The 54,733-nt window shown below is 51.5% G+C and carries 67 protein-coding genes and 2 pseudogenes (1 of these 69 cut by a window edge); 12 read left to right on the forward strand and 57 right to left on the reverse strand.

From position 1 onward, the window contains the following. Positions 1 to 159 precede the first annotated feature (159 nt). Positions 160 to 1,659 carry an aldehyde dehydrogenase family protein gene (locus GF617_RS14115; protein ID WP_203451879.1) on the reverse strand — a complete coding sequence of 500 codons (1,500 nt, stop codon included), beginning with the start codon at positions 1,657 to 1,659 and terminating at the stop codon, positions 160 to 162. Positions 1,660 to 1,900: 241 nt separating this feature from the next. On the opposite strand from GF617_RS14115, the gene feaR reads away from it, so the two are divergent. Further along, on the forward strand, positions 1,901 to 2,809 hold the full coding sequence (feaR, locus tag GF617_RS14120) for a transcriptional regulator FeaR (protein WP_181623420.1): 909 nt from the start codon (positions 1,901 to 1,903) through the stop codon (positions 2,807 to 2,809). On the opposite strand, the gene GF617_RS14125 is transcribed toward feaR, so the two are convergent. The 4 genes from GF617_RS14125 to GF617_RS14140 all read right to left on the reverse strand — a co-directional run bounded on the left by GF617_RS14125 (position 2,810) and on the right by GF617_RS14140 (position 6,987). Continuing rightward, a complete protein-coding gene (locus GF617_RS14125) occupies positions 2,810 to 3,130 on the reverse strand; it encodes a YdbL family protein (protein ID WP_181623419.1) in 321 nt (106 codons plus the stop codon). 7 nt (positions 3,131 to 3,137) lie between these two features. Next, positions 3,138 to 3,329, reverse strand: a complete 192-nt coding sequence (locus GF617_RS14130) for a YnbE family lipoprotein (protein WP_181623418.1) — start codon at positions 3,327 to 3,329, stop codon at positions 3,138 to 3,140. Continuing rightward, positions 3,326 to 5,965: a YdbH family protein gene (locus tag GF617_RS14135; protein WP_203451881.1), complete on the reverse strand. Its 2,640-nt coding sequence runs from the start codon at positions 5,963 to 5,965 to the stop codon at positions 3,326 to 3,328. Before GF617_RS14135 ends, GF617_RS14130 begins: the two co-directional genes overlap by 4 nt. A gap of 200 nt (positions 5,966 to 6,165) precedes the next feature. Next, positions 6,166 to 6,987 carry a DUF6694 family lipoprotein gene (locus GF617_RS14140; protein ID WP_203451883.1) on the reverse strand — a complete coding sequence of 274 codons (822 nt, stop codon included), beginning with the start codon at positions 6,985 to 6,987 and terminating at the stop codon, positions 6,166 to 6,168. 322 nt (positions 6,988 to 7,309) lie between these two features. Here GF617_RS14140 and GF617_RS14145 point away from each other — a divergent pair, with 322 nt between their 5' ends. Then, positions 7,310 to 8,299 carry a 2-hydroxyacid dehydrogenase gene (locus GF617_RS14145; protein WP_181623415.1) on the forward strand — a complete coding sequence of 330 codons (990 nt, stop codon included), beginning with the start codon at positions 7,310 to 7,312 and terminating at the stop codon, positions 8,297 to 8,299. Positions 8,300 to 8,408: 109 nt separating this feature from the next. Then, positions 8,409 to 8,546, forward strand: a pseudogene (locus GF617_RS14150) (IS4 family transposase); the annotation flags it as partial. Between the two features lie 169 nt (positions 8,547 to 8,715). Here the strand turns inward: GF617_RS14150 and GF617_RS14155 are convergent. The 43 genes from GF617_RS14155 to GF617_RS14365 form a co-directional block, all read right to left on the reverse strand. Next, positions 8,716 to 9,309: a tail fiber assembly protein gene (locus GF617_RS14155; protein WP_203451885.1), complete on the reverse strand. Its 594-nt coding sequence runs from the start codon at positions 9,307 to 9,309 to the stop codon at positions 8,716 to 8,718. Then, positions 9,309 to 10,127 (reverse strand): integrase, encoded by an 819-nt coding sequence (locus tag GF617_RS14160; RefSeq protein ID WP_203451886.1) that lies wholly within the window; start codon positions 10,125 to 10,127, stop codon positions 9,309 to 9,311. Before GF617_RS14160 ends, GF617_RS14155 begins: the two co-directional genes overlap by 1 nt. An 11-nt stretch (positions 10,128 to 10,138) precedes the next feature. Next, positions 10,139 to 10,717 carry a YmfQ family protein gene (locus GF617_RS14165; protein WP_203451887.1) on the reverse strand — a complete coding sequence of 193 codons (579 nt, stop codon included), beginning with the start codon at positions 10,715 to 10,717 and terminating at the stop codon, positions 10,139 to 10,141. After that, on the reverse strand, positions 10,702 to 11,778 hold the full coding sequence (locus tag GF617_RS14170) for a baseplate J/gp47 family protein (protein WP_203451888.1): 1,077 nt from the start codon (positions 11,776 to 11,778) through the stop codon (positions 10,702 to 10,704). The genes GF617_RS14165 and GF617_RS14170 overlap by 16 nt, the downstream gene beginning before the upstream one ends. Further along, positions 11,768 to 12,220, reverse strand: a complete 453-nt coding sequence (locus tag GF617_RS14175) for a phage GP46 family protein (RefSeq protein ID WP_203451890.1) — start codon at positions 12,218 to 12,220, stop codon at positions 11,768 to 11,770. Before GF617_RS14175 ends, GF617_RS14170 begins: the two co-directional genes overlap by 11 nt. Further along, positions 12,217 to 12,759, reverse strand: a complete 543-nt coding sequence (locus GF617_RS14180; protein WP_203451892.1) for a phage baseplate assembly protein V — start codon at positions 12,757 to 12,759, stop codon at positions 12,217 to 12,219. The genes GF617_RS14175 and GF617_RS14180 overlap by 4 nt, the downstream gene beginning before the upstream one ends. Further along, a complete protein-coding gene (locus tag GF617_RS14185; protein ID WP_203451971.1) occupies positions 12,750 to 13,835 on the reverse strand; it encodes a phage baseplate assembly protein in 1,086 nt (361 codons plus the stop codon). The genes GF617_RS14180 and GF617_RS14185 overlap by 10 nt, the downstream gene beginning before the upstream one ends. A gap of 17 nt (positions 13,836 to 13,852) precedes the next feature. Next, a complete protein-coding gene (locus GF617_RS14190; RefSeq protein ID WP_203451894.1) occupies positions 13,853 to 15,121 on the reverse strand; it encodes a DNA circularization protein in 1,269 nt (422 codons plus the stop codon). Then, complete coding sequence (locus GF617_RS14195; RefSeq protein WP_203451896.1) at positions 15,121 to 16,914, reverse strand: phage tail tape measure protein; 1,794 nt, start codon at positions 16,912 to 16,914, stop codon at positions 15,121 to 15,123. The genes GF617_RS14190 and GF617_RS14195 overlap by 1 nt, the downstream gene beginning before the upstream one ends. Further along, positions 16,892 to 17,038, reverse strand: a complete 147-nt coding sequence (locus GF617_RS14200; protein WP_203451898.1) for a hypothetical protein — start codon at positions 17,036 to 17,038, stop codon at positions 16,892 to 16,894. The genes GF617_RS14195 and GF617_RS14200 overlap by 23 nt, the downstream gene beginning before the upstream one ends. Beyond that, positions 17,013 to 17,396, reverse strand: coding sequence for a phage tail assembly protein (locus GF617_RS14205; RefSeq protein WP_203451900.1), 384 nt, complete (start codon positions 17,394 to 17,396; stop codon positions 17,013 to 17,015). The genes GF617_RS14200 and GF617_RS14205 overlap by 26 nt, the downstream gene beginning before the upstream one ends. Before the next feature lie 3 nt (positions 17,397 to 17,399). Beyond that, a complete protein-coding gene (locus tag GF617_RS14210; RefSeq protein ID WP_203451902.1) occupies positions 17,400 to 17,756 on the reverse strand; it encodes a phage tail tube protein in 357 nt (118 codons plus the stop codon). A gap of 9 nt (positions 17,757 to 17,765) precedes the next feature. Then, positions 17,766 to 19,244: a phage tail sheath subtilisin-like domain-containing protein gene (locus tag GF617_RS14215; RefSeq protein ID WP_203451909.1), complete on the reverse strand. Its 1,479-nt coding sequence runs from the start codon at positions 19,242 to 19,244 to the stop codon at positions 17,766 to 17,768. Further along, a complete protein-coding gene (locus GF617_RS14220; protein WP_203451910.1) occupies positions 19,244 to 19,447 on the reverse strand; it encodes a DUF2635 domain-containing protein in 204 nt (67 codons plus the stop codon). Before GF617_RS14220 ends, GF617_RS14215 begins: the two co-directional genes overlap by 1 nt. Beyond that, positions 19,431 to 20,072, reverse strand: a complete 642-nt coding sequence (locus tag GF617_RS14225; RefSeq protein ID WP_203451912.1) for a hypothetical protein — start codon at positions 20,070 to 20,072, stop codon at positions 19,431 to 19,433. Before GF617_RS14225 ends, GF617_RS14220 begins: the two co-directional genes overlap by 17 nt. After that, a complete protein-coding gene (locus tag GF617_RS14230) occupies positions 20,069 to 20,611 on the reverse strand; it encodes a phage virion morphogenesis protein (protein WP_203451914.1) in 543 nt (180 codons plus the stop codon). The genes GF617_RS14225 and GF617_RS14230 overlap by 4 nt, the downstream gene beginning before the upstream one ends. Then, on the reverse strand, positions 20,611 to 21,051 hold the full coding sequence (locus tag GF617_RS14235) for a gp436 family protein (protein WP_203451915.1): 441 nt from the start codon (positions 21,049 to 21,051) through the stop codon (positions 20,611 to 20,613). Before GF617_RS14235 ends, GF617_RS14230 begins: the two co-directional genes overlap by 1 nt. Then, positions 21,052 to 21,642, reverse strand: coding sequence for a hypothetical protein (locus GF617_RS14240; protein WP_203451916.1), 591 nt, complete (start codon positions 21,640 to 21,642; stop codon positions 21,052 to 21,054). Between the two features lie 73 nt (positions 21,643 to 21,715). Then, positions 21,716 to 22,630, reverse strand: coding sequence for a Mu-like prophage major head subunit gpT family protein (locus GF617_RS14245; protein WP_203451918.1), 915 nt, complete (start codon positions 22,628 to 22,630; stop codon positions 21,716 to 21,718). 2 nt (positions 22,631 to 22,632) lie between these two features. Next, the gene (locus tag GF617_RS14250; protein ID WP_203451920.1) at positions 22,633 to 23,598 is read right to left on the reverse strand and encodes a phage protease; all 966 of its coding nucleotides are present in this window, start codon (positions 23,596 to 23,598) and stop codon (positions 22,633 to 22,635) included. Between the two features lie 210 nt (positions 23,599 to 23,808). Next, positions 23,809 to 24,648, reverse strand: a complete 840-nt coding sequence (locus GF617_RS14255; RefSeq protein ID WP_203451922.1) for a phage minor head protein — start codon at positions 24,646 to 24,648, stop codon at positions 23,809 to 23,811. Then, positions 24,641 to 26,212 (reverse strand): DUF935 domain-containing protein, encoded by a 1,572-nt coding sequence (locus tag GF617_RS14260; protein WP_203451923.1) that lies wholly within the window; start codon positions 26,210 to 26,212, stop codon positions 24,641 to 24,643. Before GF617_RS14260 ends, GF617_RS14255 begins: the two co-directional genes overlap by 8 nt. Continuing rightward, the gene (locus GF617_RS14265) at positions 26,212 to 27,786 is read right to left on the reverse strand and encodes a terminase large subunit domain-containing protein (protein WP_375290346.1); all 1,575 of its coding nucleotides are present in this window, start codon (positions 27,784 to 27,786) and stop codon (positions 26,212 to 26,214) included. The genes GF617_RS14260 and GF617_RS14265 overlap by 1 nt, the downstream gene beginning before the upstream one ends. A gap of 8 nt (positions 27,787 to 27,794) precedes the next feature. Further along, positions 27,795 to 28,373 (reverse strand): DUF3486 family protein, encoded by a 579-nt coding sequence (locus tag GF617_RS14270; protein ID WP_203451926.1) that lies wholly within the window; start codon positions 28,371 to 28,373, stop codon positions 27,795 to 27,797. After that, entirely contained in the window at positions 28,363 to 28,641 is a 279-nt protein-coding gene (locus GF617_RS14275) for a hypothetical protein (protein WP_203451928.1), read from the reverse strand. The genes GF617_RS14270 and GF617_RS14275 overlap by 11 nt, the downstream gene beginning before the upstream one ends. Beyond that, on the reverse strand, positions 28,638 to 29,168 hold the full coding sequence (locus GF617_RS14280; protein WP_239006477.1) for a hypothetical protein: 531 nt from the start codon (positions 29,166 to 29,168) through the stop codon (positions 28,638 to 28,640). The genes GF617_RS14275 and GF617_RS14280 overlap by 4 nt, the downstream gene beginning before the upstream one ends. Before the next feature lie 2 nt (positions 29,169 to 29,170). Next, positions 29,171 to 29,458: an ArsR family transcriptional regulator gene (locus GF617_RS14285; RefSeq protein WP_203451972.1), complete on the reverse strand. Its 288-nt coding sequence runs from the start codon at positions 29,456 to 29,458 to the stop codon at positions 29,171 to 29,173. 11 nt (positions 29,459 to 29,469) lie between these two features. Continuing rightward, entirely contained in the window at positions 29,470 to 29,772 is a 303-nt protein-coding gene (locus GF617_RS14290) for a DUF2730 family protein (protein ID WP_203451929.1), read from the reverse strand. Then, a complete protein-coding gene (locus tag GF617_RS14295) occupies positions 29,753 to 29,983 on the reverse strand; it encodes a TraR/DksA family transcriptional regulator (protein ID WP_203451931.1) in 231 nt (76 codons plus the stop codon). Before GF617_RS14295 ends, GF617_RS14290 begins: the two co-directional genes overlap by 20 nt. Continuing rightward, positions 29,980 to 30,585: a hypothetical protein gene (locus GF617_RS14300; RefSeq protein ID WP_203451933.1), complete on the reverse strand. Its 606-nt coding sequence runs from the start codon at positions 30,583 to 30,585 to the stop codon at positions 29,980 to 29,982. Before GF617_RS14300 ends, GF617_RS14295 begins: the two co-directional genes overlap by 4 nt. Then, a complete protein-coding gene (locus GF617_RS14305; RefSeq protein WP_203451934.1) occupies positions 30,573 to 30,983 on the reverse strand; it encodes a hypothetical protein in 411 nt (136 codons plus the stop codon). Before GF617_RS14305 ends, GF617_RS14300 begins: the two co-directional genes overlap by 13 nt. Beyond that, complete coding sequence (locus GF617_RS14310) at positions 30,976 to 31,194, reverse strand: hypothetical protein (RefSeq protein WP_203451936.1); 219 nt, start codon at positions 31,192 to 31,194, stop codon at positions 30,976 to 30,978. Before GF617_RS14310 ends, GF617_RS14305 begins: the two co-directional genes overlap by 8 nt. Positions 31,195 to 31,196: 2 nt before the next feature. Continuing rightward, the gene (locus tag GF617_RS14315; RefSeq protein ID WP_203451937.1) at positions 31,197 to 31,778 is read right to left on the reverse strand and encodes a glycoside hydrolase family 108 protein; all 582 of its coding nucleotides are present in this window, start codon (positions 31,776 to 31,778) and stop codon (positions 31,197 to 31,199) included. A gap of 95 nt (positions 31,779 to 31,873) precedes the next feature. Then, positions 31,874 to 32,197 carry a hypothetical protein gene (locus GF617_RS14320; RefSeq protein ID WP_203451939.1) on the reverse strand — a complete coding sequence of 108 codons (324 nt, stop codon included), beginning with the start codon at positions 32,195 to 32,197 and terminating at the stop codon, positions 31,874 to 31,876. 4 nt (positions 32,198 to 32,201) lie between these two features. Beyond that, a complete protein-coding gene (locus GF617_RS14325) occupies positions 32,202 to 32,594 on the reverse strand; it encodes a Mor transcription activator family protein (RefSeq protein WP_203451941.1) in 393 nt (130 codons plus the stop codon). Continuing rightward, positions 32,591 to 33,136 (reverse strand): gp16 family protein, encoded by a 546-nt coding sequence (locus tag GF617_RS14330; protein WP_203451943.1) that lies wholly within the window; start codon positions 33,134 to 33,136, stop codon positions 32,591 to 32,593. Before GF617_RS14330 ends, GF617_RS14325 begins: the two co-directional genes overlap by 4 nt. Further along, positions 33,133 to 33,642: a hypothetical protein gene (locus GF617_RS14335; RefSeq protein WP_239006478.1), complete on the reverse strand. Its 510-nt coding sequence runs from the start codon at positions 33,640 to 33,642 to the stop codon at positions 33,133 to 33,135. Before GF617_RS14335 ends, GF617_RS14330 begins: the two co-directional genes overlap by 4 nt. Positions 33,643 to 33,724: 82 nt before the next feature. After that, on the reverse strand, positions 33,725 to 34,342 hold the full coding sequence (locus GF617_RS14340; protein ID WP_203451945.1) for a DUF3164 family protein: 618 nt from the start codon (positions 34,340 to 34,342) through the stop codon (positions 33,725 to 33,727). 12 nt (positions 34,343 to 34,354) lie between these two features. Beyond that, a complete protein-coding gene (locus tag GF617_RS14345) occupies positions 34,355 to 34,612 on the reverse strand; it encodes a host nuclease inhibitor protein (protein ID WP_203451947.1) in 258 nt (85 codons plus the stop codon). A 2-nt stretch (positions 34,613 to 34,614) separates the two neighbouring features. Further along, positions 34,615 to 34,854 carry a hypothetical protein gene (locus GF617_RS14350; protein ID WP_203451949.1) on the reverse strand — a complete coding sequence of 80 codons (240 nt, stop codon included), beginning with the start codon at positions 34,852 to 34,854 and terminating at the stop codon, positions 34,615 to 34,617. Continuing rightward, positions 34,851 to 35,792 (reverse strand): AAA family ATPase, encoded by a 942-nt coding sequence (locus tag GF617_RS14355; RefSeq protein WP_203451951.1) that lies wholly within the window; start codon positions 35,790 to 35,792, stop codon positions 34,851 to 34,853. The genes GF617_RS14350 and GF617_RS14355 overlap by 4 nt, the downstream gene beginning before the upstream one ends. 76 nt (positions 35,793 to 35,868) lie before the next feature. Continuing rightward, on the reverse strand, positions 35,869 to 37,854 hold the full coding sequence (locus GF617_RS14360; RefSeq protein WP_203451952.1) for a transposase domain-containing protein: 1,986 nt from the start codon (positions 37,852 to 37,854) through the stop codon (positions 35,869 to 35,871). Beyond that, a complete protein-coding gene (locus tag GF617_RS14365; RefSeq protein ID WP_203451954.1) occupies positions 37,854 to 38,108 on the reverse strand; it encodes a helix-turn-helix transcriptional regulator in 255 nt (84 codons plus the stop codon). Before GF617_RS14365 ends, GF617_RS14360 begins: the two co-directional genes overlap by 1 nt. 205 nt (positions 38,109 to 38,313) lie before the next feature. Here GF617_RS14365 and GF617_RS14370 point away from each other — a divergent pair, with 205 nt between their 5' ends. Both GF617_RS14370 and GF617_RS27135 read left to right on the forward strand, forming a co-directional pair. Continuing rightward, positions 38,314 to 39,039: a S24 family peptidase gene (locus GF617_RS14370; protein WP_203451955.1), complete on the forward strand. Its 726-nt coding sequence runs from the start codon at positions 38,314 to 38,316 to the stop codon at positions 39,037 to 39,039. A 237-nt stretch (positions 39,040 to 39,276) separates the two neighbouring features. Continuing rightward, positions 39,277 to 39,596 (forward strand): annotated as a pseudogene (locus GF617_RS27135) (IS4 family transposase); the annotation flags it as partial. A gap of 81 nt (positions 39,597 to 39,677) precedes the next feature. Here the strand turns inward: GF617_RS27135 and dcp are convergent. Further along, positions 39,678 to 41,717 carry a peptidyl-dipeptidase Dcp gene (dcp, locus tag GF617_RS14375; protein WP_203451957.1) on the reverse strand — a complete coding sequence of 680 codons (2,040 nt, stop codon included), beginning with the start codon at positions 41,715 to 41,717 and terminating at the stop codon, positions 39,678 to 39,680. Between the two features lie 142 nt (positions 41,718 to 41,859). Between dcp and ydfG the strand changes: the two genes are divergently transcribed. Then, complete coding sequence (ydfG, locus tag GF617_RS14380) at positions 41,860 to 42,606, forward strand: bifunctional NADP-dependent 3-hydroxy acid dehydrogenase/3-hydroxypropionate dehydrogenase YdfG (RefSeq protein WP_181623411.1); 747 nt, start codon at positions 41,860 to 41,862, stop codon at positions 42,604 to 42,606. Between the two features lie 92 nt (positions 42,607 to 42,698). Beyond that, on the forward strand, positions 42,699 to 43,385 hold the full coding sequence (locus tag GF617_RS14385) for a GntR family transcriptional regulator (protein ID WP_181623410.1): 687 nt from the start codon (positions 42,699 to 42,701) through the stop codon (positions 43,383 to 43,385). Positions 43,386 to 43,428: 43 nt separating this feature from the next. Here GF617_RS14385 and GF617_RS14390 read toward each other — a convergent pair whose 3' ends face one another. Then, on the reverse strand, positions 43,429 to 43,860 hold the full coding sequence (locus GF617_RS14390) for a universal stress protein (protein WP_181623409.1): 432 nt from the start codon (positions 43,858 to 43,860) through the stop codon (positions 43,429 to 43,431). A gap of 289 nt (positions 43,861 to 44,149) precedes the next feature. On the opposite strand from GF617_RS14390, the gene ydfZ reads away from it, so the two are divergent. Further along, positions 44,150 to 44,353 (forward strand): putative selenium delivery protein YdfZ, encoded by a 204-nt coding sequence (gene ydfZ, locus GF617_RS14395; RefSeq protein WP_203451959.1) that lies wholly within the window; start codon positions 44,150 to 44,152, stop codon positions 44,351 to 44,353. A gap of 43 nt (positions 44,354 to 44,396) precedes the next feature. Here the strand turns inward: ydfZ and GF617_RS14400 are convergent, their stop codons facing one another. The 5 genes from GF617_RS14400 to GF617_RS14420 form a co-directional block, all read right to left on the reverse strand. Then, the gene (locus GF617_RS14400; protein WP_203451960.1) at positions 44,397 to 45,860 is read right to left on the reverse strand and encodes a mannitol dehydrogenase family protein; all 1,464 of its coding nucleotides are present in this window, start codon (positions 45,858 to 45,860) and stop codon (positions 44,397 to 44,399) included. 230 nt (positions 45,861 to 46,090) lie between these two features. Beyond that, positions 46,091 to 47,470, reverse strand: a complete 1,380-nt coding sequence (locus tag GF617_RS14405; RefSeq protein ID WP_203451961.1) for an MFS transporter — start codon at positions 47,468 to 47,470, stop codon at positions 46,091 to 46,093. Positions 47,471 to 47,543: 73 nt separating this feature from the next. Continuing rightward, entirely contained in the window at positions 47,544 to 48,563 is a 1,020-nt protein-coding gene (locus GF617_RS14410; protein ID WP_181623405.1) for a Zn-dependent oxidoreductase, read from the reverse strand. A 13-nt stretch (positions 48,564 to 48,576) separates the two neighbouring features. After that, a complete protein-coding gene (gene rspA, locus GF617_RS14415) occupies positions 48,577 to 49,791 on the reverse strand; it encodes a starvation-sensing protein RspA (protein WP_181623404.1) in 1,215 nt (404 codons plus the stop codon). Positions 49,792 to 49,902: 111 nt separating this feature from the next. Further along, on the reverse strand, positions 49,903 to 50,229 hold the full coding sequence (locus tag GF617_RS14420) for a YnfA family protein (RefSeq protein ID WP_181623403.1): 327 nt from the start codon (positions 50,227 to 50,229) through the stop codon (positions 49,903 to 49,905). A 152-nt stretch (positions 50,230 to 50,381) separates the two neighbouring features. Here GF617_RS14420 and GF617_RS14425 point away from each other — a divergent pair, with 152 nt between their 5' ends. After that, the gene (locus GF617_RS14425; RefSeq protein WP_203451962.1) at positions 50,382 to 50,720 is read left to right on the forward strand and encodes a DUF1283 family protein; all 339 of its coding nucleotides are present in this window, start codon (positions 50,382 to 50,384) and stop codon (positions 50,718 to 50,720) included. A 15-nt stretch (positions 50,721 to 50,735) separates the two neighbouring features. Further along, positions 50,736 to 51,296 (forward strand): spermidine N1-acetyltransferase, encoded by a 561-nt coding sequence (speG, locus tag GF617_RS14430; RefSeq protein ID WP_203451963.1) that lies wholly within the window; start codon positions 50,736 to 50,738, stop codon positions 51,294 to 51,296. A gap of 42 nt (positions 51,297 to 51,338) precedes the next feature. Here speG and GF617_RS14435 read toward each other — a convergent pair whose 3' ends face one another. Both GF617_RS14435 and GF617_RS14440 read right to left on the reverse strand, forming a co-directional pair. Beyond that, complete coding sequence (locus tag GF617_RS14435; RefSeq protein WP_239006479.1) at positions 51,339 to 52,085, reverse strand: YnfC family lipoprotein; 747 nt, start codon at positions 52,083 to 52,085, stop codon at positions 51,339 to 51,341. An 80-nt stretch (positions 52,086 to 52,165) separates the two neighbouring features. Continuing rightward, the gene (locus tag GF617_RS14440; RefSeq protein ID WP_203451964.1) at positions 52,166 to 53,542 is read right to left on the reverse strand and encodes a hypothetical protein; all 1,377 of its coding nucleotides are present in this window, start codon (positions 53,540 to 53,542) and stop codon (positions 52,166 to 52,168) included. A gap of 321 nt (positions 53,543 to 53,863) precedes the next feature. Here GF617_RS14440 and GF617_RS14445 point away from each other — a divergent pair, with 321 nt between their 5' ends. Next, positions 53,864 to 54,154 (forward strand): DUF1161 domain-containing protein, encoded by a 291-nt coding sequence (locus GF617_RS14445; protein ID WP_181623398.1) that lies wholly within the window; start codon positions 53,864 to 53,866, stop codon positions 54,152 to 54,154. A gap of 148 nt (positions 54,155 to 54,302) precedes the next feature. After that, a protein-coding gene (gene ynfE / locus GF617_RS14450) for a selenate/tellurate reductase subunit YnfE (RefSeq protein ID WP_203451965.1) crosses the window boundary here: on the forward strand, positions 54,303 to 54,733 show its 5' portion. It continues 2,008 nt past the right edge of the window; the window shows 431 of its 2,439 coding nt (coding positions 1-431); its start codon is at positions 54,303 to 54,305; its stop codon lies beyond the right edge, outside the window.

Consider the following 54,733-nt stretch of genomic DNA (forward strand, 5'->3'; position numbering starts at 1 on the left):
AAGGGGTTTTAATAACTGGCTTAAAGCTGAAAGCTTTCCGGAACCCCCAGCCTAGCTGGGGGTTTTCTGTGCACAAAGAAGCAGGACGCAATCGCGCGTCCCGCTAAAGGTTTGATGGCGCGGAAACGAACGGCAACCGAGGGCTGCCGTTTGCTTTCTCTAATACCGCACACAAACCGATTTGGTTTCGCACCAGCCATCCAGCCAGTCGGGGCCAAAATCGCGGCCCGTACCGGACTGCTTCATGCCGCCAAACGGCAGATTCGCATCGATCAGGGTATGGCTGTTGACCCAAACGGTTCCGGCCTGAAGTCTGTCGGTATAGTCCAGCGCCTTACTGATATTTTGCGTCCAGACGCTGGCCGTCAGGCCGTATTCGGTGTCATTTGCCCGTTGTAACGCCTCTTCGCCATCGGTTACCCGTACCAGGTTAACAACCGGGCCGAATACCTCTTCGCGCGTCAGTCGCAGATTCGCATCCGGGTTAACCACCAGCGTTGGCGACACATAGTATCCTTTTCCGTCAGGTACATGGTTACCGGTAATCAGTTCAGCATTGTGCGATCTCGCCTCATCGAGGAAGGTCTGAACTTTATCGCAGTGAGCGCGGGAAACCAGAGGGTTAATGAAGGCCTGCGGCGACATACCTGGGCCGATACTCAGGGATTTCACCGCCTGTTCGAACCCGCTCACCAGGGTATCAAACAGCGGTGCTTCAATATAAACACGCGAGCTGGCAGCACATACCTGCCCCTGGTTCAGGAAACTGCCCATCATTAACCCTTCGATCACCCAGGCCGGGTCAGCATCCTTCAGCACAATCGCCGGGTTTTTGCCGCCTAACTCCAGCGTCACGCCCGTCAGCGTGTCTGCCGCGACGCGTGCAATCTGCTTACCCGTGGCCGTAGATCCGGTAAAGCTCACTTTGGCAATATGCGAATGTGACGTCAGCGCAGCGCCGCACACCACGCCACTGCCCGTCACAACGTTGAACACGCCGTCAGGAATACCGGCTTCGCTTGCCAGTTCAGCCACGCGGAGCATCGTCAGCGGAGTGGTTTCAGACGGTTTGATAACGATAGAACAACCTGCGGCAAGGGCTGGCATCACTTTCCACATGCCAATCATCAACGGAAAGTTCCACGGAACAATCCCGGCAACAACGCCCACCGGCTCTTTACGCGTCCACGCCTGATAGCGCGCCCCTTGTGGTAACGGAATAGAAAGATCGAGTGTTTTACCCGCAATTTTAGTGGTAAGGCCGGCAGTGTAACGCATCCAGTTCAGGGTACAGCCTACTTCAAACGCGCGGGAAATGTTGATGGATTTCCCCTGTTCCAGCGTTTCAAGCTGCGCCAGCTCTTCACTGTGCTGTTCAACCAGATCGGCAAAATGCAGCAAAATCCGTTCGCGCTCAGCCGGTAATTTTCCGGCCCAGCGTCGGGCAACAAAGGCGCGCCAGCCTGACATCACCGCACGATCAACGTCTTCAGCACTGGCATCAGCCGTCGATGCAATGACCTCACCGGTTGCCGGGTTGAACACCTCGAGTCGCTTTTCACTGTCAGATACCATCTGACGACCCTCGATCCACAGGCCATGATGGCGGTCTAAAAACTGCTGCACGCGGGTAAGAACTGCGATTTGTGATTCGGACATAGGGTACTCCTTCGTTATTATTCGCAGGGTGTTAGTGCAGTCTAAGAGGCCTTTCCCGAACTCGCTTTTCTCTGTGTGACATTCGCTTTGCCACCTGTGACAGGCTCCGCAAATCGTGATAATTCCGGCTTATTGCTCTGTTCCCGGTGAGTGTTCTTTCCTATAGTCAGCCTCACAAGTCTGACAAAATGCAACACAAATGCAACAATGCGAAAACATTGACGGTGCAGCGAGATAAACAATGGCGTGTGCAAGCGAGCAGGAAAAGTATCAGCAATGGCTGGCGCAAATTAACCAGGTCTGTGGCCGGTTTGCGGCACGTCCCTTGTCGGGCGAATTCATCGGTGAACTGGAAACCAGCTACGCCAGAAGCCTGAAATTAAGCACCGTTACCACTGGCAGTGTTACCCTGTATCGTACCCGTGAGGAGATCAAAACCAGTAACGATGCCTGGTTCTACACCGTATTTCAGCTTGAAGGGAGCGCTGAAATTGAGCAGGATGATCGGCGTTCTGTCCTTAAAACCGGTGATATTACGCTGATCGATGCCTCGCGCCCCTGCTCTATTTCCTGGCAGGACAAGTCGCGGCAGATCTCACTCCTTGTACCTCGTCAGATCATCGAACAGCAGTGCCGTTTTCAGGAAGTGAGCTGTGCATTGGCCCTGTCCCGCAATTTGCCGACTGTGCAGCTGAGTTATCGTCTGTTGCAAGAAAGTATGGGAAATACCGCGTTGAGCGAGCGGGAAAGTGAAGCCGCGCTGGAGGCGATGATTTGTCTGCTACGCCCAGCCTTTCAGCAACGCGAATCTGCACAACCCCGCAAAGAACGTCAGTTCCAGAATGTGCTGTCGCTGATTGACGACCACATCCAGTCTGAAGCATTGCGCCCGGAATGGATTGCCTCGGAAAGCGGGATGTCGGTACGTAGCCTGTATCGCATGTTTGCTGAGAAAGGACTGGTTGTGGCTCAGTACATTAAAAATCGGCGTCTTGACCGGTGCGCGCAGGAGTTACGCACCACCCGCGACGACGAAAAACTGGCGGGAATTGGCTACAGCTGGGGGTTTGCCGACCATAGCCATTTTTCAACCGCGTTTAAGCACCGCTTTGGTATGTCACCGGGAGAGTATCGCAAGCGTTCCCGGTAGCTATTTCCGCAACCATTTGCCGTTGATCCCTTTCACATATTCTCCTGGCTGCGCGCGGGAAACCAATTTCTGCCCCGCCATTTTCGCCACTTCATCTACCGGCAGGTTATTGCTGTCGGCCAGTTTTTGGTAATTTTCTGTTCTCGCAGAGTTGATTTGATTCACCAGTGCCAACGTTTCCGCATCCTGGCGTAACGGCGCAATATAGCCGCTCAGGGTTTCCCCAACGCGCCCCTGTGCGCGGGCATCATTTAAGGTCAATGCCGCAGCCTGAACGTTCATCCCCAGAGCCAGTAAAATGAGAGCGAGTGTGCGTTTCATGACATCCTCAGAACAGATCGCTGCGTGATTTAAGCAAGGTTTCAACATCCTTATCGACTTTAATATGAATTTCGTGCTCGATTTTCACATTCATATTGATCGTAATCGGCTCTTTTGGGGCCGCGACTTCAATGCGCGGCGTACAGCCCGTCAGCAATACCACGACGCCTGCGGTGAGCGCACCAGCCAGCTTTTTCATTGTTGTTCCTCACTTTCCTTGCCTGTCGAACTGCGGGAATCAGGTATCGCCGCGTGTTGCTCAAACCATGTTTGCAAATTGTCCCCAAAACGCAGGCTGCGCCAGAGGGTAAATACGTTTTCTTCATGGGTGTAATTAAGATGCACAGTACTGCTTTTCCCCTCTACACGGCTGGTTCCTTTTATCGTGGCTTGCATGGTTAATACACCCAGATTATCTAAATTGATTTTCGTCCACGAGCGAGAAATTTCCATGTAACGAAGCCAGTTAATTGCGGCTCCGGCCACCATATTGTCTTTTACCACCGCATCCGCCGTATCTTTGTCGATACGCAGCGTCATGGGGCCAGGGTTGGTTAACCAGCCATCTTTGATGATCCATTTTTCGTTATCCAGCCAGAATGGCAGTGCGCCGCTGACCGGGCCTGACATCGCAAACTGTTTCGGATTTACTGCGCTGATAAGTTCGCTGGTCGAGATATTCTGAACCCGCAAGAGCGCGGGATCGTGCTGTGGCATCCGCAATTGCTGCATGGTGATTTTGCCGCCAAGCGCATCAACGCTGACATTGGTCAACAGCAGCGGATTTTCATCGCTCCAGGGGTAATTGCCCTGCAAATCAGCCGAAATGTTGCGCGCGGTGACCAGGTTTACCACCTCTCCAATACGCAACATTACCGGGCCACGCGTGCCGAGTGACCAGGTTCCCTCGCTGAAACGGAATGGCAGGACAAAATCGACGCCGTTAATCTGGTTATCCGGCATCCAGGCGCTACCCGCCTTCAGCACGCCGTGACCACCGGCTTCAAAGCCTTGTCCCGCTGCCGCAGAGAAAGCCACCTGTGCGTAAAGGTCGCCCTCACGCAGCGTCATTTTCCAGTCAGGTGGGATCAGCGGTTGAAACACGGTGAGTGACTGTTTAGGCCACCAGGCCTGACCACGAAGCCGTTCGCCGTCCCAGCGCCCATTCACCTGGACTGGACCTATTTTTCCGGCATGGAGATCGCCTTTAAACTGGAAGAACGTTGGATCGCTGCCGTCAACATTGAATGTCAACACGGACGGCGGAAGCACACTGCCGCCGGTAAACGTGGTTTGTTCCGCATTCAGCGACAACGCGCCGCTAAAGGTCGGTTTTTCAGGATCGCGCATCCAGCGAACCGGTTTATCCAGGATCAGGCGCGGTTTATTGACCAGCATCGTGCCGTACTGAAGTTTGTCGAATCCGGTTGAGAGATCGGTGAGTTCAATGATGTTGTCACGCCATTCACCTTTGCCCGCGACATCCCAGCGCGCATTCATCGGGGTGAAACGCCCTTTTCCCCAGTAGCGCCATTGCCACAGACCGTTATCGGGCAGGAAGTCGTTAGCCTGGCCATCCAGATGCAGGACAAAGTCCCCCATGTCATTCTCGTGCGCCCGCAGAATAGCCTGTAGCCGGCCATCGACCCCTTTCTGCGTCAGTTTGACACCCGCAAGCGGCCAACGAATTTCATCAATATTGAGGGAATTAATGATTCGGCCACGCGAACGTAATAACGCGCCAGGTTCAAATGCCAGTTGTGGATCGCTCAGGCTCCCGGTTAATCTTGCCGGGAGTTTGGCATAGAGGATCAGATCGTTTTGTTTGGCCTCACCGCTCAGGGATAACGGCATATCACTGTTCTGCATACTGAGCGTTCCTGGCCCAATATTCAGCACCGCGTTGCCTTTCCCTGCATCCCCGTGGGTAAGAACATTCAGTCGACCGGTCAATGTGGTTTTCTCAAGCCCTTCTTGCCAGTTCTCGGCCCGAAGGCCTACGCGGCCACTCAGCGGCATACCAGAGACATTCCAGTTCCATCGCCCGTCGCTGATAGTCAATTTTTGCGCCGTGATTTGCCACGGTAAATCGAGTAACGGATCGGGATTGTCACGAGCCATCACCACCAGTTGCCCCTGATTTTGCTCCCAGTCAAGATCGGCATCCACCAGCGAGGAGAGTTGCGGCACGTTAAATGTCGCCAGTGCGTGCCCTTTCACCGGCACGCCATCCGGAACAAGCGGTAACGTAAATTCGCCCACCAGCTTAACGGGTTGCGGGTAATCCGGCAGGTGAGCTTCGAATTCGCTTATCGTCAGGGTTTGACCGCGGAGTTTGCCCTGGATGTTCACTTGATCACCTTTATAGGTGATCTCCTGGACGGCAGGCGTCAACGACGCATGCAATTCGCCCTGCCACTGCTGCCAGGGTAATAACGTCAGACGATGAATGGTGAGCCAGGTGTTAGGCAGAAGAGATTGCCACTCGGTCAAGGTTTTAGGCGCTGCCGTTGAGGGCGCTGTTTGGGGCAATTTACTCAAACAGGCCGTATTGAGTTCAAGCGCACCGATATCCAGCTTCCAGCGACTGGGGTGAGCCAGGGTCGCATTTTCGACTCTGGCAATCTCACAATCGTCGACCAGATAGCGAAGGTCAGGGATCACGAGGGCGTGGCGGGACAGCCGGGGACTCTTCTCGAACGCGATGCGGGTTCCCACGGGCAACCAAATCCCGGCAAGCGTCGGGACCCACTGAGCGAGCGTCATCAGCAGCGTCAGCGGCAAAAGTACCAACAGCAAGAGTAGCGCTATCGCGGCTTTGTATTTACCCTTCATGGGCAGTTAATATCCTGATTTAGCGAAAAAAATAAGCCGACAGTGCCGATCATTGTCGCATGTTTAGCCCGTCAGTTGAAGTGAATGCCTTTTTAAGGATAGATGCTCTCGACCCAGGAGGGAAACTCTTTGCGGCTCCGTTTATTGGTAAAACAACAAGCCCCTGTCAAGGGGCTTCGTGATGAGCATACAACTGAGGTTTATTGCGATGTGTATTTGCTTTTCAGCATATCCAGTCTTTTTTGATCGTCTTCACTGAAGGAGCCTGAGTCAAAAAGTGCATTACCATCAGCCCCATCCAGTCTCATCACTTCTACGGTAAAGACCGCATCTTCTGGCGCCTGAACTTTTCCCCAGTCGGAAAACATATTCGGCAAAAGAGGCCAGTTGGCTTTTTCGCCAGGCTCCAGGCCGCCAGGGATTGAGTAGTTGAAGGTATCGACCAGCCAGGGAATGGTGCGTCCTGGTGAAGCAATAGTGCCTTTGAAATAGGCTCGCGAAACAGGACTCGTGGTTTTGTTTTCAACACTGAGTTCAATGACAGGACGAGGACCACCAAACTCTTGTTTTTCAAAGAAGAAGCGAGATTTGTTCACAACGAAATTACGCAGGGACGCTTTAGCCGTTTGCGACGCCGTTTTCTTCTGTTGCAGTTCTGCAATTTCCTGAAGCGCCTGCTGCTGTTCTTTTTTGGCTCTCTCAGCCTGAATAGCTTTCGCTTCGCTGATGATCTCTTCCCCTGTTTTGCCGTTTAACGCCGCTTTTACCTTCTCAGCTTGTGCGGTTGCGATCGCATCCCCGTTGCCTGAAAACGCCCCCGCCATGACCGCTTTCATGTCGACGTTACTCATCATTATCGTTGTTGCCGCGTCGCTAAACGCTTGTCTTTTATCTTCAGGAAGCGACTCTTTAACCTTCTGAAGCGAGGTTTTCATCGATTCGTCTGTTGACGTATCCACCTTTGGTTTATCACACCCAGAAAGCAACAAGACCAACCCGCAAGCAAACACCATTTTTTTCATTTTCATCTCCTTGATAATTATACTTTACGCCTCATAACTGAGGGGATGACAAACATCAGCCTCCCTCTTTTTGACGCTGTCGATCATGCTTTCTGGCCTCAAACCGGCCGTTCAGGCTTTATCAGCCAGCGCGCCTCCATTTCGCCATCTGTTCTGAGAAAACACAGGCTAATGAAAGTCGTGTAGTTTGAATATCATAGAGTTATTGGGTATAGATGCTCTAGAATTATTCATAGAACCCATTGAATTCAATAATATTTTATAAATTGTAAGATTATTTTAATCATGCTAACGTGAATGCAAAATCACTGGAGAAAGTCTTATGAAACTCGCGGTATATAGCACAAAGCAGTACGACAAAAAGTATCTGCAACATGTTAACGAGGCTTACGGATTCGAACTTGAATTTTTCGACTTTCTGCTTACCGAAAAAACAGCCAAAACAGCCAACGGATGTGACGGTGTCTGCATCTTTGTCAACGACGATGGCAGCCGTCCGGTTCTGGAAGAGCTGAAAAAACACGGTGTGAAATACATTGCCCTGCGTTGCGCGGGCTTTAACAACGTTGATCTCGATGCCGCCAAAGAGCTGGGTCTGAAGGTCGTGCGTGTTCCGGCCTACTCTCCGGAAGCCGTCGCGGAACATGCCATCGGCATGATGATGTCGTTGAACCGCCGCATTCACCGCGCGTATCAGCGTACCCGCGATGCGAACTTCTCTCTGGAAGGATTGACCGGTTTCACCATGTACGGCAAAACCGCTGGCGTGATCGGAACCGGTAAAATCGGTGTTGCCGCACTGCGTATTCTGAAAGGCTTTGGTATGCGTCTGTTGGCGTTTGATCCGTATCCAAGCGCTGCCGCACTGGAGCTGGGTGTGGAGTATGTTGATCTCCCGACGCTGTTTTCCCAGTCAGACGTTATCTCCCTGCATTGCCCGCTGACGCCGGAAAACTACCATCTGCTTAACCAGGCAGCGTTTGATCAGATGAAAGACGGGGTGATGATCATCAACACCAGCCGTGGGGCATTGATTGATTCCCAGGCCGCGATCGAAGCACTGAAAACCCAGAAGATTGGCGCGCTCGGAATGGACGTTTACGAGAACGAACGCGATCTGTTCTTTGAAGACAAGTCTAACGACGTGATTCAGGATGATGTCTTCCGTCGCCTGTCGGCCTGTCATAATGTCCTGTTCACCGGACATCAGGCCTTCCTGACTGCCGAAGCGTTAATCAGCATTTCCGAAACCACGCTGGGTAACCTACTGCAACTGGAAAAAGGCGAAACCTGTCCTAATGCGCTGGCGTAAGTAAAACAAACGGCAACCCACGGGTTAATGCCGATCAGTTAAGGATCGATTGACCGATCCGGTGGCTGGTGTAAAAAGGGTTCCATGTTCATGATGGAGCCCTTTTTAAATGGAACTTTATCAGGCACCTGGCATTATCAACGCCACCACTCCAGAGCGTGCCCGTAGTCTCGCCGACCTCATTCCCCCGGCGCTTATTCAGCAGGCACTCACGCTGACCGATACCGTCACTTTGCGTAAACGCAAGGCAGGTGCTGACATCACTGACAGACCCGAATCGTTATCCAGGCAATGACATCAGTGAGTTATATCGCCACCGCCGGGAAACAGAGCTGGGTGTAGCGCGGCGCGTAAATCGCGAATCTTTGACAAATAAGTTTGGATCGCCTTCGACGATCCAATTTTAAATGTCAATTTTAGAGCACTGGCGGGGTGTCAGGCCAACTTACATCAGGCGCAGTGGAGATATCGACGGCCTTTAGCGCTTTGATGTACTTCATCCAGACCGTTAACTTAGCTTTATCCTCATCATCAATAATGCCCAGAGACAATTCAATGCGCCAGTCAGCAGTAATCGCGTTAGCCTGCGCAAGAAGAGCCTGCCGTTCTTGCTCAGCAGCAAATATTTGCGAAGACTTCAGGGCATCGGCATCAGTTACCCATTCAGAGCCATTCCATGTATCGTATTGTGTGCCCGGCGCAGCCAGAGTAAAACCGTCACGAACAGCCCCTATATAGTCAACAATGACCGGTTCAGCCGTCGCCGTCGAATACACCGTTTCCTCCCTGAAGTCCTGCTTAACCGTCCATTGCTTATCAGCATAAACCGCAATCTCACGCGACTGTACTGCTGGCGCGGGTTTCAGCGTGGACTGTCCTGGAATACCCGTTCCCGCAAGAATGCGCACATCATAAGAGCCGGTAAACTCGCCTGTTTCGACGCTGAATCCATAAACGGTTACAGTTGTTGTCTCTACTGCATTGCCGTTTTCATCAAAAATGTCTGACATTATTTAGCCCTCACAATCTGGTTCCATGCGACGTTTTTCACACGGACTTCAGGCGCTGTTCTTACCTGTGCTGCAGCATTAATATTCAAATTCCTGAACGGTATGGTTGCTCCGGTTCCGCCCTGCAGGGGCTGGGAGCCGGTCCCAGAGTAAGACAGAACACCGGAGGCTGTGTTGGGGTCCTGAGTCCATACATTTGCAACAGCGCCGACAATATTCTGGATTGCATCGTCCTGGTTGCTCAGCAGTGAACGCCCGGAGTCAATACCTCGCCCGTTATCCCATCCCCTGGCAAACTTTCCGCGCATATCAGTCGGTAACTGAAGAGTGGGATGCAGTTGGGCAAGCAAGGGATATTTCACCGCGTCGAACGTCTGTCCCATGTAAGGGATGAACTCCATTTTCATATCAGGCCAGATTTCATGCGGCATCAGAGCGAGCGGCCAGTCAACAAGTTCACCAATCAGAGGGCAGCCGTATTTGGTCATTGAAATCACATCGCCCAAACCAAGGTTTGAGAGAGCTTCCTGTACGGCATCCGCACCATCAGCTTTGATATCAGAAAACGGATGTGTGCGGATCAGAAACAGTTTTTTCATCGCTGCATAGAGCTGTGTATGGTCTGTCTTTTCCGGGTCGATACCTGCTTTGATGAGGAAATTCAGCAGTTCGGACTGAATGATATTGAACCAGTCAGGACCAGGATAAGTTGGCGGGACGCCACCACCCCCCTCAGTGAAGAAAGTCGGCGTAGTGCTGACTACTGGACCCGGCGCGGGCATGACAGGAACAGCAGAATTATTATCAACAAAATACATTGCTGAACTCCTTACAAATAAAGGTAATCGTAGTTAGTACCTGCAAGCCGATATTTCGACAGCACGCATTCAAGGTTACTGGCCCGGTCATTCAACAGTGGTGTCATGCAGCCATCCATACAGGTAAAACGTCCGCCAGTAATGTTCTGAACATCCACCTGGAGCAACCAGCGATAACGTGCAGGGAACAGCGGATACATACAACTACGCAGACAGTGATGAGGCAAAATCACGCGCACTGTAATAGTGAACCCCAGCGTTTTGGCTACAGCTTCAATCTGCCAGGGGGCAAGGCCACCCTTGCGGTGATATTTCTCAACCACAGCAGCACGGCGGTCCTCAAAGGTTCCTGAAGGAAGATCACACTCAGGAAGTTCGAGATATTTTTCCCAGTCTTCAAGCAAAAGAAACGTCGTCTCAGGGCGCATCTCATTCAGCAGCACATCACCGGATGATTCAACCCGGCTTAAACGACGTGCTAACGCGCGTAAAAAGCGCGTTAAATCGGCATTATTTTCACGCGACCAGGCTTTACCACGCGGCATTACCTGCTGAAGGGCATGGAGCCAGTCATCTACTGAGTGAGCCATGTGATACCCCCGATAGTAATCAGCTCGCTTGTGCTGGCTGTCGTATCGGTGGTGACGGAGAGATCGTAGTCTGTCACCCCAGTAGCTTTACCAATGGATGTACGTAATGCGGAGACACCCAATGTCTGTCCCGGAGAAAGGGTCTTCTGCAGTGCGACAAGGTTGGTCTGAACGGCTGTACGCGTTGAGGTGTTATCCGGGATAAGTTTAATGGACATCGGGACAGGCTTAAGGGTCAGCGCAACGGGCCATACCTCAATTCCTCCCGGCTTGCCAACATAGTTGCCCGTAGCAGGGTCTGCATGACGAAACAGCCAGTTTTGCATGTTTTCACGGTCTGTATCTGTAGGTGTTATATCAGCCCGGCCATCATAGACCCACGCAAGGCCCACCGTACTCGGTCCGTGCCACGCATCAAAACACCAGGCACGGCTTACCCCTACAACCTCGCGTGCCCAGATAACATAATCATGGACAGCACCGCCTACTGGCGGATTACGTTTACGGAAAAGCAAACGGTCAAGAAGCTCGACAATGGACTCCACATCGGCTCCACCAGTAATTCCGGCATCATCGACTGTGCCAGAACTGTCAGTGCCAGCTAATGGGGAGAGCAGCGTTAGTGTCTCGCCTGCTGCAAGGTTCCCCCCGACTCCCGCCTCATCAGCCTGGACCTGCACAGAAACAGTCCCTGTGACAGGCTGAGATGAGCTGATAACGCGATAAACAACACTGGCAGTGGTCTGCATCTCAGTATCAACGGGAAGGGCAGCCGAACTGGTAAAGACTACCGGACCAATGGCAAAGGAGGACGGTTTGCGAATAACCCCCTCAGAGGCAGCCGCATCAATGATGGTCTGGTCATCAGATTTAGGCGACGGAATTATCTGGTCAGCAATCCAGCTCTGGTGGTCATATAAATCTCGGGCCTGGCTGCTTACAGAAATATTAATCGCATTCTCTACGCCGACAGGGGGCAGTGAAGGTACGCCCAGTTCAATTTCAATATCCTTTTTACCGTCGGCAATGATTTTACTTAGCGCGGGGACGTTAAATGGCATTTGTTGTAGCCTCCCAGCGACGGCTAAGTTGAATAGTGAGCACCGATTTATCTGGACGTGTCAGAGTCACAATGAAATTTATTCGATCCATTGAAGCAATAGTTGCTTCTACAGATGCAGTTCTTGCATACCCGGCACGCAGCAGAGGCTGCATTGCGAGACGGGCATAATTCTCAACTCGCTGGCGAACGGACTCGGTCAGCTTCTGACGCTCAAGCAACCAGAGTTTAGAACCCCACGGAAACTCGCTGTAGGTATCACCCGGCCAGCCGCGTGCATCATCAGAACCATCGGGGATTTCGTCATCAATGTCAGCGCGTGCATCGGTGAAAAGACAGATAAGGACTAAAGTGACAAGCCCGTCGTCAAGCGACAGGCCGTCATGTTGGATGGTTATGTCACCACGTGATAAGAAATTTTCCCAGCTCAGTCCGATGGTCATAAAGGTTCTGTGGTATCTTCATTGTCGCCATCCTTATGAATATGTTTAAGGAAGGATTTACCTTTAACGGTAATATCCTCCGCAAAATCAGTAGGACCGACGAATTTAAGTTGAGCGCTATTAATCTCAAATAAATCGGCGGCGCTATAATTTACCCGTTTCCCTCTTACATCTATTATTCCGCCTTTCTTCAGAATAATCATCGACTGGCCATCCTGATGATAAAGACAGACGTCTCCTGCCGCCAACCCTTTAGGTCGACAGCGTTTATCTTCAACTGCAATTGCTACAAGACTTTCACGCCTGCCGCCAACGGCAAGAATGATCGCCTCGCTACCAGACGGAGGGACGGAGGTAAATCCATATTGCTGAAAACGCTCCACGTCGTCATTCGTCGCGTCAGCCAGGGACTGCACCTGCAGGTTCTGGCGACCCAGACTGTCAGTAACGATACGTACAACCGCACGATCTACAAGAAGGCGAAGACGACGCCCAATCTGGTTTAGGGTGCGGGCAAAGTTTGCCGGATTCAGTCCCATGTTGCGGTTACCTTAGCTTTACTGGATTTTTTACCTGCGGTTTTAGCCTGTGTCTGCGGCAGGTCAAGCGATTCTGGCGGAACAAGGGCAAGCACTGCCGTGCGGCCACCATCGCCTTCAGTGAGCGTTACACTCTTGATAAGCCAGGTGGTATCCAGGTTTTGAATCGGGTCACGAATGGGAACAAGTATGTTTTTCTGCCACAGTGGGCCGGTATTACCGTTCTCCCGCCAGCCTGCTACGGTGATTTCCGTGGTGTTGGCCTCACCCATCATACGAGCTTTGTACCAGTCACCGCGCGTGCTGGCTCCACCGACGGTCAGGCTGTCTTCGTTAACGAGGATTTTCGGGCGATACCGGTTAATCTCTTCGTCGTTAATACTTACCTGACGGCCGCCAATAACTTTGGCGGGCTGGTCATCCCATGTCGCGCCACCTGCACTGGAGCTACCTTTCACGATGTACTGGCTGGCACGTTCACGCCAGCTAAAGCGTCCACGTGCAGCAAGAATATTTTCACCCAGAACCAGTGACACCGATGCCCGCCTTTTTGATGCACGGGTGATAACAAGATTGCCGGAAGTATTAGAGGTAAGAAGTACACCGCGTTGTTTGGCAAGCCTGTCGAGCAATTCAAAGCCTGTTTCACCCTGTTCAAGAACCACGCTCGGGAATGCCTCACCCGTATCCGTCTCATTAATTACACTGATGCCATAGGGCTTCGCAATTTCAGTGGCCAACTGCTCAAGGCGAATCCCTTTCCATTGCCCGGACTTATGTACAACAGAGCTATCAACAAGATCACCTGTTTTATCCCGCCCCATCACGCGAATAGAAACGTTTTCGGCGTCATAGCTTGGAATGAAGTCGTCAATATACCCAGTGAGCACAGTGTCGCTGCCAATGGTCACAGAACAGGGCAACCCCTCTTTGATTGTGCGAGGAGCCGCATCTGACCACTGGGTAGTGATGGTCAGATCAAACTCACCGGCAATCGCATCCAGTGAGCTGGTGACAGACATTTCTGTCCAGCCATCCCATTTCTGGCCTGCAACAGTCAGTTCAACAGTTTCCAGAGTCTGCTGGTTATCCATTATTCAATCACCTCAATCGTTGTAGACGGGAGAATGAATGATGGATCACGAAGCCGGTTGCGGGAGACGATGACATTACGTTGTTCAGTATCACCAGTTTCACGCCATGCCAGCAAAGCTGCCGTGGTCGTGACCGTGCAGTTCAGCTCTCGAATGTCCGGCAACTTTGCGCCACGCACTCGCACATCATTAACCACTGCAAAACGCAGATCGCGCAGGGTATGCCATAGCTCGCGCTGACCCTTCTCAACAGCCGTTACCGCCTGCTCTGCCAGCTGCTGTGCCAGTGCATTACCTGCTGCCGTGGCCTCCGTTGATGTATTAAAGGTTATAGTGGCTACTGCCTCGGCCTGTGCAACCAGAGAAGTGATTCTCACCATCTGACTAAAGTCGGTGATGTTGGTCTGCATTGTCTCAGAAGGCATGATCACGGCGGCCGGTACACTGCTGGCCATGCCAGTAATGCCATCTGCAGGAGAGCTTGCCGTTACTGGTATGTCACCAGGAAGACTCTTTGTTGCTGCTTTGGCGGCGCGTTCTCCATCCCACTGATTCCGGAGCTGGTCATAGACACGAAGTGACCAGGGCGGCTCGCTGACAATATCGCGAATGCTGCTGGTCAGGTTTGCGAACTGACGAATCAGCTCGCCAGGCTTCGCGATAATGACACCAGCTAAATCCTTGAAACGTCCTGCACGATCTACCCAGTCAGTCAGCGCAGACGGAATGGTTGGGAGGTTCATTACCAGCCCCTGCAGGTCATCAAGTAATGTATCTGTCATGTCTCCGAGACCATCAAGTGCAGCAAAATAGTCACCGTTTGCCAGCGCTTCTTTCGCCGCATCTGCGGCACTCAGTGAAGTCTGGCTGGTATCTTCTGCCCCTGACGGAAAGAGCCGTTCTCCAGCTTCAAAGACCTCAAAACTGATATATACAACACCACCTTCTTCGGTGCTCAGACGGTGAGAAACCTTACCGACCTGCACTTTCTGAATACCGAACCACGGGTGTACAAGTTCACCCGGTCCTGCCGTGTTAAGCGCTTTTAAAAGGGCTTCTAACTGCTTTTGATAATCCTTACCCAGTAGCTTGCCGTTTATCTGCTGCTGTGTCAGAACTGCACCATTGTCTTCAGTCCAGCCCACTTCTTTCTTGGGAAATGCGCGGGGGATTGCACGACGGCCACCGGTTCCTTCGTTATCGACAAAATAGAAAGGAACGTTGCGAAAAGATGCATCCAGCAATGTTTCCCATTCACCTGTTGCCATCAGTTTTGCTCCACCGAAGTCACGCCTGACTGGGCGCTGAGAGTGATACCTGGCTGGTCCATTTTGACGCTCTTCACACTGGCAGCGCCTTCCACAACCACGCGAATCTCACCCTTCAGTGATTGCGGAACGACAGGATAGGCAAGGTTTTGATTCTGAGGTTGTAGATTTGCCCACGGCTCAGGATTGGCTATTTGTGGATTGTTACCTATGGATGTAAACCAATCCTTAATATCACTCCACATTGTTTGTCGATCATTATTTGCTTGAACTTTTTTAAATAACTCATTCTTCTCTTCATCACTCTCAGGAAATGGAATGATAGAAGTAATTTCATTAGCCGTATTTATTGCTGTAGAAACTAAACCCAGTTTTCCTGGTAACTCAGGCAGTTCTGAATTATTACCTGAATCACTGTTACTACTGCCATCACCACTATCTAAACTATTCGCAGGAAAGTTCGTAACATATACAGGCATGACTCCGGAGCCAAAAACATCGGCAACACCTGACGGAATACCTTTTCCTTTACCTACACCAAAAATATCCATTACGCCCTTGCCGAGCTGGAAGGCTTTACGGGCAGCAATAATTCCGCCGACGGCAATCGTGATATTTTTCCCAATCTCAAGCCAGTTCTGAACCGTTTCCTGGTCAACCGAATTTAATACATCGGCCAGCTCTTGCACCGGTTTTGCAAGATTGCTGTTAGCGAATTTCTCCCAGGTCGTCTGAAGACTCTGAACTGCTGATGTGAAATCCTGAGCCGCATATGCGGCATCGTTCATAATGCCTTGCCCGTCTGCAGCTACCGACTGATAACGTTTCAGGTTCTCTGCACCTTTCCCTGATGTAACGCTACTTATCAGAAGAATGCTGTCCTGATTAAATCCTGCCCCGAGCAACCTGCCGTTCTGCTGCTCTGCGCCTTTACTGCCTGATTTTTTTGCGATCTCTTCGAGCAAAACCGGTAACGAGCGCATCTTCCCTTCTTTATCGAAGACATTCACACCGTTACTCTTCAGGGTTTTTACAACCTTAGGAACCTGCAAATCCCGGATGAGGTTTTCAACGGCCGTGGCCGCTGTATCCCTGTCACCGGTCACATCAATTGCAGACTCCAGTGCGACACCGACATCTTTAATCCCTTTGACACCACTACCACCTGCAGCGGAATACATAGAAAATGCCCTGACGCCTTTTTCAGCGATATCTTTTAATTCAAAAGCGCCTTCTTTCCCCAGCTTATTCAGGGTATCCATTGCCTGTAATGTCTGCTGTTCAGTCATAAGCTGGAATTTAGGGAACTGGGCAAACAGGCCACCGATGGATTCACCTGAACCGCCTGAAGCTGCAATTGAAGCAGCGAGGTTGTTCTTATTTTTAAAGCCAAAGTCGATATCACCGGTGACCGTACCGATTTTCTCAACAGCACCAATCACTTCGCTGTCATCCACTTTGAACTTAATCGCCGCATCCTGCATACCGCTGAACATCTGGGCCATCTCAGCACGCGTTTTCTCTGCAGCAAGGCCCATGCGGGTAATACGACGGTCAGTCTGAGCAAAATCTCTCAGCATCGCTCCGCCAGCGAAACCGGCGATCATACCGGTGTATCGGTTACCCAGAGCGTCAAGTCCACGTCCCGCAGCGGCAGTGGTTGCCTTAACAACAGACATTGCCCGTTCATTACGACGGGCGAACTCTGACATGTTAGAGCCGTACTGACGGGCTTTGGCCGTAAGGTTCCCGGCCAGGTTAATCAGGATCTCAGTTGTGAGGCGGCTTGCCATTTTGCTTCCTCAGTTGTTCCGTCAGACGCAGCAGCTGCCGCAAGGGCAACTGCTGAAGGTAGTTAATATCAAAACGCTGCGACAGGTTGACGATAAGGTTACTGAGCGCCGTCGCCAGCGGCATCAGCTCGCCCCCGTTTTTCGGTCTCCGTGAGTAATCCGTCCATTGCGTCTGCCTTTTGTGTGAGCAGTTCAAGGTCTTCCGGGTGGAAGGCGTAGAGCTGTTTGACGGAAAGTGGTCCAGGAATACTGCCCACCTGCAGAATCTGACGCCGCAACATCTCCAGCCCCATAAGAACCTCAGAGCAGTACGCTACGGCCTTGCCATTTTCACCGATAACTACACGCTCCGCTGCCAGTTGGGACTTAATCACGTCCTCTGACGTCAACTCACGAAGGGTAACGGCTGTATGACAGGCCTCGTCTTCTGTGCCTTTGCCAGTGACGAAGCCATGTTTGAGGGTGATGTTCATCTCTGCCATCTGTTACACCTTCACCAGTTTGGTTCCGATGAAATTGGCACTGATCGTGCCAGCATCTTCATCCAGTTCAGCTGGGTTGTCTGTGGCGGAGCCGGTCATCATATAGTTCAGCCCGTTATCTCCTTCAAACATCACCGTCACGTTCTCCCAGTTACTGATTTCAATAACATCCATGTCCTCTCCAGCGGCGATGGTCATCTTGATAGAGGGACCTGCCATCTTACGGGAAAGCCCCCAGACTTTACCTCCGCCCATGTGCTGTGTACGGGCAAACCCGCCCGGATTCAGGGTGGATTTACCTTCTGTTTTAATTTCGCGTCCGTTAACACGGATGGACGCCATCCCGAGAATGGTCGACATTCTTCCTCCTTACTGTTTGAACTGGATGAGACCGGCAAGTGTGCGAAGCTGATTGACCAGGTTTGGATGCGCGAGGAAGTTCAGACGATTGGCATCGTTGCTGTCGATTTCGACATCAAGCGTGTCTTTGTAGTCGTCGAAATCTTCCACCAGACCTGCCGGGACCAACTCCGTCAGGGCGATATCCAGCAGCTCTCCGCGTGCAATCTTTGGCGTAATTACCGGCTGACCGGGGTCGAGTAACTCAAGAACATCATCACCTGCCAGCTTGTGGCGGGGGTAACGGTTAGAGAAACGGTTTTTGATGATGTAGCGGATACGTCCAAGTGTTGCCGGTGACTGCACATCAAGATACGACGTATCCGGGTCGCCGAACTGGTTCACGCGATACATGGTGATTTCACGATCAATACAGACGTTGCCACCGGCATCGACAAAGTGTGTGGCCATACCATCGTGCAGAAGCAGGTTGCGTTCTGGCATATCCCAGCGAACCTCTTTTTCAGGGGCAAGAATGCCAGGCATGACCAGCGTCTGCAGTGGGCGAGCCGGGTCGATGGCCAGATAATAAGAGGCAATGCCACCGTAGGAGGCAGCCCACAACCAGTGCGGTTGCGGAGCAATATTGGTGGACATGTTTGAAATCAGCCAGTCGTTACGGGCATCACCATACGTGCCTGTTTCAGCGTGTGTGCCGCGATATCCCGACCAGAGCTGCGCTTCAATCATCTTCAGCGGCCCCCAGCGTGACACCAGTTCGTCACGGATGGTGTTGAGGCTCTCGGTATCATTGAAGGCAAAGACGATATCGGTGTACCAGTCATCACCCAGAGCCGCGACGACAGCTGTAATGTCCGGTGTTCCAGAACCCCCAGCAAAATCAGTCACTGCCACCGCAATACCTGCAGGCAGTTTCTCGCCAGGGTAGTAGTTCAGGCGCACATCCATAGCGTTAGTGCCTTCACCCTTCCAGACTGCCATCAGTTCTACGGTGTCTGTTGTTGTGGCCTTTAATGCGGCAGTAACCTGGGTGTTCGGTTTGCTACTGGTGGCAGCGATAATAGCACTGGTAACAGCAACAGGATCATCACCGACAGCGACGCCCACCTTAACAGGAATACCGTTAATCATCAGCGCCAGCGTGCCTGCAGCCGTGGCTGCGCCGGTGATTTTCAGTGTCGCTTTCGCGGCTGTACCAGCTTCCAGATCATTAATCCCCATCCCATAGGTTTCGGTATAGCTGTTCGCCTTACGGAACATCTTCAGCATTTCAGCCAGTTGGGAACCTTTCCCGTAAAGGTTTTCCGCCGTACCGTCGCTGGTAATGCGGTTCTGGGTCAGGGCTGCAGCAGTACCACCCGTCAGTTGATGACCAATGACGATCACTTTGCGGGATTGAGCCGGGGCGCTGCTCAATGCCTGCGAGTTGTCAATTTCGATATAAATAAGCGGGACACGGATATCATCCGGAATTGAACCAAGCGACATTATTTTTTCTCCCCGGCTTTAGATGACTGAGTATCAGGCTGGGCCTGTTCAGTTTCGATGTTGGTGATGGTTACATCACCCTCAGTGCGGCGGCGATACCACCAGGCGTTTGCGGTCAGGGTTTCCCCCTCAGGCTTCAGGCGTTCACCGTTAGCTTTACGCACCAGCAGTCCTTCACGGGCTGGTTTAATCAGTTGTTTCATTGTTTGGTTCCCTTACGTTAATCACACCGTCAATCTGAGTTGCTCCGCCGTTAACCGCGAATGTCGCCCCCAGTCGGAGGAAGTCAGGCAGAGCGTTAATGTCGATTTCATCATCAAGCCGGAACTCCTGTTCCCACGTAACAGCCCACATGGTCAGTCCCAGCTCGTTCAGTCCACCGGAATAGATGTTGTCAGCACTGATGGCACTGGCTGCACGCTCAGCCTTCATGCCCGTGGCTGCATCACGTGCAGCGATTCGGCGAGCGAGCTTTCCAACCAGAACCTCACAACGCAGGTCGCGGGAATGCCCCCACGAATCAGTTGCCATGACATAGGCCGCCCAGGTGACATCGCCAACCATGCCGCCTGCACGTGAACGGATGTTGCGGATGCGAAGAGCAGCAATGCGAATACAACCATCACGGTCAGACAGGTAGGTTTTCACCTCCTGAGGCGTATTGAACTGCCCTATGTGGCGTTCGATAACTGCCACCTGGTCAGGGTTATTACCCAGAAGCCCCTTGTCCTGCTCATCTTCCGACGGGGGCTTTTTAATCCAGGCAATGATATTTTCAGCAGCTGAGATCGTACTGCCGGTGGTCAGTAGTTCGGGACGGTTGTTCATGGAAGAATCCCCTGCCAGAAGTCACCGATGACATGCATCAGCTCTTCACTGTTTTCTGATGAAAGTCCGAGGTATTCGCGCTGCGGCGTATCCATCAGACGCTTATGAGCACCAACGGACTGCCAGACTCCGTGCTTCAGTGCGCGGCCAAAGGCCTGGGTGATAAGGCGCTTGTGAGCACTGACGGAAACACTTCCAGCAAAACCGTCCTGGTGTACGGCGGCATAGGCCAGTGGTGAACCAACACGCACACGGCCGCGTTCGACGATGTACTGGATGCTGTCCAGCAGATCGCCATTACCCTGAAGCAGGCTCTGGTTACCGTGGCGTGTCTTACGATACCCCTCTGACCAGTCCTGCCATTTCTCACCTGCAGGGCTGGTTTTCTCATCGCTGATACGACGGCGGGTCTGGGATTCAACAATGGCCCCGATGTTCTCCAGCAACTCTTCCTGAAGTGAACTGTCGGAGAGTTTCTCGATGGCAAGCCGGATTTGAGAAAGCTTCTCCGCTCCCATAACCTCCACGGAAATAGACATCACAGCACCCCGCGAAGCTTGTTACGGGTGAAAAGGCGCGTATTGTCTGAGACGACAATCATCTTTCCACTGTCGGTTTCCGGGGCGGGCGTATCAGTCGGCAGCCCGAGGTCCCGCGTCCCGTTAGCGATCTCTTTTAACGTGCGAATGGCGTCGTCGTAACGCTTCTGGATTTCATTAGTTATCTGGCTGTCGCGTTCTGACAGCCAGTAAATCGCAATGGATACAGCCACCCGGTGAAGAGGACGCGGAATAGTGGCGATATTGAGCGGCAACTTAAATCGTTTCGACAGAAATGAATTGATTTCAGCATCTGCATCTTCAATCGCTGTTTCAATCTTCGCGTCGTCGAGCTGCTGGGTAGACTTGTCGATAGCCATATTCCAGACCATAGACCCGTCCGTTGCCAGCAGATCATCGCGGGTGACGTAAATGCCCATTTACTCTTCCCCCGCGACCTTTTTCAGTACAGACACCTTCAGATTCGGCTCGGCTTTCAGGCGGGTGGCGGTTTCGTGGCTGATAAAGCATTCCACGACAACATCACCTTCGAGCGCATTAGCAGCGTTGTCCTCTTCAGGGTCATCACTGACAAAGACATGGACAGATTCACGCGGCCAGAAGCGACCACACCGGAAGAACCCGCGCTCTGAAACAGCACGGACCTCCAGCAGCTCGATGTCACCGGGTCCTGAAGCGATGGCTGGAGGCATACTGAGTTTGGTTGTTTCGCCCCCAATCGTTACACTCTCCGAAGTGAACTCAATGTTGTTGCCTTCCAGAATGACGGTTCCGGTTGTTGTCAGTTTCACCGCACCAGAAATATCCTTCTCAGCATTAACATCACCAGAAAGTGTTACTGTGCTGACGGGACGCGAACCCACCGATACGTAATGCCCCGGCAATGTAACTGGCAGTTCAGATCCTGCTGTGTTAAGTGCATCAGCCTGTGCCATTTTCGACGCTGGAACCTTGCCAGTGCTACTTTTAGCGTTTTGCTTACCCGTTGTTTTTTCTTTCGTTCCACTCACTGTTCCATCCTCTTTAAAGGTGGGTAACAGCAGGTTTAAAACCTGCTGTTACGGATTTAACGGAGACTGATGTTCAAGGAGCCGGAGCGGCAGGCGTGGTGATGAACGGTGAATCAACAATTTCCACATCTTTGTAATAGATGTTGGAGTTGCCACCATCGACCAGTTGCGCGTCGATAACTTTCTTCGCGGCGGCGCGGTTTTTCGGGCCAACAACCAGCGTGGTCGGACGAATGCCCAACGGCTCACCAGATTCACGTTTCATTCCCTGAAGAACAGCAACCGCTTTTTCGTAGTTGGCTGCATTCAGTGGCGCTCGGGAAGCACAGGCGGTTTGCCAGAAACCGAAGCCGACATTGCAACGTCCGTCCACACCAAACAGGAACTCGTTTTTGAGGAAGGTATGCTCGCTGTTAAGGTCATCCAGAGACTTGAAATCGAACTCCCGGCGGTTCTGGTACAGGACCGGTTTCAGTACCTGCGATTCATCAATCAGGAACCACGGCTCACCGGCATCGGTGGCGACATCCCCTACAATGTTGCTGTAGGTACTTCCGGCCATCGGGTGATCAGTGTCGAAAAAGTTCTGGCCGTCAAAACACAGGGTCGTGAAACCGGCAACGAGCATCGGGAAACTGAGCGTATCCGGGAACTCGGATACTTGCTGGCCATATGCCTGAGCAATGACGCTGTATTGCCCAATCTGATCGTCTTCGATATTTTCACGACGGATGCGAATGGAACTTTCCCAGGTCTTGTTATTGATGGTGTAACCCTGCTGAGAAAGCTGGGCCAGTTGGCGATCACCCACCCATTCTTTGATACCCGGTAAATCCGATAACCAGCCATACGTGTTCGACGCTGCACTACTTGGGACGACAGTCGCGATGCGCAGATACTGCGGAGTGACCCCGGCAAGACCTTTGGTAAACGCAGCGCTCAGCGATGTGGTGAGCGCGTGCAGAACTTCTGCTGACGGTTGTGGCATTCTTATTGCTCCTGTTTCGGTTTAGCGGCGATAAACTCTTCTTTGGAGAGGCCCATGCTGCGGCACATCGCCAGCTCTGTTTCGGTCAGTTCAGCCTGGCCTTTGTTCTCTTTCCCTTTTGTAGGGTCAGCGTTAACAAGCACCGGCGCAGTTTTCACGAACTCGTTAAACTGCTTACGGCCGTCTTCGGTACGGCAAAGCGCCAGGTACATATCGCGATTCGCTGGTGCGACTTTCCCGGCGGTCACCGCGCCATCCACCATGTCGGTGGCGGTTTTATCATCCAGAACCTTCAGGCGGCCTTCTGCCGTTTCAGCACGGTTAAGCGCCAGTTGGTGGGTTTCCACCGGAATAAACTTCGACAGGTCCGGGTTTTCGGCACGGTTAAGGGCTACCGTTTCGCGGTCTTTGATTTGCTGGATGCCTTTCACCACGTCTTCGACAGACGCAGTTGCAGCGAGTCCCAGCACCGTCACAATCTGGACAGGTACAGTCATCTCGTGGTTCTCCGAGTTAAGTGCGGGTAAAAACAGGTTGGGTTTGTTGGTCAGACCGGCGCTGGACAGGCGAGTGACCTGAGCGTCGGCAGTGTTGAAAAATGCCGGGCTGTAATAACGGTATTTTTTACCGCGAACGAGCACTTCACCGTCCGGTGTCCACTCAATGTGGCCATCAATGCTGCCATCAGCATTCACGCGAAGGGCATCAATCCAGGCGTAAGCCGGAGCCTCTTCCCCTTTTGGCCCCAGCAGTTCGGTTGAATGCTCTGCATCAAAAGGCAGTTTTGGGTAACGGAACGACGCTGACACAACAGCGTCAGGATTGTTGTTAATCCACGAACGACCATCTCGACCCGTGAAAATTCCTGCCGGTATCATCGGCAACCATTCCGGTAAAGGCTGGCTGGCGTCTTCCAGGTCAGGCAGTTCAAAACAGAGCGCCAGAAGTTCTGGCTGGGTGGTATTCATGATGCTGTCCGTGTGTTATTGCGGGTACGGACAGTATGAGGAAGGCAAAAAAAAAGCCGGATTTACCGGCTTCACTGTAAACGCAACGGGCAACCCCGTTTAAACCCCGTTTAAAAACGGCTGGGCGCGTTTAAGAAAATTTGAGAGCGCCATCGTACCATAAAGCATGATGACGTCACTATGAGCGATTCTGATGGGTTCTCGCTCAACTTACTTTCCCGCGTCAAATGCCTGTTGTTTCATCTGCAGCTGACGTTCAAGCTCAGCCCTGCGTCCCGTGCCGGGGTTGTAGTCCCAGCCAGGATCAATACCCTGCGGAACCATCTCCTCTTCACCGGTTCGTTTGTTAACCCATTTCACCCGCTTAATGTCCGGTGCTTCGGTACGAACAGGAACTGTCTGACGGTTGACCATGCCTGTTGGATTACCGCTGGCATCGAGCTGCTGCACGTTGCGGGTTACGCCGTTCTTCTGCATTTGCTGGTACTCAAACTTACTGACCTGGCGAACACCACATTTACACCCCCAGCCATTGGGACCGATATGCGTCTGCCAGAAAGGGTCATCCACCGGCAGGCAAAGGTCAGCCCACTGGAAATGCTCCTGCCGGTGCTCACGGGATGGCCCCAGCGTATAGAGCAGATAGGGCATAGCGCGTTTGGTGCGATCAATTCGTTCCCACTGGCCAGCGCTTCTGGCTGTTCGCATGTTGGTATCGTAGATGGTCCGAAGACGCCTGTCGCTGCCGAGCTGCACCACGCGGGTTTCCTGCGTCAGAGGGTCATCCATCATCTGCACACCCCACCAGCCGCGTTTTACCAGTAACGGCTTAAGGGTCTCACGGAACTGCGCAAAGGTCTGGCCATTCTCCAGCGCCTCTTCCAGTATTGTTTTCACATCCTGAAGAAGATCGATCTGGGTCAGCTTCGCCACGGTAAAACCGATGCTGTGCTCTTCGCGCCAGACATCGCGATAATCAAACCCCGGCTTCAGCTTCTTGGACTTCAGCCAGGCCAGAGCTTCCTTTGGAATAATGGACGGTTCAGTCATCTTTCACATCTCCCAGCGCACGGGCTTTAAAGCCCAGCATCGCCAGCTGCTGCACGAATTCATCAGGTTTAAGCGATTGCTGCAGGTCAGGAAGACGAGCCAGAAACTCTTCAAAACTGTCCACATCGTTTGCCAGCTGCAGCACCGGACTGGTGAAGACATCTCCCGTTTGCGCCCAGTCTTTCATTGCTTCACTGACCATTGCGTCTATCTCATCTTCCTGCGAACGGTTGAGTGCCATTCTCTCGCGGTTCAGGGCTGTTGTTGGCCCATATGCGGAAAAACTGTTTGATGGCGCAAGGACACTGGCATCTTTTTCCGGCTCGGCCAGACCAAACTTGTCTCGAATTTCAGACTCCTGAACCCGCATACCACGATCAATTAACGGCGTCAGGGCATCCACAAACGCCTTCAGGTCTTCCGGCTCGCTGATGGGCAGCTTAACAAGGGGATAGCGCTCCTGGGGGCCGTAGTTAAACTGGATGAACGGACGGACCAGAAATTCATTGATCGTGTTCTCCAGTTGTCGTGCATCCCATCTGGCGATATCCATGCGCACTCTGTCATGCACATCGGCCTGTGCCCGTGAACTGCCGTTATCGGTGGTCATCGTCTGGCCGAGTACCGCTTTGCTGGTCTGCGCGTCGCACCAGTCGGCCATTTCCTTAAACAGAGCGCCGCCGTTGTTGCGGCTGGCCGTCTCCTGCATGTCCAGTTGCATAGATTGTGGGATAGCGCACCCCGCATCGGATGCAATAGAAGCGATAGCATCGATAAGCGTCTGGATTTGCTCTGTTGAAGCATTTGCACCGTATTTACCGATGACAATTGGAATACCGAATTTTTCCGCAAATGCCCACCAGTCACGGATGGTGAATGATTTCAGCATATACATCACGGCCACCAGACGGGCGAGACCATTACGCAACGGCAGACCTGACTTCAGCCGGGGATAGTGCATGACATATTTACCCGGTGACAGCGCGATACCTTCAACGGGTTGTTCATCCGTCAAAAGGCGGAACTCACGCAACGTATCGCTGTCGGGTTTCAAAAATCGCGGGTCAACCCATTCATAATCATAAGGTATCCAGCCATCCCGTGTGCTCCAGAGGATTTCACACACACCGACGCCTTTACCCAGCCCATCAAGCAGATCAAACAACAGTTCAGGTATTTGAGGTTGTTCCATCAGATTAAGGACCGCATCAGCCAGCATGACATCCCGCTCGTTGTCGCTTGCCGCTGTGACGCTTGGGGTAATACTGGCAACGGTGAGCTTACGGGTACGCAGAACGCTTGCATAATGCAGGTCACGCTCTTCCATTTCTTCAGCAAGAATGAAGTAGTCCCGTGCATTCCCTTCCGTCACATTGCGTAAAACCCCGGCAAGCCTTGCCGGGGATAAAGAACTCGCGACGCTGACGCCCGGAGATGGCGATCTCACGCTTGCTCGCCTGGCTCTGGCTTCAGCCTTCTTCATATCCTGTTCATTAACGGCAATCGGTTCATCTGTCGCTGGGTTGAGCAGATTACGGATCGCGCCGGTGATTTTTTTCAGCATCAAAGCAGTCCTCGCTGATTTCTAAGGCCACGTGTAATGCGCAACTGGCGATGACCGTCTTTGTTACGCTGCTGTTGTGGTTTATTGAGACGATGCAATTCGTAGCGCTGGCAGTCTTCCTTACTGGCGAGAAAAGCCAGGAAGATCGCATAGGCGCTGTCACCATGCCGCTTATGACCATCGCTGCCGGTATTTTCCCGGTCATCAATTCCAGGCGTACCACGCATGATCACAATCTGTCCGAGGTCGCTGATAACATCCTCATGCTTAGGCAGCACCAGCTCGTCATCCTCAAATGCAGATTTAAAGCGCGGCATGTTTTCCCGATAGTGTCCAACTGATGGCATAACCACTTCGACCTCTGCACCGTATTTTTCTGCAGCCTGCTCAGCCAGATAGTTACCGTTCCCCCTGCCATCCAGCTTGATACCATCCCGGCGCGGGAGACGATCACATATAAAGAAGAGCGCCTGCTCCTGCTGCTTATAGGGAACGTTGGCCAGCTCAACCAGGAAGGGGACTGTTCGGGTCGTATCATCGTTGACGGTCATAGGAGCAAAGACCGTCAGGTGACCAGAACGGGCAAAGTCTTCACCAAGACAGTGGCGAAGATTCGAAGGCAGTTTATTCAGCTCAGGCAACACCACCTGTTCAAGCCATTCCTGCATATCGAGCGCACGAATACCTTCAGGCGTGGCATTGAAATCAGCCGACCCAGTGAAGCGCAGAACGGGACCGGAACCCCGAGCAGCTCGCTCACGAATGGAACGGGCCAGATACGTCCCGCCACCGTTCTTGGGTTCGCAATAGTATTCCTCACGAGCATCTTCTTCAGTTGCCGTATCGCTCAGCAGATTGTCCAGCCACTCAGCTTCTGCAGCCGGTGACCAGGTCTGTCGGGTGACCTGGCAGATACGTTTATAAAGTCCCTCAGAGATGGCCAGTTCAATATCAATACGGTGAACAGAGTAGCGACGTTTACCCGCTCTGCTCTCAGTAATCAGGGTATTGAACAGATTTTCTATGCCGTTGTGGGTGGAGATGATACGCACTTTACTGCCCCACATGGTCAGCGCCAGCGCAGCTTTCAGTAATGCGGCCAGATCGCCCTGGAATGCCGCTTCGTCAATAATGACGTTACCCTGCATACCGCGAAGATTTGACGGGTTAGAGGACAACGCCTTGATTTTGAAACCGCTGGCAAAGTTGATGACATACACCAGGATGTCTTTGTCTTCATCTTCCAGGACTTCTTCACCAATGTCTGATGCGGCCCAGTCATAGGCTTTTGCCCACATTGCGCAGGCGTCGATAAACTCACGCGCCATGTCTTTTGTCGTGCCGACATAGAAGGTGTCGCACCCACCAGCTGCTCTCGACATCGAACCATTCAACGCTGCATCAGCTGCTTCTGCCCAGGTCAAACCGGTACGTCGCGATTTTTCACCGATTTTGATTTGGGCAGTATCGGCAATCCATCGGCGCTGGTAAGGCAAAAGCACCTGTTCCTGGTCAAACTCACCAGCAAGAATCGCCGCAGCGGAGGCGCTGTTCAGGGCGCTATCTGTGACCATATCAACCATTATGCGATCCCCAGAATCTGGCGGCGGATATCAGCGGCCGTTTCAGCTGAGAGACCAGCCTGTTTGGTTATGGTCTCAGCCTGAGCTGCAGCTTCTTCGGCAAATGCCTGACGGATCTCTTTCTCTCGCTTATGGCTGGCCATTGCTGCCGCCTCCAGACGTTGCGCTACCAGCGCCAGTTGCCCCAGAGCCTTTGGCTCAACAACCTTGTCACGTTCAGCCAGGTCCATTGAGGTTTCGAATGCCAGCGTCTTAACGAACTCCATCAATAGCTTTCCGACGTCTGAGGTCGGCGCTGAACCCAGCTTTGACGCCCAGATTTCAGCCATCTCGCGTGAAGCCCGAATTTTCGCACCAAACTCTTCCATCCGGCTGGCGTAACGGTTGAGACCGGTGCGGCTGAGCTTCATATCCTCGGGCAGATTGTGATCGGCTATCAGCTCATTAATGGCTTCGCGGATTTCCTCCTGGGTATGGCGCTTGTCACGTAACAACTGATGGAGATGATCGCGCACCACGTCAGGCAGGAGATCAATCTTTGAGGGGCGGCCACGGGTAGGACGCTGTTCACTTGCCATTTTCCCTCCTGATTTTCTCCAGGAACCCGCGCTCATGGCTGGCCTTGTCTTTCAGCAGGAGCTTCCAGGCACGTTTATATTCCGGGTTGTTATTCAGGAACGTATTCAGATAGGAGTCAGGTGCATTGTGATCGTATTTCTTACCTGTTGATTTCTCCACTTGTGGGGCAACAGCCCTGACCTCAAGCTCAAGACACACAAGCACGGCCGCCATCAGATTAATGGTGTTACGTTCACCCTTAGTCAGTGGTTTCAGTTTCTTTGTCATTTTTTTATCCTATGAAGCAGCACAAACAGGCAGGCTCTCCATGAATCCCACTGCTCTCTGGCGGGTAGGTGTGCGTAGTATTCAGGATGCCATTTGTTACGCTCAATGTTTACTGAACACCATTTTTCAAATAGTTCCCGGAATTCCTCTTCATCTGGAACAAGCTGAGCACCTTCCAGTGAGAACATATGCTCAGCCACTTCATTGATGGCATCAGAAAAGCCAAAGGCGCTGCTCCATTCTGGTTTTCTGCCGAGAACAGCCTCGTACATACCATCAAGGGCATCGATAACCTGATCACGCTCAGAGATGAGCTGAATCTCAGAACGGTCAAGCCGGGCAATGCCTTCCACGGCTTTTTCGCTGGCAGCACAAAGCGACTCAATAATCACTGCAGCATGGAACAGGGCTTCCGAAGACATTGAAATTTCACCGTTCTCGCGCAGTGATGCCGTTCGGGAAAGACGGCGCAGGTTCTCCGCCTGTAACCGACAACCAGCCAGCATGGATGGAATATCCTTCGTCATCTCTACCCCCTTGGACGCGGTTTTTTTACACCCGGTACGGTAATCAGGCCGCTGGCCACCTCATCCCCACGGCCCGTGATTTCGGCGACATAGCAGCCAGAAACATCACTCAGCGTCACCAGTCCCTGCTCACGCAACCAGGCGAGTTGCGTGCGAACCGTATCGCGGGAAACCTTATGGCCATAGGTTTGAAGACAGGTCTGCAGGATGGATTCATTGGCACTGTCACCGCAGTCCAGCAAAGATCGCAAAAGGACCAGGCGCTGGTCCTGGTCGAGTACGTCACGCATAGTCATACCCTCTATTTTTCCTTCAGTTCGTTTTCCAGAAGTAAATCGCTGATGCGCGACACCTGCCGAATGGCGGGGGCCAGCTCACGCAGCTCACCACGCAGATTGCTCATTTCGAGCTGCAGCTGATGCAGGTCTTTCTGACTGGGGAGCACCGCAATCGTGTTCTCAAGCCCCTGAATCCGGTTGCGTACCATGTCCAGTTCCTCGCGCTTCACATAGGTTTTTGCCAGCAGGAGCTGTATCAAATTGACCGCTGACATAAACAGCGCCCAGAAGATCGCCCAGTTATCTTTAACGATTTCCCAGCCCACGCTTCCCCCTTTTTTCTCTGATGTCCTGACAGGTGAAACAGGTCACGGCATCCGGGTTCGCTTGGAGGCGTGCCCCAGGGATATCGTTGCCGCAGTCGTTACAAAATCCCGGATGGTCCGGAGATTCTTTAACCCGGCTTAAATGATGATTAAGTGCGCGCTCACGCTCTTCAGTCTCCAGACTACTGGCGCGATCAAAGGCATCAGTCATTTGGGCATCACCACCTTGTGTTTGCTGGATTTGCTGTACCTGGCGAAACCATCCAGCGTTCTGAAACCGAGATAACCGAGGGCCGGTGTTGCCAGCATCAGCGCGATATCCCAGTCGGGAGCTGGCATTGAAAACGCATGACCGAATGCGCCTGACACAGCACCGGCCTGTTGCCCGAGTGACATCAACATGACGTATACGATGCTGCTGTAGAGGGACAGTCTCGCCATGAGAGGACGGGTCTGACGGACATACTCATCGGTAGCGTTGTCACCATTACGAATGGTTTCCTGCTGCTCGTGATGCGCGGCCTGCTGGTCGGCCAGGCTCGCTTTCTTTAGTTCAAGCTGATATTGCTCCAGTTGAACCTTAAGGGACTCCAACTGGACGAACTGCTCTGGGGGAAGCTGTGCCAGCTTCTGCTCCAGTACACGCTGCTGGTCCTGCGGGTTAATCACACCGTTAACCGTCTCAACAATACCGGCAACCGAGTCTGCAGTTTTGGCTGCGTCGCTACCAAACCATCCTCCTACAGTGCGCACCAGTGATGGACCGGCTTTGAGTAATACGGAGGCGAGGGTGGAAATAGTTACTGGATCCATGCGAGCAGCCCCTTACGTAAAACCCAGCGGCAGAACAGAACACTGGTAACCGCACCTAAGGGGGGCAGCCCAATAAGTCTCAACGGCTCGGCTAAAATCGGTGACAGTAAAATAAAAACAACGCCCACAGACCAGACCAGCCACGCAAAGAAATACGCAAACCGCCCGATGTGCGTATCAGGCTTTAGCAGTCGGGAAGGCTGCAGGTTGCCGAGGGCTATACTGAAGCCGATGAGCGCAACTCCAGAGAATGCACACCACCACACAAGAAAAGCCTGGCGTCCATAGGCATTACAGAGCACGAGAGACAGAACGATCAAAGCGAGCAGAAGCCAGCCTGACGGTAAAATGCGGAGTAAAGCTTGTTTTAACCAGGCTTTATTAAACGATTTAAACACTGTGTTTTTCCTTATAACGCTGGCATTGCCAGACGATGTCGCGAATATCAACGGACAACCAGCCCTTCATGTAATAGCTGGCATGAGTGCCGTCGTGCCCCGTGTAGTCAGTGGGTTCAGGCTTTGGTCCACCGGCCACTCTGTGAAGAACCTCCCTTTTAATGCGATCACGTCGTCCCTGACGCATTGATGATTCCCAGCCTTTGCCCATAGTCAGCTCCGGGGCACAGAGACCTGTCCGCCAACAACTTCATGGCAAGCGTTCGCCAGTTCGTCGAGGCGGTTAAACCATCCGTTGAGATATTTACCCTGAGCGGGATTTGATTTGATGATGCTTGCGTAATAGCGGGAACGGCGCAGGAAACAGCGATTGAGCAGCCATTCAGCATCCGCGCCGATAACAGCTTTTATGGTTTTCGGCCCGACAAGACCATCGGCAGAAACACCTACGGCCTCCTGCAGCAACTGGAGCGCTTTTTTCGCGCCATGCTGAACAGCAGCGTCAAACATGAAAAGGGAGATACCATCCGGCCAGTCGGTGCAATATGCCGGATACCAGTAATCACGATAATAAATCTGCCCGGCCTGTTCTTTGGTCAGGTCTTTTATTCTGGTATCGGGTTTGCCGTCGCCATCCACATCGGTGAGGCCATCGGCAACACCATCGCGTTTATCTGAGATACCCAGATTGGTTTCGCCGCCTTTATCGGTTGGGTCGTTGACATAGCCCCCTTCACGGGCAAGGACAAAGGCAAGTGCGTGAGTAAATGCGGGAGAGAGTATCGCTATGGTCATGTCTGCTCCTGTTATGGGGAGGAAATTGAAACTTTCCCCATTCTGTCGCAGGCATAAAAAAAGCCGGATTTACCGGCTTCATTGAAAAAGTAGTATTAATAGAATAGATAATCTCTATAGCTATAGAGCACCAATCCAGAAACTAATAAAAGCAAAATAATAAATCCAACACTTTTGTCCGTTGTTGCTGGGTGCATCTTTGCAGTATTCAGTAAGGATTTTCTCCTAACCAGATACAGAATGAAAGGTAGTACAAATATGCTCAGAACTGCCCATACAACTGGGTGCAGTCCTTTTCTGTACCCCTTTTGAATGCCATCACTAACTACATAACTACCGATATGATGATTAGCTGCATCAAAAAACACCCAGAAAACACATATCAACAAAACCACATCAATGATTACTCCAGCGGCCATCTCATCACCCCATATCAAATGAAAGTTGTTTCTTGCTTTGTTCTAGTTTCCGCATTCTCCGAATGGCTTTATACACCGTTTTGTATGTTACATGGTAGCGCTCAACCAGTTCCGGAATATTATTTCCAGTGAAATCACGCCAGATACGCATGTCGCGAACAAATTGTTCAAGCATCTGACCTCGAGGAAAGTAAACCTGCATTCCACCAATTTTGCTGCTGATTGCCGATACCAATTCTATTGAGTGACGAGGGTTATAACCCAGTCGCTCCAGTTCAACACGAAGCAGAGCATTCAGCTCAGCGAGCAGAGAGGGAAAACGGGAGCTTTCCACTTCATCATCGATATGGTCAAGGATGCTGTCATCACGGATATCACCAAAGAGATCATCATTCATTTCGACCACCTTTTCGCAGCTGTAAGATAAGCACCACAGATAGTGTCATAGTCCCGGCTTTCGCTCCCCGTTCTCGGATTAACGGGCATACTCACATGATGCAAGTTCATAGCCATTTTCATCTCCCGGATATGCCATTTTTTAAGACCTTCCAGAACACTCACAAGGTCATCTCCTCTTAACCAGGCAAGTGTTGCTACTCCTTCACCACCATTTTTACGGCTGGTCATACGCTGTATAAAATGGTCCAGGGCCACCTCGCTGGCATTAGCGAGAAAACCGTCATGGGCCATATTTCGCCAGATTACCCGGACTTTATCGCTTTCCGGCAAAGCAACTTTTGGCCTTCGCTTACTGGTTTTTTTCCGGCTGAATCCGTTATCTTCAAGAGCCTTAATTACTGATTCGAGCTGGTTTACCCTCAGGTTTCGACAACTTGTCTCTCCTGTAATACGCATGAGCAAGGCTCTATATGTTTCATCATCAAGCCGGAGGTCATTTTTAGCTACATGGATTAGCGTTATCAGGGATGCCCGGCTCATGGATGCGTTCTCTCTTTATTGAGAGGCCCATATTCCAACTGCTGCTGGAGGCGGATCATGGTCTGTGATGCCTGCATCAAAGCGGCGATACAACTGCGTGTTCTTGCTGCCGCCAGACGATTGCTGGTCATAGGGTCCAGATACAGCTCCTGCGCAAGATTCAGTTGCTCCAGAGCCTCTTCTAGCAGGGACGAAACCGTTGGAGTGTCTGGTGATATAAGTGTGCATTCAATACCTACCCGCAGCGAAAGACGTGTTAATTTCCGGGTTTTATGCTGTTCAATCATGTCATTCATACCATTGTGACGAAGCTGCTCAATCATGATCTCCACTCCGGCAGCTTCTTCAGCAATACGGTTACCTGTGGACTTATGATTAACAAACTGGACACAGCTAGCCGCCAGAGCGTTACATACCCCGGCAGTTTCTATTACCTGATGGTCATACCCCCACGTCGCCAAAACAGCATCGAAAATAAGAGGTTTATTAATATTGTTCATGTTCATGGAATATCCCTTGTAGTGAATCCGGCGCGAGCGAAGCCATGACGCAAGCGCCGAGTTAAATTCAGAGTTAATTAACTAATAATCAGAGTTTGGCTAAATCCAGAGGGATTTGCTTATAAGAGCCATCACCCTGCCGTTCATAAATTCTCAGATACTGGCTGGAGCCGGTAACTTGAATAGCATCAGCAACAGCGTCCATCGCTTCATTCCATTTCACATCATCAATGTTCAACTGCCTGAGTCCCAAGACCTGATTAATATCGATTTTGCCCTGCTTATTGACCCGGAACGCATGATCCACAAGCGCCATGATTTTTGCATCAGCGCCACCAGACCATTCACTGATGCAGGTATCAATCAGCTTTTTCGCCGCCTGAATGCGCTCATCAAACACGCGATGCTCACCAACGGCACGAGTCAGTTTGAAACGACCATCAAAACTGACCAGGGTAACGTTGCCTTTGGTTCCGCCGAATTCAACACCATACTCAGCGGCGGAAAGGTCAATGAAGTCTGCGATCTGAGACATCGACTCAAGTTTGAATGCAGCCAGTGCCTGATGTTGTTCGCTAGCGGCGGCAACAACCTTTAACACGACTTCATCTCTTAACAGGTCCAGGGGTTTAACCTGAGATTCAGGGATCAGATGTCCCTGAGCATTAACGCGATAGCCCTCAGGAATGCCATTTAAATTATTCATATTTACCTCAGTTTATTTTTCCAGATATTCACGGGTAATCAGGTCACAAAATTTAATGAGGGCATCACACCCTTCCTGCTGATTGGCCGCTTCGGGTACTCCGGGAACAAGTAGCTGATCACTGGTTCGTGAATGCCTTGCCCATATATCAATTAACTCTCTGACCTGCTTAGCTTCCCCGGTAATAATGGGTAATGCTCCCTCCGGGAGCTTCTGACCAAATTCAATCAGTCCAGATGCCCAGGCATACGCCCTAATTTTGGAACCCATAATTACCTCCAGATAACGTGGCAACCTTCAACACTCGCAATCCAGACCGAACGGGTTCCCGTTGCACACTTCTCAACGAGGCGATCTGCCTTACAAATTAGCTCTGAGGGTGGGCAGGTAATTTCCAGACACGGCCGTCGTAGCCACACACGAGTCTCGGTTACATGGCTGCCACGCTGCTGCAACCAGAAGCGGGCGGCATTGGCCATACAGATATGCTCAGCAATACGTTCGGTAATCATGCTGCAGTCTCCTCATCTACCGGGGCATGCCCCAGTTCAATCATGGCGGAATGGATATGTTCGCAATTCACTGTGGCGCTGTTTGCATAGATGGAGGCCAGCGGCAGAATATGAGACAAGGAGCGCAAAGCCCCTGGCCGCTTGGCGATAGCTTTGAGCAAAGAACGTTCGTCAGCACCGGTGATATTCCAGGCCTTGCAGAACGCCTCAACATCACCAGCCATTACACCGTTAATCACAACTTTCTTCGCCACACGCGAGAACAGTCGGGCGAAATCTACAGACCGGGTTCCACCTGTCAGACGGTCATAGACCTTGTGGTTGCCGACGAACGCCAGGCCGATGTTGCATTCTTCCTGCAAAATACGAAGCTCTTCGATGGCGTCGTAGTTCAGCCAGTCCGATTCATCAATGATGATGAGAGCATTGGTATCTCTCAGCCGGTGACGCAACAGACGGGAAAGCGCACCGCGCTGATATGGCGCGTCGGAAATTCCCATTGCAAGCGCCAGTTCATACATGGTTTCAAGTTCATTGGTGCGTGACTTACTGGCGGTAAGGCGGAACACATTGTTACCCGTGCGGGAATACTGGCGAATTGCCTCAGTTTTTCCGACTCCAGGGTGACCATAGACCAGCGCAATAGTATGCGTAAGTTGTGCATAAGTGAGTGCAGCAATCACTTTTTCGCTGGTTGGGGTGTTAACGTAATCAGGAATAACAGGCAGTGTATGCTGCGCCGCATCACGGGCCTGTAACCACGTCTGAAGACTGGCGGCGACGGCCTCATTATCACCCTTGTATTTTTCGTTTAAATACTGGGAGATTGCCGCCGTAGACTGACCGGTCTCACGCGCCAGCGATGCGCCGGAAGTGGTTTTATTCTCGATAAGCTCGCGAATGGTTGCGCGGATTTCATTGTGGTTAATTTGCGTCATAGTCTCGTATCCTGTATTTTTTGTTTGTTAAAACTGTTTCACTTATTCAAAGAGCGGCCCCGCGAAGGTCGCTTTTTTATTTCCGTCTACTGGCTTTTTTCATTGCCGCCTGGAAAATTTCATCATTTATCTGCTGCTGCGATTCTGTGCGCTCAAGAACCTTGCGGGCTGTATTTCCCTGAGCAAATACACGTTCAACAACATGCCTTTCCGGAGCTTCGGGTTTTGCAACCTTAGGCAACAGATCGTTAACCTCAATTGCTGTCATACGACGCTGCGCACGAGCTGCACGTTTCGTATGGGTAATCATTTGCTTACGCTGACGGCTATGTTCACGGCCGGTTTCAGTATCACCAAAGGCCACGGCTGAGCGACATTCAGCAAGGCAAATGAAACGTCCGTCCAGGTCGTAACAGGCCACTTCGCTGTGCAGGTTTTTAGGATCAAACCGCACAGTAATTTTGCGAGGTCGAATATTCGCAAGTTGTGGGTTGTAGTAGCTGTTCTTGCGTCCGAAAAGCGAGCCGCCACACTGAAGGAAAAACTCTCCATTCTGACGAACGGTCACCGCCTCTGCAGGTAGCATGAATTGACGAATTTGGTCATCCGTCAGACGTGTAATCATCGAGCTGGAATAGCTACGCTCAAACGCCTGATCAAAGGACAACTCACCACCACACATTTCAGTGTTGCGGCCGATTTTTGCGTTATACATGTGAATGCCTTCGGCCACTGCAGCTAGGAATGTCTCAACGTCCACGACGCGTGAGCCGTAATTATCAGGTTTGTTCTGCGTGTTTGGTCCGGTATATGCGCCAGCCAGAGACGGGTGTTTGTCGATGTAATCACCGAGACCACCTATACCGAAGGCTCGTTCAATCGGTTTTGCCTGGCCCCAGCCTTTACCACCAATAACAGACGTCCAGTGGATCTGAATTCCCAGTAAAGGAAGGATACCCATCGGGTCATCTTTTTTTACCTTGAAGCGGTAACGGGTTGGTACGCCACCAGACAACCATTTATTCGCCGCTGCGCGGGTGTTATCGATGGTCACATGTGACGGTTTACCAAATTCCTTGATCGCATCCATCAGAGACAAGCGAATTGAGTCACTGTTTTCTGATACATCGCAGCGCCAGCCGATGATTTTGCGGCTGTGGACGTCCTGCCAGACCCATGTTTTTGGGCGTAATACTTCCCCGTTATGCCAGCTGACAAACACGTTGTGCTGATAGCCGTCACCATTGATCCATTCCATCGCGTGAAGGTTTGCAACTGTGCGTTGTTGGCTCGGGAACATCCGCGCCAGTGCGTTATCGCCTTTGCGCGTGGCCACAACGACACGCTGATCAACATCGCGGTCAAGGCGGCGACGCAGGGTTCGCTCACTCGGTATAACCCAGCCATGTTCGCGAGCTGCGATTTGCAGTAGTTCATATGACTTACTGAAGCAAGGTTCTTCCGGTCTGAGGTAATCCCCTAGGAAAAACTGCCAGGCATCATCACTCATTGGTGCTTCACGGTTAGTTTTACGCTTTTCACGTAAGCGACGATCCAGCAGAACGGGCGCCCAAAGGTCACGGCTACGATTTTGCACACGATAGTAAAGGTTACGTAATGAGCCTTCACTCATCTGCAGCTTGTGTGCAGCGGTAGTCATTGCGAGTCGTAACGTCAGTCCGGAGTCCAGCAACTCGGCAACAAGGGCAACCGATTTAGCTCGGTGTTCAGCGCGAAGGCGCTGCTCATTGCTGGCCTTTTCCCAGTGCTGCCAGAGTTGTTGACGCTCGATCTCCTCGACAGAGTTCGCAGACTGCTTGCGTTTTTCTGGGAGAACAATCAGACCAGCACCAGTCTCAATAAAACCTCGGGTGGATAGGAATTCTGCACGCACCTGTGGAGGAAGGGCTGAGATATGGTATTCAAATGCTTTTGTTCCTTCACGCTTACGTCTTAATTCACTACGTCCCGCAACCAACTTTTCTAATGTATCGCGTGTCCTTCTTGGTGTAGTTGGAAGCCCAGCAACCCCAGCCAACTCATTAGCACAAATCCACTCCATTATTTGCACTCCTGAATAGGGTAACGGCTTGGCCAAATCATTTGTGGAGTGGTATCTAATGCGGCAGCAATCAGTTGCTCACCACGAGGCCATCGCCGAGCGAATGTATTGCTCAGCGTGCGAGATCCTAAACCAGCTTCTCGTGATACCTGGGCTAGAGATGTCCCTTTCTTTTTCAGTGCAGCGATAACGTCCGCACGATGCCAATCACTTCCATCGAGGCAAGTTTTTTGAGATGCTACATAATTGATCATAGTAATAAGCTCCTGTGCTTAAACCTTGTAATAAGACGATAGAGACAAAAGGGACGAATGTCAACACATACACGTCCCTTTTGTCTTTTTGGTGTTTAAAGTTGAGAGCCTTGTCATTGCTGCATTTGCTAGGAAAAGACATTCAATAAGACAAAGGGACGTTGCGTCCCTTTCGTAAAGTAACAAAAGGACATGAAAGGACGATATGAACGACGAAAAGAACTGGGTAACCGCTAAAGAGGTGGCTGGGCTGCCTGATATGCCGACCACATCAAGGAGAGCAAGAGACATATTAGACAAGGCAACGGCAGACCGTCCTGACCTAAGACGCAAAAGAAAAGGGACGAAAGCGACGGAATACCACGTTTCTGTGCTTCCACAAGCCGCTATGCTTGCTTACCAAAAGCAAGATGCTGGTATCGCATATAGTGACACTGAACAAAATTTAGAATCCCGTTCGTCTTTGTCTGTCAGTCCTTCAACAAATCCAGATAGAGGCGATTGGTTTTTGGATGAATTTGCCCTAATTCCTGGATATCGGGTGCAGGTTTCTGCCGGATATGGCTCATTTAATGATGATGGAAGCGCGCCATGTAGGCATCTGGCATTTAGACGCAAGTGGTTGTCGTATAGAGGATTTAGTGAGAAGAGTCTGGTGGTTGTTTGGGCTAAAGGTGACTCAATGGAACCTACGATCAGCAATAATGACACTCTGCTTATAAATACCGCTGATACAAGACCTGCTGATGGGAATATGTATGTGATCAGGCAAGACGATTTGTTGTGGGTTAAACGTATTCAGATACAGCCGATCGGCTCATGGGTGCTTATCAGTGACAATTCGACATATCCACCAATGACCATTCTAAGAGAAGAACTACACAACTTTGAGGTACTTGGTCGAGTTGTACATATTGCAAAGGATGTTTAAGGATTTAAATGCTGTTTTAACCTTTAAACATCCATTGCCTGAATTCATTTTTTATCTGTCATATTTCGGTTTTCTAGGTAAGGCGATCTAAAAATACCGATGGTTGAATAAAGAAAGATCTTCAACTTCGCAGATTGCCTAACGCCTCTCCCAGCCTAGACTCGTCCCACTTATTCCCGTCTATCTTCGGTTGATCCCGTATTACCCTAATGTTCATAACTTACTTGTCACGATACACTGGGTTACCGGGAAGCCAGGCAGAGTATGCTGGACAGTCGATGGACGTTACGCAGTCGCCTGCCGGAACTGGTGAGGCAGGAGCTGTGGGGGGGCTGCTGGCGTATAAGCTGGTGCGATATCAGATGGTGCAGATGGTGTTCCATCTGAAGGGAGATGATTTGCCTAACCAGCTTAGCTTCAGTGGAGCGATAAGCGAAATAATCCGGCTAGCGAAATGGCTGATATTACCGGGGAGAAGGGAGCGAAGTTACCCGCGGGAACTCAGGGTAAAGACCAGAAAATATCCGGATAAAAAGGTTGCTGGTCACCTTAAGTGACCAGCATTAACCCACGGGTTGCCGTTTTCGTATTGTTCTTTCTCACTGAGGGAGACGCCGGAGTGAGGCATCACGCCACACTTATGCGCTCAACCCACGATTCTTCAGCATCGGTTCAATTTTCGGATCGTGTCCACGCCACTCGCGATAGAGCGCTTCCAGATCACTGCTGTTACCGCGGGACAAAATCGCTTCACGGAATTTCTGCCCGTTCTCGCGCGTTAACCCGCCCTGCTCGACAAACCACTGATAGCCATCGTCGGCCAGCATTTGTGTCCACAGATAAGCGTAATACCCCGCTGCATAACCACCACCGAAAATATGGGCGAAGTAGCTGCTGCGATAGCGCGGCGGTACAGCAGGCAAATCCAGCCCCTCTTTTTTGAGGGCTGAGGCCTCAAAAGCCACAATGTCACCCACAGTATCCTGGGCGTTGATGCCATGCCAGTTCATATCCAGCAGTGCCGCACTTAACAGCTCTGTCATGTCATAGCCTTTGTTGAACTGAATCGCATTGAGCATTTTGTCGCGCAATGCATCAGGCATAGGTTCGCCGGTTTTATAATGACGCGCATAGTGTGCAAATACCTGCGGATGGCTTGCCCAGTGTTCATTAATCTGCGACGGGAACTCGACAAAATCCCGTGGCGTGTTTGTGCCTGAGAGCGTCGTAAAACGCTGGCTGGCAAACAGACCGTGCAGCGTATGGCCGAATTCATGGAACAGTGTCACCACGTCATCCCAGGAGATGAGTGCAGTTTGTCCATTCGCTGGCTTTTGATAGTTGCAGACGTTGTAAATGACCGGGCGGGCGGCAAACTCCACGGATTGCTCAACGAAGTTCCCCATCCATGCTCCGCCGCCTTTGGAGTCACGGGCAAAGAAATCACCGTAGAACAGCGCCATACCTTCGCCGTTGTGGTCAAAAATCTCCCACATGCGAACATCAGGGTGATAAGCAGGAATGTCAAAACGTTCGACAAAGCGAATGCCAAACAGCTGGTTTGCTGCCCAGAAGACGCCATCCTGCAAAACGGTATCAAGCGCAAAGTAAGGTTTAATTTGCGACTCATCCAGCGCATATTTCTCCTGTCGCACACGCTCGGCATAATGCGCCCAGTCCCATGCCTGTACGCTGAATCCTCCCTGCTCGTCATCAATGACACGCTGGATATCCGCCTGTTCTTGCTCTGCGCGTGCGCGTGCGGCTGGAACAATGCCGCGCATAAACGCCAGCGCAGCCTCAGGCGTTTTCGCCATTTGGTCAGCAATGCTCCAGCTGGCATAGTTTTCAAACCCAGTCAGTTTGGCCTGACGAGCACGTAACTCCGCGAGCCGACGCACAAGCTCACGGGTGTCATTCTCATCGCCTTTCTCGGTGCGCGACCAGCCAGCTTTAAACAGACGTTCGCGGGTCTGACGATCTTTCAACGCTAACAATGCGGGTTGTTGCGTGGTATTGAGCAGTGGGATAAGCCAGCTGTTTTTCAGCCCTTTCTCCACCGCGGCCTGCGCAGCGGTAGCTTTCTCATCTGCGGTTAATCCTTCAAGCTGATGACTATCCTCAATCACCAGTCCACCCGCCTTATCCGCAGCCAGCAGGCGCTGATTAAACTGGCTTGTCAGGGAGGCGGATTCAGTATTTAACGCTTTCAGTTCTGCTTTTTGTGCGTCATTAAGGCGAGCGCCGGCGAGGATAAAGTGCTGGTGTGTGACGTCAACCAGACGACGCGCTTCGCCATCCAGTGAAGCGCGATCCTGCCAGATAGCGTCAACACGCGAAAACAGTTTGTCATTCAACCAGATATCGTTCGCCAGCTCGGCAAGCTCGGTAGAAAATTCTTCATCCAGCGCCTGCAGGTAATCGTTGGTATGTGCCGACGTCATGGCGAAGAAGACGTGAGTCACACGAGACAACATCGCGCCGCTTTTTTCCAGTGCCAGCAGGGTGTTGTCGAAATCAGGTACGGCCGTCTGGGCGATGATCGCATTAATCTCAGCACGCTTCTGACGCATTGCCTCATCAAACGCAGGACGGTAGTGGCTATCGTGGATAATATCAAAACGAGGAGCCTGGTAAGGCAACAGGCTGACTTCAAAAAACGGATTACTGACCGACATCGTTGACTCCTGAGAACGGGTTTCTCCCCAGAGTAGGACAGGCCGTCGCGGCCTGCAATCCCGTCATACAAATGTTGCCTTAACGCCTCCCCGGAGAGCGTGCTATGGTAATACAACATAAAAAGCGTTGAGGAACAGTGAGATGATTATTTTAGTTACCGGGGCGACAGCGGGTTTTGGTGAAAGCATCACGCGTCGCTTCGTCGCCAACGGGCATAAAGTGATAGCCACCGGCCGCCGTCAGGAACGTCTGCAAGAGCTGAAAGATGAGCTGGGAGACAGCATCCTGACAGCTCAACTGGACGTGCGCAACCGCGCGGCCATTGAAGAGATGATAGCAAACCTGCCTGCTGAATGGCGTGCAATTGATGTGCTGGTCAACAATGCCGGTCTGGCTCTGGGCCTGGAGCCCGCGCATAAAGCCAGCGTTGAAGACTGGGAAAACATGATCGATACCAACAACAAAGGATTGGTCTATATGACCCGTGCCGTTCTGCCAGGCATGGTTGAACGTAATCGCGGCCACGTGATCAATATCGGTTCTACGGCGGGAAGCTGGCCTTACGCGGGCGGTAACGTCTATGGCGCGACCAAAGCCTTTGTTCGCCAGTTTAGCCTTAACCTGCGCACAGACCTGCACGGCACAGCGATCCGTGTTACGGATATCGAGCCAGGTCTGGTCGGCGGCACGGAGTTCTCCAACGTGCGTTTCAAAGGTGATGATTCCAAAGTGGGCAAAACCTATGAAAATGCCAACGCGCTGACCCCTGAAGATGTAACCGAAGCTGTATGGTGGGTCGCCACGCTTCCGAAACACGTCAATATTAACACCGTTGAAATGATGCCCGTCAGCCAGAGTTTTGCCGGGCTGAGCGTACATCGCGGCTAACGTTTTCCTTCCCCGGCCTGCGGGCCGGGTATGTGATGGCAGGCAAAAGAATGGTAGTATATTGAGGTTAACTCTCTGAGAAATCACAACCCATGGCCGCTGAATCGCAACTCAACCCTACCCAACCTGTTAATCAGCAGATCTATCGCATTTTGCGACGCGACATCGTGCATTGTCTGATCCCACCAGGAACACCACTTTCCGAAAAAGAGGTGTCAGTCCGTTTTGACGTCTCTCGTCAGCCCGTCCGTGAGGCTTTTATTAAACTTGCCGAAAATGGCCTGATTCAAATTCGCCCGCAGCGTGGCAGTTATGTGAATAAGATTTCGCTTTCGCAGGTACGTAACGGGTGCTTTGTCCGCCAGGCCATTGAGTGTGCCGTCGCGCGTCGCGCCGCCACATTGATCGACGATAATCAGTGCTATTTGCTGGAACAGAATCTTCATCAACAACGCATTGCAATTGATCGTAAGCAACTGAATGATTTTTTCCAGTTGGATGACGAATTTCATCAGAAACTGGCTCAGGTTGCAGACTGTCAACTGGCATGGGACACCATCGAAAATATTAAAGCCACCATCGACCGTGTGCGCTATATGAGTCTTGATCATGTCTCTCCGCCGGAAATGCTGCTCCGCCAACATCATGATATTTTTAACGCACTGGAAAAACGCGATCTTGATGGTGTTGAAAAAGCCATGACGTTGCACTTGCAGGAAATTAGTGAGTCTGTGCAGTTAATTCGACAGGAAAATAGTGACTGGTTTAGCGAGGAATAATTCTGGCCGCATCCCGTGATATTCATGGGACGCGGCGGGGATATTAGCGAACCACTAATACCGGGATAGTGGCATAACGTAATATGGATTCGGCATTTGAACCGAGCAGATGCGTTGTGATACTTGGGTTTTTTGAACCGATGATAATCATGTCATATTCACCCTCTTTGCTCATGGCGATAATTTCGTCGCGCACGTTACCGAACCGTACAGTACTGAGAATATTTTCTGGTTCGATATCAAATAAGCGTTTTAATTCCTTCATCTTTTTTTCTGATTCTGCGGTCATAAACTCCTCGAACTTTTTAATGTCCGATGAAAAACCGCGAAGCAAAGAACGGCTGCTGCTGGGCAAAATGTTCACCAGGGTGATCGTTGCGCCCTCCATCTTTGCCATATTAGCTGCATGACGAACCGCTTTATCGCTTAAATCCATTTCAAACACATCAACAGGCATCAAAATTTTCTTGTACATAAGCCTGGCTCCTTATTCCGATGAAAGAGTTGTTTTCTGCATTAAGAGTGACATCTGTTATATCAACGAAACCTAAACGATTACAGGACAAAACTATCAATAAAAGCAAATAATTGTCCGCTTTGTAAATACACGTCGTGAACGGTCAGTCCCCACCAGAATTGAGAAAAAAGTGTGAGTTTGATCAAAAACAAAAAAATGAAACGCCGACAGGCGTATTTATAGTACGCCGTGAACGGCAGACCTATAAATATCGCCGAGACGGATGAGTAACAGAGGAGAAAATACCATGATGACTTATGATCGTAACCGTAATGCAATTACCACTGGCAGCCGTGTCATGATTAATGGCACAGGCCATACCGGTATTATTAAAGCGATTCACAGCAAAGGCCTTGATGCCGCGCAGGTGCGTCGTAGCAAAACAGTGGAAGTAGAAGGATGCGAAGGCAAGTTTGAACCGGTGGAACTGATTCGCCTGGGTATGCACTAAAACGTGCGGATACATGCCGCCGCCATCGGCGGCATGTGGTAATTCACATCTCTGCAACGTATTGCGCGACGGTCGCTTTCGCCCCTTTTTGCAGTAACGTCTGATAAGCTTGCAACACTGCGTCGACAAAGACCGCTTCTTTTGGTAACTCTTTGCCAAAAATAGCCTCAATAGCCAGCAGCGCTTTCACTCGGTTTTCACCTTCCTCACTGCCCTTCACTGCCGCCTGGATCACGGCGAGTTGCGGATCGCTCACCTCAATAGCCTCGCCCTTCTCATCGACACCGCCGACATAGCGCATCCAGCCTGCCACGCCCAATGCCAGTAACGGGAAGCTACGCTGATGCACAAGATGCCAACGCACGGAATCCAGCATACGCTGCGGTAATTTCTGGCTGCCATCCATCGCAATTTGCCAGGTACGGTGACGCAATGCCGGGTTGCTGTAGCGTGCAATCAGCAGGTCGGCATAGTGGCCTAAATCAACCCCTTTCACTTTCAACGTCGGCGCTTGCTCTTTCAACATCAGTGCATGTGCGGCCTGGCGATAATGTTCATCTTCCATGCAATCGTTAATGTGCTGATAACCTGCCAGATACCCCAGATACGCCAGGAAAGAGTGGCTTCCATTCAGCATGCGCAACTTCATCTCTTCAAAAGGAATGACGTCTGATACCAGTTCTGCTCCTGCTTTTTCCCACTGTGGACGGCCGGCAACAAAGTTATCCTCAATCACCCACTGACGGAACGGCTCACAGGCGACTCCCGCCGGGTCACGCACACCCGTCAACTGTTCGATTTTATCGAGCGTCTCAGCGGTAACCGCCGGAACGATGCGATCCACCATGGTCGACGGGAATGTCACATTGGCTTCAATCCAGTCAGCCAGTTCACCGTCCACTGCACGAGCATACGAACAGGTTACGTTACGCATCACATGACCATTTTCTGGCATGTTATCGCAGGACATCACGCTGAATGCAGGCAAACCCGCCGCTCTACGGCGTGCCAGGGCTTCAACAACCACACCCGGAGCAGACTTCGGCTGATGTGGGTTTTGCAGGTCAGCAACAATAAACGGGTGATCGAGCATCAATTGCCCGCTCGCCGGAGAATGGCAGTAACCTTTCTCTGTAATGGTCAGAGAGACAATCGCGACTTGCGGTTCACACAGGGCTGCCAGCACCGTTTCCAGGCCATCCACCTGAGCATGCAGTGCCGTTTTCACCACGCCGACGACACGTGAAGTCCAGGCATCGGCAGACATTTCTGCAACGGTGTAAAGATTATCCTGAGCCTTGAGATCGGCAATTTGCTGCTCGCCGCCAATCAGGTTAACTTCGCAGTAACCCCAGTCGCTACCGTGGTCGGCAGCAAGAATATCGGCATAGACCGCCTGATGCGCGCGGTGGAATGCTCCAAACCCTAAATGGACGATGCGGGCTTTAAGGTTCTCGCGATCGTACTGAGGAAGCGTGGCTTTCGCCTGTAATAACCGGTTTTCCATGATTGTGACTCGTTCAATAAAAGAAGCTGAGATTCGCTGCCGCTCTCTCTGGAGTCAGCAACGCCTGCTTACTACACCAACTAGAATGGCAGTTGGGGTAAAAAAATAACTGCCATAATCCTCACTGATACTTTGGTTTCATATATTGATTTATATTAACTTTTAGTCATGTGGTGTGACATGCGCTAAAAGTTGTGTGACAGGTCACTCAAGATATGAACCAACAATCTTTAGCGACGTGACGAAAGCGCACCGTAGGCAACGGACTCTTTACGGGGCACTTCTGCCGCATCTTCCGCTATGCTCAAGTCGCGATCGCGGACTTCCGGCATCAAAATGGCGGATATCAGTCCAATCACGGAATAGGCAATCATCATCACAACGATTGGCCACCAGGAGCCTGTCATGTTGCAGAAGATCCCTGCCAGTACCGGACCAAAACCTACGGCGACCAGGCCACCGGCTTCTTTCGAAATTGCCATACGGGTAAAGCGATTACGCGAGCCAAACATCTCTGCCATCGTGATATTTTCCAGCGCAAACAACCCCAGAACCGCAAAATTATGGATAACGATAATGGACAGCATGATCACGCCAGGGCTGTAACTTTTATCGACAATGATCGACAACATTGGGTACGCCAGAATAATGGCGGATATGTTGAGAAGAATATACGGCAGACGGCGGCCTACCTTATCTGATAACCAGCCCAGGAGTGGGATCGAAATAAACCCAAGGATGGAGCTTATCATCAGAGCATCGGTCGGAATGCTTTTGTTAAACAGCAGTGTCTGTACCAGATAACCGGCCAGGAATGTCTGGATCAGACCAGAGTTCCCCGCCTGACCAAAACGCAGTCCCGTTGCCAGCCAGAAGGATTTGCTTTTGAACATCGCACCGACAGAGGTGTCCTGTACTGCTGCCGGTGCGGCAGTTTCAGCGTCGTTCACTTTCTCAAATACCGGGCTTTCTTTCAGGTTCATTCGCAGCCAGATTGCGAAGATCATGACCACTACGCTTGCCAGGAACGGTATACGCCAGCCCCAGGCAATCAGCTCTTCACGGTCGAGCGCAAAGAACATCACAGCCCAGATTGCTGTGGCGCTTAACGTACCGCAGTTTGTCCCCATCGCCACCAGCGATGAGATGATCCCGCGTTTACCTTTCGGCGCATACTCCGCCAGCATGGTTCCCGCGCCGGAGATTTCAGCCCCTGCGCCCAGCCCCTGAATAATACGCAGCGTGACCAGCAGCACTGGCGCAAAAATGCCAATCTGCGCATACGTTGGTAACACGCCAATCAGGGTGGTACAGATCCCCATCATGGTAATGGTGATGAACAGCACCTTTTTACGCCCAATACTGTCCCCCATTCTGCCGAAGATAAATGCCCCGACGATACGCGCGATGTAACCTGCGCCGTAAGTGCCCATTGCCAGAATAAGCGCCATCGCGGCGGATTGTTCCGGGAAAAAGATTTCGTGAAACACCAGGGCAGCGCCCAGTGAGTAAAGCTGGAAATCCATGAACTCCAGAGCGGCTCCCAGCCAGCCGGAAACGGCGGCTTTCACCAGATCTGAAGTCGTTCTTTGAGGTTGTGCTTGAGTCATAATGGCTATCTCTAAAAGGTAAGATGCGTACCACGCAGAGCCTGTCTTTGCAGGCCCTGTACCGCATTAATTGTTATTGGCCGAACGTGAGCAAGACCTTGCAGCACTGCCGCTGATCTTTTTCAAACAGTTCGATTGCGTCTGTAACGTGGTGATAGTCAAAGGTATGGGTAACCAGTTTTTCTGGGTCGATGAGTCCTTTTTCCAGCCAGTCAATCACGACCGGGAATTTGTTGGCATTCAGGCGTGATGAAAAAATCGACAGCTCTTTGCCCGTGATCCCCTGCTGAATAATCTGGCTCGGATCACTGGAGAAGCCCATCAATACAATGCGTGCTGCGGGAGATGCCAGCGTAATGGCTTCCTGTAAAATGGAAGGATGACAGGCCGCATCAATAATCAGCGTCGGTTTGATCCCTTTTTCATTCAACGCATCTTGTAGCGCATGTTCACCGTTATTGAACACCCAGTCCGCACCGCTACGCTGCGCCATCGCCAGTCGCTCATCAATCCGGTCAACCACGATGACCTGTTTCACGTTGTAGACACCTTTCAGCGCCTGCACCGTCACCAACCCCATCGGCCCTGCACCGTAGATCAGTGCAATATCGTTTTCCGCAGGATTCGCGTGCCCGGTCACGTTAGCCGCAATGGTGAACGGTTCAACCATGACCGCATGTTCATCGGGGATGGCGTCAGGAATGACCCACGCATTGTTGGCCGGAACCACTGCGTATTCGCTGAAACCGCCATCGCGATGAACCCCCAGCACAACAAGCGAGGTACAAACGTTGGGTTTGCCCACGGAACAGGGATAGCAATGCCCACAGCTGATCACCGGGTCAACCGAAACACGTTGCCCCAGGCGAGCCGCATCGACCCCTTCCCCTACAGCATCAATCACGCCAAAGAATTCGTGGCCGATCACACGCGGATATTTGGCAAAGGGATTGTGTCCGCGGAAGATATGGCTGTCTGACCCGCAGATCCCGGCAAGTTTAATTTTGACGCGAACTTCGCCTGTGGCGGGAACCGGTACAGGACGCTCTTCAATCACCAGCTCGTTCGGTTTTTGAATGACTACGCTTTTCATCGTTTGCTCCTCTTTACCAATTCCACAAAGTGCCATCTTCAAGGCGCGCGACCGGCAGATAGGCGGGATCGTAGGGATATTTCGCGGCCAGTTTTTCGTCGAATTCGATACCCAGACCAGGCTTATCGCCTGGATGCATATAGCCGTTATCGAAACTCCAGCTATGTGGGAAGACTTCCAGCATTTGTTCGGAGTAGCCCATATATTCCTGCACCCCGAAATTCGGAACCCATAGATCGAAGTGCAGCGCGGCAGCATGACAGATTGGCGACAGATCTGACGGGCCATGCGATCCTGTACGCACCTGATACAGTGAGGCGAAGTCCGCGATGCGACGCATTCCGGTGATCCCGCCCGCATGGGTAATGGTGGTACGGATATAGTCAATCAATTGCTCTTCAATCAGCTGTTTACAGTCCCAGATGCTGTTGAACACCTCGCCAACCGCAATCGGTGTAACGGTGTGCTGGCGGATCAGACGGAAACATTCCTGATTTTCAGCAGGCGTCGGATCTTCCATCCAGAACATACGGAACGCTTCAATGCTCTTACCGAAACGGGCGGCTTCTATTGGCGTCAGACGATGGTGCATGTCGTGCAGAAGATGTTCATTGAAGCCGAACTTGCTTCGCACTGCATCAAACAGCTTCGGCGTGAAATCGAGGTATTTCTCGGTGGACCACAACTGCTCTTCCGGCCAGTCACCTTTGGTTGCGGGTTCATACGCCAGCCCTTTCCCTTTAGACATGCCGTAGGTCGTTTTCATTCCCGGCACACCGCACTGAACACGAATCGCTTTGAAGCCCATCTCTTTGTGACGGGCGTAATCTTCAAGCACGTCATCGATGGTGTGTCCCGTGGTGTGGCAGTAGACCATTACACCTTCGCGTGATGCCCCACCAAGTAGCTGATAAAGCGGCATGCCGGCCGCTTTGGCTTTGATGTCCCACAGCGCCATATCCACGGCAGAGATAGCCGACATGGTGACCGGCCCGCGACGCCAGTACGCGCCTTTATAGAAAAACTGCCAGATGTCTTCGATGCGATGTGCATCGCGACCGATCAGCTGCGGACAAAGGTGATCTTTCAGGTAGGATGCGACAGAAAGCTCGCGCCCGTTCAGGGTGGCATCGCCAAGACCGACGATCCCCTCATCGGTGGTAATTTTAAGGGTGACAAAATTGCGCCCTGGGCAGGTAACAAATACTTCAGCCCCGACAATCTTCATAATCCAGTTCCTTACATCGCATGTTGTGATGCAGGAAATTTACGCAACTACACTACTACCATACAAGTATAATGATCATAAAATCAGCGAGCGATCACAAAATAAGGGCGCTTACGCGCGCCCCCAGCCAGCCACGATAATCAGCATACCGCAAAGCGCAACGACGGCCCCGGTCCAGTCATAGAGACTCAATTTGACGCCATCCACCACCCGCAACCACAGCAAAGCCGTACAGACGTAAACACCGCCATACGCCGCGTAAACGCGTCCGCTGGCAGCAGGATGCAGGGTGAGCAGCCAGACAAATAATGCGAGAGCGACCCCGGCCGGGATAAGTAACAGTATTGAGGCCCCTTTTTTCAGCCAGAGCCAGGGCAAGAAGCAGCCAATGATTTCGCATAATGCGGTCGCAAAGAAAAGCAGCGTTGTTTTAATCATGGTTATCTTTATATGAGGATTGGTTTAGACATCATACGCGATAATCTCGTTTACTTTTCCATACCTGCCCACGGGTATGCCCCTTTTTCGGATTAGTGTAGAATTCAGCCTGGGTAAATCGTTTATCTGCACCCACTACAAGGAACACGCCAATGAGTACATTACGCAAACTCCTTTGTCTGACGGCAATGCTCGCACTGACAACGTTCGCCTTTACCGCACCGGTTTCTGCTGAAACCAACAAACTGATCATTGAGTCAGGCGACAGTGCGCAAAGCCGCCAGAACGCTGCCATGGATAAAGAACAATGGAATGACACCCGCAATCTTCGCCAGAAGGTAAATAAGCGGGCTGAGAAAGAGTGGGATAAAGCTGATGTCGCCTTTGATGCACGCGATAAGTGCCAGCAAAGCGCGAATGTGAACGCCTACTGGGAACAGAACACGCTGCGCTGCCTGGATCGTCGAACCGGACGCGTGGTTGCACCTTAATATTACAGAATGAGTATGGCCGATATGTTAGCCGTTAGACTTCGACCACTGGAGCGCGAAGATTTGCGCTTCGTTCATCAACTCGACAATAACGCCAGCGTGATGCGCTACTGGTTTGAAGAGCTTTACGAGGCGTTTGTCGAGCTGTCCGATCTGTATGATAAGCATATCCACGATCAGAGCGAGCGTCGTTTCGTTGTGGAGTGTGAGGGCGAAAAAGCCGGGCTGGTTGAGCTGGTTGAAATCAATCACGTTCACCGCCGGGCAGAGTTCCAGATCATCATTTCTCCGGAATATCAGGGAAAAGGCCTCGCATCACGTGCGGCAAAGCTGGCAATGGATTACGGGTTTAACGTACTTAACCTGTATAAGCTCTACCTCATTGTCGATAAAGAGAACGAAAAAGCGATTCATATCTACCGTAAGCTAGGGTTTATGGTGGAAGGTGAACTGATTCATGAGTTCTTTATCAATGGCGAGTATCGCAATACCATTCGCATGTGTATTTTCCAGCATCAGCATCTTGCCGGGCACAAAGCGACAAGTACCAGCCTGCTAAAAACCACCGCGCAGTAACAGGCAATGCGCGGTTTTCCCTGCCGCGCATTTCCAGAAACATCAATAGTAATCAATGCTGTTTTTGATGGTGTACTTGCGCTCAATCGCAGGCTTGACGCTGTCATCGATGATCAGCAAATTGCACGTCACCGGATTATCATGACGGTCGTAGTCACAGCTCTGCTTCACGTGGCCTAACGGCTTGTCATTCAACATACTCACCGCACTGTAATCCAGTTTTTTTCGCGCATCTTTCGACGGAGTAGACTGGACAGAGAGGCGTTGATCCCCTGATTGCGTGCTTTTACCCAGTGGATACCCTTCTGCATCGTAACGGTATTTCACTTCCATCGCTTTACCGTGCGCCGCCACGACAAAACCATTATCGTCGGTATCCCACGTCACCCCTGCAGATGGCAACTCAGCAAGCTGGCACTTACCTTGCAGCTTCACCTTGCGCTGTTGAGTTTCGGCATCAAGGTAATAATTCGCATCCAGCACCAATGCCACACCGGTATTTGACTCCAGATCATGCAACTCCAGCGTGTCAAAACACCCTTCCGTCGACATCGTCCCCGTTACCCGTTTGGAGACTTCTCCTTTGTCGTTGAGCAGTGTCTGAGTAAAGTCTTTCACCGGCCCGCGCAGTGGATCAAAATCGAACTCATTCGAGAAACTGGCCATTTCCGGCGTAAAAGATAATGGCGCGGAATTGTTGTCACATCCCGCCAGTACCGTGCCCAGTAACACTATGACTGCATATTTCTTCACGTTATTTACCGATACAGGGAGATAATTCCCAATCATATTAGCAAATACAGATGGTTACGCGAAACCGAAATGTCAGCATCACCCTGCGTCGATACGGCAGAGATCTGAGATGGGTATCATTGATGATTTTTCTTAGTGATTATCCTGGCGACAGTAAAAGCAACAGCCCCACTGCACACCCCCAGTAACACGCGTTGGGCTGGCGCAACGTCAGCGCTAAACGAAAAGAGCAGGCCAAAGCAGATGCCACTCGCCATCGAACCACTGAATAACCAATCCGGAAGTACTGGTCGATTCTTCAACAATGCCAACTGGTCATGCAGCTCTCTGATATTTTTTGCATACAACTCACTCACCCTCTTTTCCTGAGCGAGATCGTCCGTCATGGATGTCATTTCAAGCCGGGCGGCGCTTAATTGCCGGGTCAGATCGCTGCTCTTCTGTTCTTCGAATTTCAACAGCGATCGCACATGGGTTATCTGCCGGTGTAGACCGTCTTTTTCCTCAATAATGCGGTCAATTTTACGACTGGCTGCTTTGTACCGTTGGTGCTCATCAACATATTTGCTCTGCACTTCCGTTTGCGTCTGCTCCGCACGTCGCTGGAGCTCTTCATAATCCGCATATTTCTGGTCATGCGCGTTTTTCCAGTGGTCAGCCTCGTCGGCAAACACCTGGCCGAAATCGAGTGCTGCCACCAGCTTCGCGTTTAATTCATCAATTTCATGGTTAGCCGCGAGATGCGAATCCAGGGTTGCAAGGAGTTTATCGTTGTATTCTTCATTCTGCTTTCTGGCCACCGCGAGCGCTTCCTGTGCGTTAGCCCGTTCCAGCTCTAACTGATGCACGTTCGTCTCATTAGCCTCATCGCCAGCAGCAACTTCTGCCATCACCTTTTTCAGACGTGCCACCTGTGCGGTTTTATCTTCAAGGGTCGCTTCCAGTGTCTTCAGACGGGTTTTATGCTGTTCACATTCGTCACTGAGCTGAGTCGATAATTCCTGAAAATCTTCAAGCTGCTGCTGAAGCGCGGCCAATTCGCTGGCATTCGCCACGTTACTGCTGTGTTGTCGCAGTAACGCCAACTCCTGAAAATGCTGACTTTTTTGGTTTTCGATACTTTTCTGAAGTTCGGCAATGCGGTTTTTCAGCCGCGTATTCTCTTCAGCCGTTTGAGGACCATCGTTAAGCAAGGCGTGATATTTCGCCTTCATTTCCTGGAGAGTGGCTTCCAGTTTTGCCAGTTTTTCCTGGGTCGCTTTCGTGTCTTTATAGACGGTCTTCGGCTTACTGTTCATGCCGCCGCCAGCGTCCCGACGGAGGTCAACGCCCTTCAGCGCCTCCGTAATGTGCGCGCGTCGCGCCTCTTTTTCCATCTTCAGCACGCGGCCAATCGCCGACGACAGAAACGTTGCGGCTTCCTGCGGATTAGACGTTCCATAGGATTGACGAAGTAAGCTAATTAGCTTGTTATCGGTACTCATTTTCTTCACTTATGCGGAGATCCTGCAACCCACGGGAAAAGGTCCTGAACAGGAATTGTCAACAATATGGCAATACAACAGAAATGCGTGGAGTGCAGGTATTCTCGATTTGACTGACCAGAGACTAATCAATAGGTGAGGATTATAGGTTTTCCGAATGAGCACGCTTTGATTTCGCACACATCCGGCGGAAATTTAAGATAAAAGAAAATATTATTGCCCACCCGATCTTTTCTTCTTTTTAAGATAATTCAGAATGTTGCCACCAAAAACAAATACTTACAGGAAGTCTGCTAAAATTACCCTACACACAGAGAGAAGGAGCAACAAATGAAACGGTTACCCTGGATTACCGCCCTGCTGTTGATGAGTGCTTCCCCGGCCCTTCTGGCCGCCCCGGACTCTTGCGAACGCGTGAAAAGTGATATTCAGCAGAAAATTATCAATAATGGCGTCCCAGAGGCAGGCTTCACGCTCAACATAGTTCCGAACGACCAGGCCGATCAACCTGACGCGCAGGTTGTTGGGCATTGTGCGAGTGATACGTTTAAAATTTTATATACCCGCACAGGAAATGCTCAAACGTCGGGTTCTCAGGAAGCACCGAGTGAACCTCAGTGACAGGGATATTCTTTCCGAGACCGGCAATATCCATTAGCTTGATAAGGATTAATATCCTTTAACCCTAAATAAGTAACACTCACTTTATCATTAACCCGGTTGTCATAACGGGTAAAAATAAACCCTACTCAAAATGATGGAGTGAGTCATGTCCGAGGCAGACAACCACGGCGGGATAAGCCGTCGAACGCTGGTCAAATCTACCGCAATAGGCTCACTGGCGCTTGCCGCCGGTGGCCTTTCTCTCCCCTTTGGTCTAAAAACTGCCGCTGCAGCGGTGCAACATGCTACCCGCCCCGGTGAGGATAAAGTCGTCTGGGGAGCCTGTTCCGTAAACTGCGGGAGTCGCTGTGCGCTCCGGTTACACGTGCGTGATGACGAAGTGTACTGGGTTGAGACCGATAATACTGGCGACGATATCTATGGCGATCACCAGGTACGCGCCTGCCTGCGAGGACGTTCCATCCGCCGCCGTATTAATCATCCGGATCGTCTTAACTACCCCATGAAACGCGTTGGCAAACGTGGAGAAGGAAAATTCGAGCGCATCAGTTGGGATGAAGCGCTGAATACCCTGAC

Origin of the sequence: Lelliottia sp. RWM.1 (assembly GCF_016859735.1) — a bacterium.
In the GTDB taxonomy this organism is placed as follows: Bacteria; Pseudomonadota; Gammaproteobacteria; order Enterobacterales; family Enterobacteriaceae; genus Enterobacter.

Coding starts and splice junctions, on each gene's coding strand:
- GF617_RS14115 (WP_203451879.1), bottom strand. CDS start 1,659: ATGTCCGAATCACAAATCGCAGTTCTTACCCGCGTGCAGCAGTTTTTA.
- feaR (WP_181623420.1), top strand. CDS start 1,901: ATGGCGTGTGCAAGCGAGCAGGAAAAGTATCAGCAATGGCTGGCGCAA.
- GF617_RS14125 (WP_181623419.1), bottom strand. CDS start 3,130: ATGAAACGCACACTCGCTCTCATTTTACTGGCTCTGGGGATGAACGTT.
- GF617_RS14130 (WP_181623418.1), bottom strand. CDS start 3,329: ATGAAAAAGCTGGCTGGTGCGCTCACCGCAGGCGTCGTGGTATTGCTG.
- GF617_RS14135 (WP_203451881.1), bottom strand. CDS start 5,965: ATGAAGGGTAAATACAAAGCCGCGATAGCGCTACTCTTGCTGTTGGTA.
- GF617_RS14140 (WP_203451883.1), bottom strand. CDS start 6,987: ATGAAAAAAATGGTGTTTGCTTGCGGGTTGGTCTTGTTGCTTTCTGGG.
- GF617_RS14145 (WP_181623415.1), top strand. CDS start 7,310: ATGAAACTCGCGGTATATAGCACAAAGCAGTACGACAAAAAGTATCTG.
- GF617_RS14155 (WP_203451885.1), bottom strand. CDS start 9,309: ATGTCAGACATTTTTGATGAAAACGGCAATGCAGTAGAGACAACAACT.
- GF617_RS14160 (WP_203451886.1), bottom strand. CDS start 10,127: ATGTATTTTGTTGATAATAATTCTGCTGTTCCTGTCATGCCCGCGCCG.
- GF617_RS14165 (WP_203451887.1), bottom strand. CDS start 10,717: ATGGCTCACTCAGTAGATGACTGGCTCCATGCCCTTCAGCAGGTAATG.
- GF617_RS14170 (WP_203451888.1), bottom strand. CDS start 11,778: ATGCCATTTAACGTCCCCGCGCTAAGTAAAATCATTGCCGACGGTAAA.
- GF617_RS14175 (WP_203451890.1), bottom strand. CDS start 12,220: ATGACCATCGGACTGAGCTGGGAAAATTTCTTATCACGTGGTGACATA.
- GF617_RS14180 (WP_203451892.1), bottom strand. CDS start 12,759: ATGGGACTGAATCCGGCAAACTTTGCCCGCACCCTAAACCAGATTGGG.
- GF617_RS14190 (WP_203451894.1), bottom strand. CDS start 15,121: ATGGCAACAGGTGAATGGGAAACATTGCTGGATGCATCTTTTCGCAAC.
- GF617_RS14195 (WP_203451896.1), bottom strand. CDS start 16,914: ATGGCAAGCCGCCTCACAACTGAGATCCTGATTAACCTGGCCGGGAAC.
- GF617_RS14200 (WP_203451898.1), bottom strand. CDS start 17,038: ATGCCGCTGGCGACGGCGCTCAGTAACCTTATCGTCAACCTGTCGCAG.
- GF617_RS14205 (WP_203451900.1), bottom strand. CDS start 17,396: ATGGCAGAGATGAACATCACCCTCAAACATGGCTTCGTCACTGGCAAA.
- GF617_RS14210 (WP_203451902.1), bottom strand. CDS start 17,756: ATGTCGACCATTCTCGGGATGGCGTCCATCCGTGTTAACGGACGCGAA.
- GF617_RS14215 (WP_203451909.1), bottom strand. CDS start 19,244: ATGTCGCTTGGTTCAATTCCGGATGATATCCGTGTCCCGCTTATTTAT.
- GF617_RS14220 (WP_203451910.1), bottom strand. CDS start 19,447: ATGAAACAACTGATTAAACCAGCCCGTGAAGGACTGCTGGTGCGTAAA.
- GF617_RS14225 (WP_203451912.1), bottom strand. CDS start 20,072: ATGAACAACCGTCCCGAACTACTGACCACCGGCAGTACGATCTCAGCT.
- GF617_RS14230 (WP_203451914.1), bottom strand. CDS start 20,611: ATGTCTATTTCCGTGGAGGTTATGGGAGCGGAGAAGCTTTCTCAAATC.
- GF617_RS14235 (WP_203451915.1), bottom strand. CDS start 21,051: ATGGGCATTTACGTCACCCGCGATGATCTGCTGGCAACGGACGGGTCT.
- GF617_RS14245 (WP_203451918.1), bottom strand. CDS start 22,630: ATGCCACAACCGTCAGCAGAAGTTCTGCACGCGCTCACCACATCGCTG.
- GF617_RS14250 (WP_203451920.1), bottom strand. CDS start 23,598: ATGAATACCACCCAGCCAGAACTTCTGGCGCTCTGTTTTGAACTGCCT.
- GF617_RS14255 (WP_203451922.1), bottom strand. CDS start 24,648: ATGACTGAACCGTCCATTATTCCAAAGGAAGCTCTGGCCTGGCTGAAG.
- GF617_RS14260 (WP_203451923.1), bottom strand. CDS start 26,212: ATGCTGAAAAAAATCACCGGCGCGATCCGTAATCTGCTCAACCCAGCG.
- GF617_RS14265 (WP_375290346.1), bottom strand. CDS start 27,786: ATGGTCACAGATAGCGCCCTGAACAGCGCCTCCGCTGCGGCGATTCTT.
- GF617_RS14270 (WP_203451926.1), bottom strand. CDS start 28,373: ATGGCAAGTGAACAGCGTCCTACCCGTGGCCGCCCCTCAAAGATTGAT.
- GF617_RS14275 (WP_203451928.1), bottom strand. CDS start 28,641: ATGACAAAGAAACTGAAACCACTGACTAAGGGTGAACGTAACACCATT.
- GF617_RS14280 (WP_239006477.1), bottom strand. CDS start 29,168: ATGACGAAGGATATTCCATCCATGCTGGCTGGTTGTCGGTTACAGGCG.
- GF617_RS14285 (WP_203451972.1), bottom strand. CDS start 29,458: ATGCGTGACGTACTCGACCAGGACCAGCGCCTGGTCCTTTTGCGATCT.
- GF617_RS14295 (WP_203451931.1), bottom strand. CDS start 29,983: ATGACTGATGCCTTTGATCGCGCCAGTAGTCTGGAGACTGAAGAGCGT.
- GF617_RS14300 (WP_203451933.1), bottom strand. CDS start 30,585: ATGGATCCAGTAACTATTTCCACCCTCGCCTCCGTATTACTCAAAGCC.
- GF617_RS14310 (WP_203451936.1), bottom strand. CDS start 31,194: ATGGGCAAAGGCTGGGAATCATCAATGCGTCAGGGACGACGTGATCGC.
- GF617_RS14315 (WP_203451937.1), bottom strand. CDS start 31,778: ATGACCATAGCGATACTCTCTCCCGCATTTACTCACGCACTTGCCTTT.
- GF617_RS14320 (WP_203451939.1), bottom strand. CDS start 32,197: ATGGCCGCTGGAGTAATCATTGATGTGGTTTTGTTGATATGTGTTTTC.
- GF617_RS14325 (WP_203451941.1), bottom strand. CDS start 32,594: ATGAATGATGATCTCTTTGGTGATATCCGTGATGACAGCATCCTTGAC.
- GF617_RS14330 (WP_203451943.1), bottom strand. CDS start 33,136: ATGAGCCGGGCATCCCTGATAACGCTAATCCATGTAGCTAAAAATGAC.
- GF617_RS14335 (WP_239006478.1), bottom strand. CDS start 33,642: ATGAACATGAACAATATTAATAAACCTCTTATTTTCGATGCTGTTTTG.
- GF617_RS14340 (WP_203451945.1), bottom strand. CDS start 34,342: ATGAATAATTTAAATGGCATTCCTGAGGGCTATCGCGTTAATGCTCAG.
- GF617_RS14345 (WP_203451947.1), bottom strand. CDS start 34,612: ATGGGTTCCAAAATTAGGGCGTATGCCTGGGCATCTGGACTGATTGAA.
- GF617_RS14350 (WP_203451949.1), bottom strand. CDS start 34,854: ATGATTACCGAACGTATTGCTGAGCATATCTGTATGGCCAATGCCGCC.
- GF617_RS14355 (WP_203451951.1), bottom strand. CDS start 35,792: ATGACGCAAATTAACCACAATGAAATCCGCGCAACCATTCGCGAGCTT.
- GF617_RS14360 (WP_203451952.1), bottom strand. CDS start 37,854: ATGGAGTGGATTTGTGCTAATGAGTTGGCTGGGGTTGCTGGGCTTCCA.
- GF617_RS14365 (WP_203451954.1), bottom strand. CDS start 38,108: ATGATCAATTATGTAGCATCTCAAAAAACTTGCCTCGATGGAAGTGAT.
- GF617_RS14370 (WP_203451955.1), top strand. CDS start 38,314: ATGAACGACGAAAAGAACTGGGTAACCGCTAAAGAGGTGGCTGGGCTG.
- dcp (WP_203451957.1), bottom strand. CDS start 41,717: ATGTCGGTCAGTAATCCGTTTTTTGAAGTCAGCCTGTTGCCTTACCAG.
- ydfG (WP_181623411.1), top strand. CDS start 41,860: ATGATTATTTTAGTTACCGGGGCGACAGCGGGTTTTGGTGAAAGCATC.
- GF617_RS14385 (WP_181623410.1), top strand. CDS start 42,699: ATGGCCGCTGAATCGCAACTCAACCCTACCCAACCTGTTAATCAGCAG.
- GF617_RS14390 (WP_181623409.1), bottom strand. CDS start 43,860: ATGTACAAGAAAATTTTGATGCCTGTTGATGTGTTTGAAATGGATTTA.
- ydfZ (WP_203451959.1), top strand. CDS start 44,150: ATGATGACTTATGATCGTAACCGTAATGCAATTACCACTGGCAGCCGT.
- GF617_RS14400 (WP_203451960.1), bottom strand. CDS start 45,860: ATGGAAAACCGGTTATTACAGGCGAAAGCCACGCTTCCTCAGTACGAT.
- GF617_RS14405 (WP_203451961.1), bottom strand. CDS start 47,470: ATGACTCAAGCACAACCTCAAAGAACGACTTCAGATCTGGTGAAAGCC.
- GF617_RS14410 (WP_181623405.1), bottom strand. CDS start 48,563: ATGAAAAGCGTAGTCATTCAAAAACCGAACGAGCTGGTGATTGAAGAG.
- rspA (WP_181623404.1), bottom strand. CDS start 49,791: ATGAAGATTGTCGGGGCTGAAGTATTTGTTACCTGCCCAGGGCGCAAT.
- GF617_RS14420 (WP_181623403.1), bottom strand. CDS start 50,229: ATGATTAAAACAACGCTGCTTTTCTTTGCGACCGCATTATGCGAAATC.
- GF617_RS14425 (WP_203451962.1), top strand. CDS start 50,382: ATGAGTACATTACGCAAACTCCTTTGTCTGACGGCAATGCTCGCACTG.
- speG (WP_203451963.1), top strand. CDS start 50,736: ATGGCCGATATGTTAGCCGTTAGACTTCGACCACTGGAGCGCGAAGAT.
- GF617_RS14435 (WP_239006479.1), bottom strand. CDS start 52,085: ATGATTGGGAATTATCTCCCTGTATCGGTAAATAACGTGAAGAAATAT.
- GF617_RS14445 (WP_181623398.1), top strand. CDS start 53,864: ATGAAACGGTTACCCTGGATTACCGCCCTGCTGTTGATGAGTGCTTCC.